This window comes from Dolomitihabitans soli, from assembly GCF_022213955.1.
Lineage (GTDB): Bacteria > Actinomycetota > Actinomycetes > Streptosporangiales > Streptosporangiaceae > Streptosporangium_A > Streptosporangium_A soli.
In genome coordinates this window covers 1-57,501 of sequence record NZ_JAKNTW010000026.1, presented here as the reverse complement: position 1 = coordinate 57,501, position 57,501 = coordinate 1, and the positions used below count along the sequence as shown (strand labels likewise).

Below are 57,501 nucleotides of genomic sequence, written 5' to 3'. Positions count from 1 at the left end.
TAGGCGGGCAGGCAGTGCAGCACGATCGCGTCGGGTGCGGCGTGGGCCATCAGCTCCGCGTTGACCTGGTACGGCATCAGCGCGGCCACCCGCTCGTCCTTGCCCTCCTGGCCCATCGACACCCAGGTGTCGGTGGCGATCACGTGGGCGCCGCCCGCGGCGGCGGCGGCGTCGGACAGGGCGAGCACCGAGCCGCCCGTCTCCGCGGCGATCGCGGCCGCCTCATCCATGATCACCGCGTCGGGCAGGAACCCGGCCGGCGACGCGATCCGCACGTGCATGCCGGCGGTGGCGCCGCCGAGCAGGTAGGAGTGGGCCATGTTGTTGGCGCCGTCGCCGAAGTAGGCCAGGGTGAGCCCGGCGAGCGAGCCCTTGTACTCCCTGACCGTCTGCAGGTCGGCGAGGATCTGGCAGGGGTGGAAGGCGTCGGTGAGCGCGTTGATCACCGGCACCGTGGCGGCTGCGGCCATGGCCTCGAGCCGCTCCTGGCCGAAGGTCCGCCACGCGACCGCGGCCACCTGCCTGGACAGCACCTGAGCGGTGTCCCCGACCGGCTCGCCCCGGCCCAGCTGCGAAGAGCCCGCGTCGATGACCAGCGGCTGACCGCCCAGCTCGGCGATGCCGACGGCGAACGAGACGCGGGTCCTGGTGGAGTGCTTGTCGAACAGCACGGCCACCGTGCGCGGGCCGGCGAGCGGGCGGTAGCCGAACCGGTCCTTCTTCATCGCCTCGGCGAGGTCGAGGACCCGCGCCTGCTCGGCGGGTGTCAGGTCGTCGTCACGCAGGAAGTGCCTGGTCATTACTGCGCCTCCGAGAGGATCATGGGCAACGCCGCGAGGAAGGAATCGATCTCCCGCTCGGTGATGACCAGCGGCGGCGCGAGCCGTACTGCGTTGGGCTGGACCGCGTTGACCAGGAAACCGGCGCGCTGGGCGGCGGCCTGGACGGCGGCGGAGCGGTCGGCGGTGAACAGCATGGCCAGCCACAGCCCCCGGCCCCGCACCCCGGCCAGCAGCGGATGCTCGATGGCGTCGATGCCCTCGGCGAACCGCGCGCCGACCGTGCGGACGTGTTCGAGCAGGCCGTCGCGATCGATCGTGTCGAGTACGGCGAGCGCCGCCGAGGCGGAGACCGGGTTGCCGCCGAAGGTGGAGCCGTGGTCGCCCTTGGCGAAGATGGTGCCCGCCTCGCCGAAGCCGACGCAGGCGCCGATCGGCATCCCGCCGCCGAGGCCCTTGGCCAGGGTGAGGATGTCGGGGAGCACGCCGTCGTTCTGGTGGGCGAACCAGTGGCCGGTCCGGCCGATCGCGGCCTGGATCTCGTCGGAGACCAGCAGCGCGCCGGTGTCGTCGCAGATCTCCCTGGCGGCCTTCAGGTAACCGTCGGGCGGGACCACGACGCCGGCCTCGCCCTGGGCGGGTTCGAGGAAGACTGCGGCGCAGTCTCCGGTGACCGTCTTCCGCAGCGCGTCGGCGTCGCCGTAGGGCACGAACCTGACCTCGAAGGGGAACGGTCCGAACTGGTCGCGGATCGACGCCTTGCCGGTCAGCGACAGGGCGCCCAAGGTACGGCCGTGGAACCCGTTCTCGGCGGCGACGAAGTAGCTGCGGCCGGACGTCTTGCCGTACTTGAGGGCCATCTTGACGGCGCACTCGTTGGCCTCGGTGCCGGAGTTGGCGAAGAAGACCCTGCCGGGCGCCCGCAGCAGGCCGAGCAGCCGCTCGGCGAGCAGCACCTCCGGCTCGTGCAGGAACAGGTTGGAGGTGTGCGCGAGGGTGGCGACCTGGGTGGAGACCGCCTCGACCAGCGCGGGGTGGGCGTGGCCGAGTGAGGTGACCGCGATGCCGGCGATCAGGTCGAGGTATTCACGGCCGTCGGCGTCCCACACGCGGCAGCCCTCGCCGCGGGCCAGCGCCACCGGCGGCACCCCGTAGTTGGGCATGAACGCCGCTTCGAAGCGTTCTTCGAGCGAGCTCACAGTGCCACCTCCCTGTCGTTCTCGTCCTTGCTGCCGGGCACGACCATGGTGCCGATCCCCTCGTCGGTGAAGACCTCCAGCAGTAGCGCGTGCGGGGTCCGGCCGTCGAGCACATGGGCCTGGGCCACCCCGCCGCGCACGGCCGTCAGGCAGGCGCCCATCTTGGGCAGCATCCCGCTCGACAGGCTGGGCAGCAGCTCCGCCAGCTGGTCGCCGGTGAGCCGGCCGATCACCTCGTCGCTGTCCGGCCAGTCGGCGTACAGTCCCTCGACGTCGGTGAGCACGACCAGCTTGTCGGCGTCGAGGGCGACCGCGAGTTCGGCGGCGGCCGTGTCGGCGTTCACGTTGTAGACGGTGCCGTCATCGCTCCTGGCGATGCTGCTCACCACCGGGATGCGGCCGTTGTCGAGGAGCGCGCGCACGGCTCCGGCCTCGACCTTCACGATGTCGCCGACCTGGCCGATGTCGACCGGCTCGCCGTCCACCAGCGCGTGCTTGCGGATGGCGGTGAACAGGTGGGCGTCCTCTCCCGACATGCCGACCGCGAACGGGCCGTGGTCGTTGATCAGGCCCACGACGTCGCGGTTGACCTGGCCGACCAGCACCATCCGGACGACTTCCATGGCCTCGGGCGTGGTCACCCGCAGCCCGGCGGTGAAGCTGCTCTCGATGCCGAGCCGGTCGAGGTGGGCGCTGATCTGCGGGCCGCCGCCGTGCACGATGACCGGCTTGAGCCCGGCGTATCGCAGGAAGACGACGTCCTCGGCGAAGCTCTGCTTGAGCGACTCCTCGGTCATGGCGTTGCCGCCGTACTTGATGACGACGGTCGCGCCGTGGAAGCGGGCCAGCCAGGGCAGCGCCTCGATGAGGGTGCCGGCCTTGACGCCGGCGGTGACGTTCATGAGGAGTACGCCGAGTTCTCGTGGACGTAGGCGGCGGTGAGGTCCGTGGTGTGCACGGTCGCCGACTCGGTCCCCGCCGACAGGTCGATGGTGATGGTGACGTCGCGGGGGCGCAGGTCCACCTTGTCGCGGTCGTCTCCGGCGGCGCCGGCCCGGCAGATCCAGATGCCGTTGATCGCCACGTTGATCCGGTCGGGGTCGAACTCCGCGTCGGTGGTGCCGACGGCCGACAGCACCCGGCCCCAGTTGGGGTCCTCGCCGTGGATGGCGCACTTGAGCAGGTTGCTGCGGGCCACCGCGCGGCCCACGTTGACGGCGTCGCCGACGGACGCGGCGCCGACGACCTCGATGGCGATCGCCTTGGTGGCGCCCTCGGCGTCGACGAGCAGCTGCCTGGCGAGGTCGGCGCAGACCTCGGTGACCCGCTCGGCGAACTCGGACTGCTCGGGGACCACCCCGGCCGCGCCGCTGGCCAGCAGCAGCACCGTGTCGTTGGTGGACATGCAGCCGTCGGTGTCGAGGCGGTCGAAGGTCACCGTGGTGGCCTCGCGCAGCGCCGCGTCCAGCCGCTCGGCGGGCAGGTCGGCGTCGGTGGTGATCACGCAGAGCATGGTCGCCAGGCCGGGGGCGAGCATGCCCGCGCCCTTGGCCATGCCGCCGACCATGTAGCCGCCCTCGCCCCGCCTGAAGGAGATCTTCGAAACCGTGTCGGTGGTGCGGATCGCGTCGGCGGCGGGCAGGCCGCCGTCTCTGGAGAGCTGCGCTCCGGCGACCTCCAGGCCGGCGAGCAGGGTGTCCATGGGCAGCCGCTCGCCGATCAGGCCGGTGGAGCACACCGCGACCTCTCCGGCGGAGTCGCCGAGCAGCTCGGCGACCTTCTCCGCGGTGGCGTGGGCGTCCTGGAAGCCCTCGGGGCCGGTGCACGCGTTCGCGCCGCCCGAGTTGAGCACGACGGCCATCACTCGTCCGCCGCTCAGGACCTGCTGCGACCAGAGCACTGGAGCGGCCTTCACCCGGTTGGTGGTGAAAACGCCCGCCGCAGCGCGGGATGGTCCGTCGTTGACCACGATGGCGAGGTCGCGCTCACCGCTGGACTTGAGTCCGGCGACGACGCCTGCGGCCGAGAAACCGAGAGGTGCGGTTACGCTCACGGAGCTACTCCAATGAGGGGGAGGCCGAGTTCTTCGTGGAAACCGAGGGCCAGGTTGGCGCTCTGGATCGCGCCTCCCGCGGTGCCCTTGGTGAGATTGTCGATGGCGATCACGGACACGATCCTTCCCGCGCGCTCGTCGAGCACCGCCTGCAGCACCGCCGTGTTGGCGCCGTAGGTCATCGCGGTGGCCGGCCACTGCCCTTCGGGCAGCAGTCGCAGGAAGGGCTCCTGCGCGGTGGCCGCTTCGTACGCCTGGCGCAGCTCGGCCGCGGTGACGCCGGGGAGGGCGGGAGCCGAGCAGGTCGCCAGGATGCCGCGGCTCATCGGCGCGAGCGTCGGCGTGAAGGAGACGGTCACCGGGGTGCCCGCCACCGTCGAGAGGTTCTGCTCCATCTCGGGGGTGTGCCGGTGCACTCCCCCGACACCGTAGGCGCTGACCGATCCGATGACCTCGCTGCCCAGCAGGTTGGCCTTGGGCGCACGGCCCGCGCCGCTGGTGCCGCTGGCCGCGACCACGACCACGTCGGGCGCGGCGAGGCCGGCGGCGAAGGCCGGGAGCATGGCGAGGGTGACCGCCGTCGGGTAGCACCCGGGGACGGCGATCCGCCGGGCCTCGCGCAGGCGCTCCCGCTGGCCGGGAAGCTCGGGCAGGCCGTACGGCCAGGTGCCCGCGTGGACGCCGCCGTAGAACCGCTCCCACTCGCCCGGGTCGGCCAGGCGGAAGTCGGCGCCGCAGTCGACGATCAGCGTGTCGTCACCGAGCCGCTGCGCGATGGCGGCGGACTGCCCGTGCGGGAGGGCGAGGAAGACCACGTCGTGGCCTTCCAGGACATCGGGGGTAGTCTCCAGGAGCGTGCGGCCCGCCAGTGGCAGGAGGTGGGGCTGATGCGCCCCCAGCAGGGTGCCCGCGCTCGACCCGGCGGTCAGCGCTCCGACCTCGATCTCTGGGTGGGAGAGCAGCAGGCGAAGAAGTTCTCCGCCCGCGTACCCGCTCGCTCCGGCCACCGCCGCGCGCGCTCCCAATTGCCCCATCTCCTCGCTGTATGGACATGCACCTTATTGCATGTCCTTGCTTGTAGTGAAGTATGCACGGCGGAGCATGACCATGCAAGATGTTCTCGAATTGTGGACACGCAAACCCGAACTTCCCTCTGTTGCCAGCACATACCGGTCGGTATGCTGACCTTCCGGTTATGGCCTCTTACCCGGGGAGTACGCGCGTAATGACAGTCACCCACGATCAGGTCCAGGCTCAGCTCACCGCTCCCGGTCAGCTCTTCGAGATGGACGAGGTGGAGATCCGTGGCAGCAGGATCCGGACCTGGAAGCACGCTCCCGGGCACTTCCGCACGCTCCTGGAGTCGAGCAGGCTGCAGGGTGAGAAGGTTTTCATCATCTACGAGGACGAACAACTCACCTTCGAGGAGCATTTCCGCCAGGCCGCCACGCTGGCCCGCCGCCTGGTCGAGGACTACGGCGTCGCCAAGGGCGACCGGGTCGCCATCGCGATGCGCAACTACCCGGAGTGGATCGTCTCCTTCTCCGCCGTCCTCGCCTGCGGTGCGGTCGCGGTGCCGCTCAACGCCTGGTGGACGCCGCAGGAACTGGAGTACGGCCTGACCGACTCGGGAGCCAAGGTGCTGATCGCCGACGGCGAGCGGGCCGCACGGCTCAAGGACGTCCGCCTGGACGCCCGGCTCATCGTGACCCGGCCCGGCGACGGCCTGCCCGCCGGCGCGGTGTCGCTGGCGGATCTGCTGGGCGACGTGCCCGCCGACGTGTCCCTGCCGGCCGTGGAGCTCGACCCCGAGGATCCGGCCACGATCTTCTACACCTCGGGCACCACCGGCCGTCCCAAGGGGGCCCTCGGCACCCACCGCAACCTCGGCCAGGCCCCGATGACCGTCTCCTACACTGCGATGCGGAGCGCGATGCTCTCCGGCCGCGATCCCGTCGCCGCCTCCGCCGAGCGCCGCGTCACCCTGCTCACCGTTCCGCTGTTCCACGTGACCGGCTGCTTCGCCGCCATGATCACGTCCATGTTCAGCGGCAGCACCCTCGCGCTGATGTACAAATGGGACGCGGGCCGGGCGCTCCAGCTCATCGAACGCGAGAAGATCACCGGCATCGCGGGCGTCCCCACCAACGCCTGGCAGCTCATGTCCCACCCCGACTTCGGCAAGTACGACATCTCCAGCCTCGGCTCCCTCGGGTACGGCGGCGCCCCCGCCCCGCCCAAGCTCCTGGAACGCATCGGCGAGCAACTCCCCGGCCGCGCCCCCTCCAACGGGTACGGCATGACGGAGACGACCGCCCTCATCATCAACAACTCGGGCAAGGGCTACCAGGCCAAGCCCGACAGCATCGGCAGGCCGGCGGCCACCATCGACGTGCGCATCTCCAGCCCGATGGGCGACGAGCTGCCCGCCGGCGAGGTCGGCGAGCTCTGCGTCCGCGGCGCGGCCGTCATCGCCGGCTACTGGAACCGCCCCGACGCCACCGCCGAGACCTTCGTCGACGGCTGGCTGCACACCGGCGACCTCGCCCGGGTCGACGACGAGGGGTTCGTCTTCATCGTCGACCGGGCCAAGGACATGGTCATCCGGGGCGGCGAGAACGTCTACTGCGCCGAAGTCGAGGCCGCCCTCTTCGAGCACCCGGCCGTCGACGACGCCGCCGTCATCGGCATCCCGCACGACGAACTCGGCGAGGAGGTCGGTGCCGTCATCCGCCTCGCTCCCGGCGCCACGGTCACCGCCGAGGACCTCAGCGGCTTCCTGCACGGCCGGATCGCCTCTTTCAAGATCCCCGTCCGCTTCTGGTTCCGCGACACCGACCTTCCGCGCAACCCCGGCGGCAAGATCCTCAAAACCCATCTCCGCCGCGAAGTCCTCGCCCTTCCCTGAGCCCCCCCACCGCCCGGCCGCGCGGGCGGTGGACCGTGCACGACGCCGCGCCGTGGTGCGTCAGGCCGCGGGGACCTTGTCCAGGAAGCCGTGGACCTGCCGCAGCCGGCCGTCCTCGGCGATCTGGACCACGTCGGACCCCACCACGACGGGTTCGGCGCCGGCCGGGCCGAAGTTCCAGGTGAACCTGGCGATGTCGTGGTGGCCGTCCACCGGGCCGCCGGCGGTGAAGACGAAGCCGGGGAACATCTCCCGCACGCCGGCGATCACGGCCGCGATCCCCTCGTGCCCGGTCACCTGGGCCATCGGGTCGGTGTACCCGCCGTCCTCGGTCCAGAGCGCGGCCACGGCCTTCAGACGCGCCTCCGCGTCACCCTCGTTCCATGCCGCGAGGTAACGCTCGACCAGGTTCGCGAAGTCGTACACGGTGATCTCCTCCGATGAAGTTCGTCCGATCCGGACGTGACAAACCTTGTCACGCGGCCTGTGACCTGGTCGATTACGCGTGAGGTAATGCCGTCGGCTACGCCGGGACGCGATCACCCTCAGCCGCGCGCAGACGAAAACCGTTTGTTCCGGAGGCCCCGTCCGGGCGACCATCTCCTTTCGTGCTGAAAACTTCTGGCTGGTCCCTAAGAGCGCTCGGGCGGCACCTGAGCATGGACCTGCGGCCGCTGCGTGACTCGCGTGACTTCCGGCTCCTGATGGGATCCGGGGTGATCACGATGTTCGGCACCTTCCTGACCTACGTCACGGTCCCGTTGCAGATGAAGCAGCTCACCGGGTCGCCCGTGGCGGTGGGGCTGGTGAGCCTGGCCGAGTTCGTGCCGATGGTCGTCTTCGGGCTGTGGGGCGGGGCGATCGCGGACGCGCTGGACCGGCGGCGGGTGGTGCTGCTCGCCGAGGCCGGGCTCGCGGTGCTGTCGGCGCTGCTGATGGTGAACGCGCTGCTGCCGAATCCCCAGGTGTGGGCGCTGTACGTGATCGGGGCGCTGATGGCGGCGCTGGACAGCCTGCAGCGGCCGAGCCTGGACGCGATGGTGCCGCGCGTCGTGCGGCACGACCAGCTCACGGCCGCCGCCGCGCTGATCAGTTTCCGGTGGAACTTCGGGGCCATCATCGGGCCCGCGCTGGCCGGCCTGATCGTGGCCGGCTACGGGCCCGCGACGACGTACGGCATCGACGTGGTGACCTTCCTGGTGTCGCTGGTCCTGCTCTGGCGGGTGCGCGCCGTGCCGCCGCGTGCGGACGCCGCCCGCGCGTCGCTGAGGTCGCTCGTGGAGGGCGTCCGCTATGCCGTACGGCGGCCGGACCTGATGGGTACCTACCTGGTCGACATCGCGGCCATGTTCTTCGCGATGTCCACGGCGCTGTACCCGTTCCTGGCCGACGAGTTCGGCGGTCCGCAGTCGCTCGGCCTGCTCTACTCGGCGGCCGCGGTCGGCTCGCTGCTGGCCTCGGTGACCTCCGGATGGACGAACCACGTGCACCGCCACGGCAGGGGAGTGATCATCGCCGCCGCCATCTGGGGTGCGTCCGTCGCCGTCGCCGCCATCGCGCCCAGCCTGTGGCTGATCTTCGTGTGCCTGGCCGTGGCGGGCGCCGCCGACATGATCAGCGGAATCTTCCGCTCCACGATCTGGAACCAGACCATCCCCGACGAGTACCGCGGGCGGCTGGCGGGGATCGAGCTGCTCTCCTACTCCACCGGCCCGATGCTCGGCAACGGCCGCGCCGGGCTGATGGCGTACCTGGGCGGCACCCGCTTCTCCCTGGGGGCCGGCGGCCTGCTGTGCATCGGCGCGGTGGCGGCGCTGGCCGCCCTGCTCCCCAAGTTCCGGGACTACGACGCCCGCACCGACGAACACGCCCTGGCCGAGCGCACCCGGCGTGCCGCCTCCACCCTGCCTGACAGCGCCGAAGAGGCTCCAGCGAAGCCGTGAGCGCCCCGAGGATCACCGTCCCCCCGCGAAGCCGCCACCGAGGCGACCCGGTGCTCAGGGTGCGATCAGCGCCGCCCACCAGAAGGGGGCTGGTACGGCTTGCCGTACCAGCCCCCTTTCCCGGGTGTGTCAGGCGCTGCGGAGCTGGGCTCCGACGCGTTCGGCGGCCAGGGCGACGGCGGCGTCGCGGGCCGCGGTGGTCTCCTCGGCGGTCAAGGTGCGGTCCGGCGCGCGGAAGCGCAGGGTGTAGGCGAGGGACTTGTTGCCCTCACCCGCCTGGGCCCCCGTGTAGACGTCGAACAGCCGGATGGCCTCCAGCAGCTCGCCGGCCCCCTCACGGAGCGCCGCCTCGACCGAGGCCACCGGGGTGGCCGCGGGGACGATGAGCGCGACGTCCTGGGTGGCGACCGGGTAAGACGAGACGACCGGCGATTCGACCGGGCCGGGCAGGGCCGCCTGCAGGAGGCTCAGCTCCAGCTCCATCGCGCAGGTGCGGGCAGGCAGGCCGTACGCCTCGATCACGCGGGGATGCAGCTCACCCGCGTGCCCGACCAGCACGTCGCCGAGGTGCAGCGAGGCGCAACGGCCGGGGTGCCACGGCGCGTGCGCGTCGGCGGCCACCGTCAGCTCCAGCCCCGCCTCGCGGGCCACCACCCGCGCGGCCTCCACCGCGTCGCCCCACGTCGCCGCGCGCCCGGGGCCCCACCAGCCGGAGCTCTCGAACTCCCCGGCGAGGACGACCGCGACCCTGAGCGGCTGCCTGGGCAGCGCAGCCTCGACCGAGGCCAGCTCGTCCGCGGTCGGCCTGCGGTCGACCGCGAGCACCGGAGCGGTGGCGGGAGCGTCGGGCACGGGCCGGTAGACGAGACCGGTCTCGAACAGCGCCACATCGCCGAGGCCCCTGCCCACATTGCGGACCAGGGTCTTCAGCAGCCCCGGCAGCAGGGTGGTCCGCATCAGCGGCTCGTCCTCGCTGAGCGGGTTGGCCAGGCGGGTGGCGCGGCGGCGCTCGTCGTCGGCGGGCAGCTGCAGGTTGTCGAGATCACGCTCACCGATGAACGGGTAGGCGAGGATCTCGGCGTAGCCGTCGGCGGCCAGCGCCCTGCCGACCCTGCGGTGCAGCCGCTGGGCCTCGGTGAGACCGCCGCCGGCCGGGGCCGCGGGCAGCACGGACGGCAGCCGCTCGTACCCTTCGAGCCGGATGACCTCCTCCGCCAGGTCGTTCGGGTCGACCAGATCGGGGCGCCAGGTCGGCGGCGTGACCGTCAGCAGATCGGTGGCCCCGCCGGTGACGTCGAGCTTGGCGGACAGCGCGGCCGCGGCCCCTCCGCCGGACCTGGCGGACGCCTCGGCCGCTCCCTCCGCGACCGTGCAGCCCACCTGCTCCAGGTGCCGGAGCACGGCCTCCCTGCCGTACGGCATGCCGGCCACCCGGTCGGGGAGGTCGGCCGGGATGGTGATCCGCACCGGCTCGACTCCGATCGAGACGTGCGTCACGCCGTTCGCGGTCGTGCCGCCGCCCAGCTCGACCAGTAGCTTCGCCGCGCGCAGCGACGCGTACAGCGGCAACTCGCGGTCGACGCCGCGCTCGAACCGCTTGGAGGCCTCGCTGACCAGGTTGTGCCTGCGCGACATCCGGCCGGTGCCGGTCGCGGAGAAGTGCGCGGCCTCGATCACCAGCTCGGTGGAGGAGCCGGAGATCTCGGTGTGCAGGCCGCCCATGGTGCCGGCCAGCGAGATCGCGCCCGACGCGTCGGTGATCAGGATGTCGTCGGCGTGCAGCTTGCGCACCACGTGGTCGAGCGTCTCCAGCGTCTCGCCCTCGCGGGCCCGCCGGACGACGATCTCGCCGGTCAGTTTGGTCCGGTCGAAGGCGTGCAGCGGCTGGCCGAGCTCCAGCATCACGTAGTTGGTCACGTCGACGGCGAGCGAGACCGGCCGCATCCCGGCGCGGGCCAGCCGTACGCGCATCCACAACGGGCTCGGCGCGGCCGGGTCGAAGCCGCTGACCTCGCGGAGCACGAAGCGGTCGCACGCGCTGGGGTCGGCGATCGAGGCCGGGTAGACGGAGTCGGTGGAGACCGGCAGGTCGAGATCGGCAGGGTCGCGGAAGGCCACCCCGAACGCGGTGGCGGCCTCACGGGCCACACCGCGGATGGACAGCGCGTAACCGCGGTCGGGGGTGATCTCCAGCTCGATGACGTCGTCACGCAGGCCGAGCAACTCGACCACGTCGGCGCCTATCGGGACGTCGGGCTCCAGCACCAGGATGCCGGGCGAGGACTCGGCGATGCCGAGCTCCTGCTCCGAGCAGATCATGCCGTCGGACAGCCGGCCGTACGTCTTGCGCGCGCTGATCTCGAATCCACCGGGCAGGACCGAGCCCGGCAGTGCCACCGGGACCCGGTCGCCGATCGAGAAGTTGACCGCGCCGCAGATGATGCCACGGGGAGCGGCCTCGCCGACCTCCACCTGGCAGTGGCGGACGGGCTTCCTGAAGTCGGCCAGCTCCTCGATGTCGAGCACCTCGCCGACGACCACGTTCTTGATCTCGTGGCCGTGGGAGACGATCGTCTCCAGTTTGAGGCCGGCGGCGGTGAGCCGGTCGGCGACCTCTTGGGCGGTGACGGCGGGCAGGTCGACGTACTCCCGCAGCCAGGAAAGCGGGACTTTCATCAGACCTCCATCCCGAACGGGAGCGTGAAGCGCACGTCTCCCTCGACCATGTCACGCATGTCCTCGGCGTTGTGGCGGAACATCAGCGTGCGCTCGATGCCCATGCCGAAGGCGAAGCCGGAGTAACGCCTGGGGTCGACCCCACAGGCGACCAGCACCCGTGGGTTGACCATGCCGCAGCCGCCCCACTCGATCCAGCCCTCCGACTTGCAGGTACGGCACGGCGGGTTGCCCGGCACCGCGGACGCGCCCCTGCAGACGAAGCACTTCAGGTCCATCTCGGCCGACGGCTCGGTGAACGGGAAGTAGTGGGGGCGGAACCGGGTCGTGATCCCCTCGCCGAACATCACCTCGGCGAACCGGTCGAGCGTGCCCTTCAGGTGGGCCATCGTCAGCCCCTCGTCGATGGCGAGCCCCTCGACCTGATGGAAGACCGGGGTGTGCGTGGCGTCGAGCTCGTCGGTGCGGAAGACCTTGCCCGGCGCGACGACGTAGACGGGAAGCTCGCGGCTGAGCAGCGCCCGGATCTGCACCGGCGAGGTCTGCGTGCGCAGCACCTTGCCCGACTCGACCGACTCCACGAAGAATGTGTCGTGCTCGGAGCGCGCCGGATGGTCGGGCGCGAGGTTGAGCGCGTCGAAGTTGAACCACTCCCCCTCCAGCTCGGGCCCCTCGGCGACCTCGTAGCCCATCGCCACGAACGCGTCGGCGACACGCTCCTGCAGAGTGGTCAGCGGGTGCCTGGCACCGCGTGGCGCACGGTCCCACGGCAGGGTGACGTCGACGGTCTCCTCCACGAGGACCCGCTCGTCACGCTCGGTCTCCAGCTCGGCCTGGCGCGCCGCCAGGGCCTCGCCGATCGCCTTGCGGGCACCGCCGGTGCGTTTGCCCGCCTCGGCGCGGGCCTGCGGCGGCAGGGCGCCGATCTCCCGGTTGGCGAGGGCGATCGGTGACCGATCACCGGCGTGCGCCAGCCGTACCTGCTTGAGTTCGTCGAGATCGCTCGCCGCCGCGATGGCGGCGAGGGCGTCGGCCTGCATGCGCGCCACCTCGTCGGCGTGCAAGGGCGTCACCTCGACCGGGTCGTAGTTAGACAAGAGTGAGCTCCGAATCCAGGGCTTGAGCGGGCACGAGTCTAGTGGTATCCGGGAAGGCGCCCACCGGAGGCGTGCTCGCTCAGGCGAAGTCAGGCGTGCCGGTGGGCACGGTAAATCGGAACTCGGCCCCGCCTTCGGGGGCGCGCTGCACGGTGACGGTGCCGCCGTGGGCCTCGACCAGGCCCTTGACGATGAACAGCCCGAGCCCCGTGCCGCCGCGACGACGGCCCTGCCCGCGCCAGAACTGCCTGAACACGCGCGTGGCCAGCTCGGGCGCGATGCCCTCGCCCTGGTCCCGCACGGACACGGCCACTCCCCACTCGACAGGTTCGATATCTATTGTCACCGTACCGCGTCCGTGACGCACCGCGTTTTCCAGCAGGTTACCGAGGATCTGGTCCATCTTGTCCTGGTCGAGCCACGTCTCGGGCAGCCCGGCGCCGACGCGCAGCAGGAATCTCCCCTCGGACTCCCCCGCCGCGACCCGGCCCGCGATCAGCCTGCGCGCCCTGGCCGGGAGATCGACGACCTGCCGGTGAACCTGCATCCTGCCGGACTCGATGCGGGACACGTCGAGCAGTTCGGTGATGAGCCGGGTGACCCGGTCGGCGTCGGAGTTGACGGTCTCCAGCATGACGAGCTTCTGGTCGTCGGTGAAGCGGCTCCACTTGGCCAGCAGCGTGGCGGTGAACCCCTTGACGCTGGTCAGCGGCGAGCGCAGCTCGTGGGCCACGGTGGAGACCAGGTCGGCGCGGCTGCGCTCCAGGCGGGCCCGGGCGCCGGCGTCGCGCAGCGTGATCGCCACCCGGACCACCTCGCCGCCCCGCTCGGGCCGGCGCACCAGCCGCGCGGCGATCAGCATCTCCTGCCCGCCGGGCATCTGGACGTGGCACTCGGGCTGCCGGGTGCGGGTGCGGAGCCCGCCGCGCGGGTCGAGCCACTTCCACCACTCGCGCCCGTCATGGTCGCGCAACGGGAAGACGTCGCGGATGTCGCCGCCGACCGCCCGCTCGGCGGTCACCCCGGTGAGCCGGGACGCCGCCCGGTTGACCAGGAGGATCCGCCCGGTGTGGTCGGCCATGATGAGCCCGTCGGGCAGATCGTCCGCTGCGACCAGGCAGGCGGCATCAGGGTGCGGCTGATCGATGTTCTCGCCCTGCACGACCCCGCCTCCTCGACCCTACAAGGCCGACAATAGCGGGTTTCCCGCACTACGCGGCAGCCTCACTTTTGCCGCTGAGCCCGGGCGGATGCGTACAAACACACTGCGGCGGCGGTCGCCAGATTGAGACTCTCCGCCTGTCCGTAGATAGGCACGCGCACCACTTCGTCCGCGAGTTCGAGGATCTCTTCGGGCAGCCCCCACGCCTCGTTGCCGAAGATCCACGCGGTCGGTCCGGACAGATCCACGTCATCGAGTGTGACCTTCCCCGTGCCGTCCGCCGCGAGCACGCGCAGCCCCGCGTCCCGCAGATGGCCCACGGCCTGCGTCACCGGCGCCCCCGTGACCACCGGGAGGTGGAACAGGCTGCCGGCGCTGGCCCGCACGCACTTGCCGTTGTAGGGGTCGACGGAGGCGTCGGTGAACACCACGGCGCCCGCGCCCGCGGCGTCCGCGGTGCGCAGCACGGTCCCCGCGTTTCCCGGGTCGCGGACATGGGCCAGCACGGCGACCAGAGCGGCCCCCTGCGGCACGGCCTCGGCGAGCGGCACGTGCACGTTCCGGCAGACCGCCAGCAGCCCCTGAGGCGTCACGGTCTGCGCCAGCTCGGCCATGACCTCGCCGCTGACCGGATGGACGGGCACGTCCGCCGCGGCCGCCGCCGAGATGATCTCCGGGTGCCGGGACTCGGCGTCGGCGGTGGCGTAGAGCTCCACCACGACCCCGGCGAGCCTGAGCGCCTCCCTGACGGCCTGCGGGCCCTCGGCGAGGAAGGCTCGGTCACGCTCCCTGAACGCCCGCTTGGTCAGCCGCCTGGCCGCCTTCAACCGCGGCGACCTGATGTTGGTCAGCTCCGACCTGGCCATGTGTCCCCCGCTCGGAAAAGCGAACAAGGGGCCCACCGAAGCGGTGAGCCCCTCATGTCGAACCTGCAACCGCGAAACCTCGGATCAGGCGACCGGAGCGTTCACGTCGGCCGGGAGCGCCTTCTTGGCGGCCTCGACCAGCGTGCTGAACGTCTGCGGGTCGCTGACCGCGAGATCCGCGAGGATCTTGCGGTCGACCTCGATGCTGGCGGCCTTGAGGCCCTGGATGAATCGGTTGTAGGTGATGCCGTTCTGCCTCGCGGCAGCGTTGATCCGCTGGATCCAAAGGCGCCGGAAGGTGCCCTTGCGGTCCTTGCGGTCACGGTACGCATAGGTCATGGAGTGGAGCATCTGCTCCTTGGCCTTGCGGTACAGACGTGACCGCTGACCCCGGTAACCGCTCGCCCGTTCGAGAACGACCCTGCGCTTCTTCTTGGCGTTGATCGCCCGCTTCACGCGTGCCATGTGTATCTATCTCCCCGGGGGTCGCTTACTTGGCGAGCAGCTTTTTGATCTTCTTGGTGTCGGCAGCGGACATCACCACGTCCGGGGCGAGACGGCGCGTCAGAGTGGACGGCTTGTGCTCGTTGTAGTGCGCGCGGTTGGCCCGCCGACGGACGATCTTGCCGGAGCCGGTGATCCTGAACCGCTTCTTGGCACCGCTGTGCGTCTTCATCTTCGGCATCTCAGCCGTCTCTCCCTCGTTCTTTCGTGCCGATGTCCCAGACCGCCGGTTTCGGGTCAGGGCATGCCTGACATCACGACCGAACCCGGTCCATCGGCTTGATCCGTGACCGGAAAGCCCTATTCCTGAAGCTCGGGGGCCTCTACCAGGGGCTCGTCGTCATCGTGACGTGCCTTGGCCGCCGCCTTCTCGGCCTTGGCTTCCGCCTTCTTCTTGTGCGGCCCGAGCACCATGATCATGTTACGGCCATCCTGCTTCGGCTGGGACTCGACGAAGCCGAGCTCCGTCACATCCTCCGCGAGCCGCTGCAGCAGCCGGAAGCCCAGTTCGGGACGGGACTGCTCACGTCCGCGGAACATGATCGTGACCTTGACCTTGTCCCCGGCCTTGAGGAATCGCACGACGTGACCCTTTTTGGTCTCGTAGTCGTGCGGGTCGATCTTCGGCCGGAGCTTGATCTCCTTGATGATCGTGTGCGCCTGGTTGCGGCGCGCCTCGCGCGCCTTCATAGCGGACTCGTACTTGAACTTGCCGTAGTCCATGAGCTTGCACACGGGCGGGCGAGCCGTGGCCGCGACCTCGACGAGGTCAAGGTCGGCCTCCTGGGCCAGCTTCAGCGCATCGTGGATGGAGACGATGCCGACCTGCTCGCCGTTCGGGCCGACGAGGCGAACCTCGGGCACACGGATACGCTCGTTGATGCGGGGCTCGGCGCTGATGGGACCTCCTAGGTTACGATCCTCGGCCGCCCCTACGGACGGCCGCCACGTGCTCGATCGTGCCGGGAGCCTCGCGGAGACGCACCTTCCGGGTCGCCACAACACGAAATGCCCCGCACGTCGCGCATGCGGGGCCACTCGAGCCCGATTCGGGCCCTCCGGAGTGATCCGGTTGTGATCCTTGACCCGCCGGCCGCACGGCCGATAGGTGGGAGGAAGACCTCCGCTTGCGCATCCGGCAGGCAAGCCGGACCGATCGAGTACCAACGTTACCACAACACCGCCGGCGGTCCGAATCATCCCGCACCCTGCCGCCGGCTTCGGGTGGGGTCACCCCGTCCCGGCCGCTCTCCGCAGGATCTCCGCCTCGCCGGCCGCCCGCATGACGTCGACCGGGACGTCGGAACGGCCGGTCATCAGCTCGACCTGCCGCACGGCCTGGTGCAGGAGCATCGGGAAGCCGCCGACGACCGTGCCCCCCGCCTGCCGTACGGCTCGCGCCGCGGCCGTCGGCCACGGCGAGTAGACGACGTCGAACAGGACGGGCACCGGCGCCAGCCTGGCAGAGAACGCGTCGGCCGCGCCGGAGGGCAGCGTGCTCACCACGAGGTCCACGTCGAGCACCGCGTCCAGCTTGTCGAAGGTCTGTACGGCGAGCGCCATGCCTAGCCGCTCGGCCACGCGCGTCGTCTCCCCCGCGCGGGCCGGGTCGCGGACCACGAGGGTCGCGCCGCCGAGGCCCAGCTCCCGCAGTGCCGCCAGCGAGGAGGCCGCGGTGGCCCCGCCGCCCAGGATGGTGGCGGAGCCGACGGCGCCGGCCCCGGCCTCTTCGAGGGCCCGCACGATGCCGTACACGTCGGTGTTCTCGCCGTGCGCGCGGCCCTCGCGGAAGATCACGGTGTTCGCGCCGCCGACCTCGACGGCGAGGTCGGCGACCGAGTCGAGCAGCGGGAGCACCGCCCGCTTGAGCGGCATGGTGAGCGACAGACCGGCCCACTCGGGACCGAACCCCCTGAGCAGGGCGGGCAACCCCGCCTCCCCGCACTCGATCGCCTCGTAGCTCCAGGTGCTCAGCCCGAGCGCGGCGTGCGCGGCCCGGTGCAGGTGCGGCGAGAGCGAGTGGCCGATCGGGGAGCCGAGGACGGCCGCCCTGGTTGTCGTCGCGGTCACTCAGCCACCCTGGTAATTACGGTTGAACTCTTCACGAAGCTGCCAGAACTCCGACTCCTTGTCGGTGAACTTGGTGATGCCCTTCTTCGGGTCGGTGGTGACGAAGTACATCCAGTCGCCCTTCGCCGGGTTGAGGGCGGCTTGGATGGCGTGGTCTCCGGGGTTGCTGATCGGGCCGGGTGGCAGGCCCAGGTGCTGGTAGGTGTTGTAGGGCGACTTGCTCTTGGTCTCGGCGTCGGTGGCGGCGATGCCGTACTTGTTCAGCCCGTACATGGTCGTGCTGTCCATCCCGAGCTTCATCTGCTGCGGCTTGAGGTTGAGCCTGTTGTAGATGACGCGGGCGACCTTCGGCATGTCGGCCGCGCTGCCGGACTCGGCCTGGACGATGCTCGCGATGGTGAGCAGCTCGTGCTGGGTGTGTCCGAGCTTCTTCTTACCCTGGCCCGGCATGCCCGCCTGCTCGGCGGCGTCCTCGTAGCGCTCCACCATCTTCTCGAGGATGTCGGTCGGAGTCATCTTCGGCGTGATCTCATAGGTCGCGGGGAAGGCGTAGCCCTCCAGACGGCCGTCCGCCCCGGGCGGCAGCTCCAGCCCCTTCGCGGCCTTCTCGAACTCCTTGACCGGCATCTTGGTGCTCTTCGCGAGCTCGGCGTAGATCTTGGTGAGGCGCAGGCCCTCGGGAAGAGTGATCTTGGCGAGCAGCCGCAGTTTGGGGTCGAGCAGGTCCACGGCCTGCGCCGCCGCCATGCCCTTGCGCATCTTGTAGTCGCCGGGCTGGAGAGAGGAGCTCTTACCCGCGGCGTCGATGGCGTTGGTGAAGGCTCTGGCGCTCTTCACCACCCCTTCCTTCTCCAGGGTCAGGGCCACCTCGGAGGCGGACGCGCCGTCCGGGATCTCCACCACCACCTCGCCGGTGCCCGCCCCGGTGAAGTCGTCGGGGACCATGACGTCTTGCAGCCAGTGGTAGCCGAAGTAGCCTCCGCCGCCCAGGATGCCCACCAGCACGATCACGGCGAGCATGGGGGCGAGGAACCCGCCCCGGTTGCGGCGCCTGCGCCGCCGGCGGCCCCGCCGGCTCCGGCCGCTGGACGGGCGAGAGCGACGCCGGGAGCGACCGTCGTCGTCCTCGGCGCCGAGCAGGAGGTCCATGTCGAGATCATTCATAGGTGCGCTGGCCAATCTCCCGGTACGAACGGCCTGGCGTCAAGCGGGTGCCATGCCGAGGACGGTACCGAACGGCACGGGTGCGGCCGTCCGTTCGGTTGCCCTGACGGGATGGGGGGCGTCCCACCGGACATCATTGCGTCCCGAGGTATCTGTTCAGCTCTTCCCGGTATCTCACGAACTCGCTCTCTGTGTCAGTGAATTTCGTGATTCTATGCTTCGGAGCCGGTGACGCAAGCCGGTTCCGATCACCCCGATCTGGAGGGAGAGCGGTGCCTTCTCTCCAGGATTGCCCACCGGAACGTGGCGATAGTCTCTCGCACGGGTAAGGGTTGCGGGGCGTAGCGGCCGCAGTGCCCACCCCACGTTCCGGTGCAGGTCACCGGCCGGTTTCCTCACCGGAGCCCGCCACCTGTACGGCACGGCCCGGCGGGACGCCGGTGGCTCGCTCCGACTCGAGGGCGGCCTGCAGGAGCACCACGGCGGCCGCCTGGTCCACCACCGAACGCTGCTTCTTCGCCCGCACACCGCTGGCCCGCAACCCCTGCTGGGCCGTCACCGTGGTGAGCCGCTCGTCGAACATCCGCACCGGCGTCGGCGCCAGGCGCGCGGCGAGCCTGGCGCCGAAGGCCAGGGCCCGCTCCGCCGCCTGGCCCTCGCGGCCCGACAGCGAGGTGGGCAGTCCGAGCACGACCTCGACGGCCTCGTGCTCGGCGGCGAGCTCCGCGATGCGGTCGAGGTCGCCCTTGCCGCTGCGAACGGTCTCCACCGGCGTGGCCAGCACCCCTCCCGGGTCACTGCGGGCCACGCCGATGCGCACGGAACCGACGTCGACTCCGAGCCGCACTCCGTGTCTCATCCGAGGCTCCGGATCGTCCTCACGCGAGCTTCTGCGCGACCGCGCCTTCGACGGACCGCAACGCGTCGCCGATCGCCTCGGGCCTGGCTCCGCCGCCCTGCGCGACGTCGTCCTTGCCACCGCCGCCGCCACCGAGCACCTTGGCGGCGACCCCGACCAGCTTGCCGGCGGCCAGGCCGCGCTCGCGTCCGGCCTCGTTGACCGTCGCGACCACGACCGGCCGGTCGGCGGGAACCCCCGCGATCACCACGACGACGGCGCGGTCGCCGGGGAACCGGCCCCGGACGTCGAGGGCGAGCCTGCGCAGGTCGTCGGCGGCGGTCCCGTCGGGCGCGCGGTGCGTGACCAGGGAGACGCCGTGGACGTCGCCGGCGCCGGCGACGAGCTCGCCCGCGACGGCGAGGACCTGCGCCGAGCGCACCTTCTCCAGCTCCTTCTCGGCCGCGCGCAGGCGGCCGACGATGCCGTCGATCCGCTCGGGAAGCTCCTCACGACGCACCTTGAGCTGCTCGCTGAGCTGGGCGACCAGCACGCTCTCCCGGGCGAGGAAGCGGAAGGCGTCGAGCCCGACCAGTGCCTCCACGCGGCGCACACCCGCGCCGATGGAGGACTCGCCGAGCACCTTGACCAGCCCGAGCTGCCCCGAGCTCGCCACGTGGGTGCCGCCGCACAGCTCGCGGGAGTAGTCGCCGACCTCGACGATGCGGACCTCGTCGCCGTACTTCTCCCCGAACAGGGCCAGCGCGCCCATCGCGCGCGCCTCGGTCTGGGAGGTGTAGAACGCGTTGACCTGGAGGTCGTTGATCAGGACCGAGTTGACCTCGTCCTCGACCTCGCGGAGCATGCCGGGCGAGACCGCGCCGGCCGCGGTGAAGTCGAAGCGGAAACGCCCCGGAGAGTTCTCCGAACCGGCCTGGGCCGCCGACTCGCCGAGCGCGTTGCGGAAACCGCGGTGCACGAGGTGGGTCGCGGTGTGGCTGCGGGAGATCGCGCGCCTGCGCTCCAGGTCGATCTCCGCCTGCGCGGCGTCGCCGACCCTGACCTCGCCCGTGCGGACCTTGCCCCGGTGCACGACCACTCCGGCGATCGGGGACTGCACGTCGACGACCTCGATCTCGGCGCCGCCGGTGCGGATGACACCCTGGTCGGCGAGCTGCCCGCCGCCCTCCGCGTAGAAGGGGGTCCGGGCGAGCACGATCTCGACGGTCGCGCCCGCACCGGCGGCGGGCACCGGAACGCCGTCGGCCAGGATGCCGATGACCTCCGACTCGGCCGTGGTGTGGTCGTAACCGAGGAACTCGACCTTGCCGGCCTTCTCCAGGATCTGCCCGAAGACGGAGATGTCGGCGTTGCCGGTCTTCTTCGCCGCGGCGTCGGCCTTGGCGCGCTCGCGCTGCTCCTTCATCAGACGGCGGAAGCCGTCCTCGTCGACCTGGAGGCCCTGCTCGGCGGCCATCTCCAGGGTGAGGTCGATCGGGAAGCCGTAGGTGTCGTGCAGCTGGAACGCCTGCGCTCCGGCCAGCACGCCCTGGTTCTTGCGCTTGGTCTCCTCGACGGCCACGTCGAAGATCGCGGTGCCGGTCCGCAGGGTGCCGAGGAAGGACGCCTCCTCGGCGTCGATCACTCCGTGGATCTGCGGCGCGTCGGACTTGAGCTGGGGGTACTGCTCGCCCATCACGTCGATCGCGACCGCGGTCAGCTCGTGCATGTAGCGCTGCTCGCCGGCGCCGAGCAGCCGCAGGTTGCGCACCGACCTGCGCAGGATACGGCGCAGCACGTAGCCGCGGCCCTCGTTGCCGGGCATCACGCCGTCGGCGACGAGCATGGTGCCGGTGCGCACGTGGTCGGCGATGACCCGCAGGCTGACGTCGGCGCGGGCGTCACGCCCGTAGCGCGTCCTGGTCAGCTCGGCGGCCTTGTCGAGGATCTTGTAGGTGGTGTCGATCTCGTAGATGTTGTCGACGCCCTGCAGGATCGCCGCCATGCGCTCCAGGCCCATGCCGGTGTCGATGTTCTTGCTCGGCAGCTCACCCGCGATGTCGAAGTCGACCTTGCTGCGGACCTCGCTCAGCTGGTACTGCATGAACACGAGGTTCCAGACCTCGAGGTAGCGGTCCTCGTCGGCGATCGGGCCGCCGTCGCGGCCGTACTCGGGGCCGCGGTCGTAGTAGATCTCCGAGCACGGGCCGCCGGGGCCGGCCACGCCCATGTGCCAGTAGTTGTCCTCCAGGCCGCGGCGCTGGATGCGGTCGGCGGGCAGCCCGACCTTGTTGTGCCAGATGTCGAACGCCTCGTCGTCTTCGACGTAGACCGTCGCCCAGAGCCGCTCCTCGGGGAAGCCGAAGCCGCCCTCGGACTCCGGCTTGGTGAGCAACTCCCAGGCGAACGGGATCACCTCGGCCTTGAAGTAGCCGCCGAAGGAGAAGTTGCCCAGCATCTGGAAGAACGTCGCGTGCCGGGTGGTCTTGCCGACCTCGTCGATGTCGGGGGTGCGCACGCACTTCTGGGCGGTGGCCAACCGGCTCGCCGGCGGCTTGCGCTGCCCGAGGAAGTAGGGCTTGAAGGGCACCATGCCCGCGTTGACCAGCAACAGGGTCGGGTCCTCGGCGACCAGGCTGGCCGAGGGCACGACTGTGTGCCCACGCTCCTCGAAGAAGCGCAGGAAGCGGCGCGCGATCTCTGCCGACTCCATCTCAGCGGCCATCCTTTGCGTTAGGGGTGTTTGGTGTTTCCACATCGAGCCCGAACTCGGCCCGCAACTCGGACTCGCGCTTGGCGGCCGACTCCAGTGCCTCATCGGTGAAGGCGCGCAGACCGGCCAGCGCGTCGGCGGCCTCGCCGACGGCGCGGCGGGCGACGTGATCGGGGCTCAGGGCCCGCAGTCTGCGCATCACCCAGACGGCCAGGGCGGCGCCGAGGGCGAGGTAGAACAGGCGCCGGATCATCGGCGCCGCCAGGAGACCGGCCGGCGCCGCGAGTCCGTGCGCGCCGCGAGGGCGCGCCGCACTCCGTGGCCGAGCGCGGAGATCTTGATGAGCGGCCCGGTGAACAGCGTGGAGGTGACCCCGCTGACCACCGCCAGGTGGCCGCTGACCTGCTTGACGTCGGTGGCGATCGCCTCTACGGCGACCAACCGCCTGTTGGTCTCCGTGACCGTGACGGTGACGTCGTCGAGCAGGGGGAGCACCCGCTCGCTCAGCTCGGAGACCATCTTGGTGGTCTCGTTGAGCAACCGGACGACCTTGACGAGCACCACGACAAGAAAACAGACCAGGATCGCCCAGAACATCGCGACGATCAGGCCCGCGACCTCTCCTGCGGTAAGCATCTCGGTGGTCCGTCCCCTCGTTGGTGACCCGGCGCAAGGGTGGGTGGAATGGAAAGACCCTATCGTGCCGCAGAACACGCCAGGCGCTTACCGGCCACGCGCGGGCGCGATCAGCTTTTCCGCAGGAAGTCACGGATTCTGACCCAGCGCTCGGCGAAGCCCGCCTCGGCTCCGTGCCTGGTCGGCTCGTAGTAGCGCCGCTCGCGAAGCTCCTGCGGCGCGTACTCCTGGCGGACCAGGCCGTGCTCGAAATCGTGGGGATACTTGTAGCCGTCGCCGTGGCCGAGCGTCTTCGCCCCGGGGTAGTGGGCGTCGCGCAGGTGACCGGGGACCTGGCCGATCAGGCCGCGCCGTACGTCGTCTGCGGCCGATCCGATCGCCTTGACCACCGCGTTGGACTTCGGCGCGAGCGCGCAGTGGATGACCGCCTGGGCGAGGTTGATCCGGCCCTCCGGCAGGCCGATGAACTCCACCGCCTGGGCTGCGGCGACCGCGACCTGCAGGCAGCCGGGGTCGGCCATGCCCACGTCCTCCGAGGCGAAGATGACGACGCGGCGCGCGATGAAGCGCGGGTCCTCCCCCGCCTCGACCATGCGGGCCAGGTAGTGGACGGCGGCGTCGGCGTCGGAGCCGCGCATGCTCTTGATGAAGGCGCTCACCACGTCGTAGTGCTGGTCGCCCTGGCGGTCGTAGCGCACGGCGGCCTTGTCGACGGCCCGTTCCACGACCTCGACGGTGATCTCGTCCTCCAGCAGCGCGGCGGCCTCGAGGTAGGTGAGCGAGCGCCGCGCGTCGCCGCCGGCCAGCCGCACGAGGTGGTCGAGGGCCTCGGGGGCGAGGGTGGCCCGGCCGTCGAGGCCGCGCGGATCGGTGACGGCGCGCGCGAGGACGGCGCGGACGTCGTCGTCGGACAGCGACTCCAGGGTGAGCAGCAGCGAGCGGGACAGCAGCGGCGAGATGACGGAGAAGAACGGGTTCTCGGTGGTGGCGCCGATGAAGGTGACCCAGCGGTTCTCCACGGCGGGCAGCAGCGCGTCCTGCTGGGCCTTGTTGAAGCGGTGCACCTCGTCGACGAACAGCACGGTCTGCCGCCCGGTCATGCCGAGTTCGCGGCGCGCCTGCTCGATGGCGGCGCGCACCTCCTTCACCCCGGCGGAGACCGCGGACACCTCGACGAAGCGGCGTTCGGTGACGCCGGCGACGACGTAGGCGAGCGTGGTCTTGCCGGTGCCGGGCGGACCCCACAGGAACAGCGACATGGGCGCCTCGCTCTCCACGAGCCTGCGCAGCGGGGTGCCGGAACCCAGCAGGTGGCGCTGGCCGAGAACCTCGTCGAGGCTGCGCGGGCGCATCCGCACCGCGAGGGGCTCCTGGCCCCGGTGGGCCTCCTCGGCCGCCGAGTCGAACAGACTATCCACAGACTGACACTACCCGCCCCAGACGGCCGTCGCACCGGTGTGCCCGGCGCGCAGCACGTAGAAGCCGACGGCCAGCGCGAGCAGCACGGTGACGCCCGAGAGCACGGCGGCGGGCACCTTGCCGATCCGCTCCGCGCCGAAGACGAGCGCCAGGGTCGTCACGGCCATGCCCAGCGAGGTCAGCAGCAACGGGGTGGCGAACCCCTGGTGCTCGGTGATCGTGGCGCCCAGCTCGCCCTCGGGGAGCCGGCCGCCCGGGAACAGCCGCTCCTTGAACTGCTCGCCGCTCTGCTTGGCGGCGAACACCGCCACGGGAGCCGCCACGGACAGCGGAACCACGGCCCAGGCGATCTGCGCGCGAAAGCGCGGGAGCACCGCGTAGACCACGGCCGCGAGTACGGCGAGCGGGGTCAGCACCACGGCTGCGTGGATGATCAGAGGGTGTGCCGGCAGGCCGAGGATCTCGTCGAACATCGTGGGGCTCCAAGCGCGCAGGGTCGTGTTCACTACTACGGATCGGGACGCGACGGGGTTCCGAGTAGTGGATCTCGCACGGTAGCGGACGGCGGGCGTCTTTCCCCTACGCCCCGTTGGCCTGATTACGTCACTTACGTCCTTCACACGCCGAGGCCGGTACGATTCGCCGAGTTAAAGTCATGAATCGGTATGCCTGGAGGAAATAGCGGTGAGCGGCGAGGACCGTCAGAGCGAACTGGCGCAGGAGCACAAGGAGCGACAGGCTCGGCGAGCCGCCGAGGAGCGGCAGGCGGCCAAGTCCAAGCGCAACATCGCGCTCGGGGCGGGGGTCGGGGTCGTGGTCGTGGTGGGCGGCATCATCGCGGCGACGACTCTGCTCGGCGGCGCCGACAAGAGCACCGATGCCGCGGCCACCCCAAGCGCGGCCCCCTCCACCACGGCGGAGGCGACGCCGACGGCCCTGCCGAGCAGCAAGCTGAAGCCGGCCGCCGGCAGGTGCGACTACCGGGATGACACCAGCGCCAGTCCCGCCAAGGACGTGGGCAGGCCCCCGGCGAAGCCCAGCCTGAGGTGGAAGACAATGACGCTGGCCACCAGCCAGGGCGACATCGTGATCGACCTGGCCACCAAGGCGGCCCCCTGCACGGTCAACTCCTTCGCCTTCCTGGCCAAGAAGAACTTCTACGACGGCACCAAGTGCCACCGCCTCGCCGTGCCCGACAACTCGGGCCTGGCGATGTTGCAGTGCGGTGACCCGCAGGCCAAGGCCGACGGCAAGAACGTGACCGACGGCCAGGGCAGCTCCGGCTACGTCTTCGACGACGAGAACCTGGGCGGGATGTCCTACCGGCGCGGCACGGTCTTCATGGCCCAGGCGCCCGAGGCCTCCAACCAGAACGGCAGTCAGTTCGCCCTCTCCTTCGGCGACGACAACACCCAGCTCGACCAGGAGGCCGCCTTCACGCCGTTCGGCACGATCTCCAAGGGGATGGAGGTCCTCGACAAGGTGGCCGAGGGCGGCGCGATCATCAACAAGGCGGACGCGACGGGTGACGGCGGCTCGCACGCGCCGAAGATCCCCGTGATCATCAAGGACGTGCGGCTCTCCACCAAGTGACCCCGACGCCGGTGTGACCAGGGTCACAGGTCACTCCCGCCGATCCGAGAACACGTACGGCCACCGCCTCGCGGGCGGTGGCCGTACGTGTTCGTGTCAGGACTTGGGCTTGGCGTCGACGCCCGCCTCCTTGCGCTGGTCGCCGGTGATCGGAGTGGGCGCGCCGGTCAGCGGGTCGAAGCCGGAGGCGGTCTTCGGGAAGGCGATCACGTCGCGGATCGACTCGCCGCCCGCCAGCAGCATGCAGACCCGGTCGAAGCCGTAGGCGATGCCTCCGTGCGGCGGCGGGCCGTACTTGAACGCCTCGAGCAGGAAGCCGAACTTGCTCTCCGCCTCATGCTTGGAGATGCCGAGCACGTCGAAGACCCGCTGCTGCATCTCGGCGCGGTGGATACGGATCGAGCCGCCGCCGAGCTCCATGCCGTTGCAGACCATGTCGTAGGCGTAGGCGAGCGCCTCGCCCGGGTGGTCCTGGAAGTTTTCGGCCCACTCCGGCTTGGGGCCGGTGAAGGGGTGGTGGACCGCGGTCCAGCCGCCGTCGCCGTCGCGCTCGAACATCGGCGCGTCGACGACCCAGAGGAAGGACCACAGCGACTCGTCGATCAGGTCGCAGCGCCGCCCGATCTCCAGGCGGGCCGCGCCGAGCAGATCGCGCGCGGAGTCCGTGGTCCCGGCGGCGAAGAAGACGGCGTCGCCGGGGGCCGCCCCGGTCTTGGCCGCCAGGCCGTCGAGCTCCTGCTGCGAGAGGTTCTTGGCCACCGGGCCGCCGAACGTGCCGTCCGCCTGCATCAGCACGTAGGCGAGGCCCCTGGCGCCGCGGGCCTTGGCCCACTCCTGCCAGCCGTCGAGCTCCTTGCGCGTCTGCGCGGCGCCGCCGGGCATGACGACCGCGCCGACGTGCTCGGCCTGGAAGACCCGGAAGGAGGTGCCGGCGAAGTAGCCGGTCATGTCGGTCAGCTCACAGCCGAACCGCAGGTCGGGCTTGTCGGACCCGTAGCGGGCCATCGCCTCGGCGTACGGCATGCGGGGCAGCGGGGTGGGCAGCTCGTAGCCGGCGATCTCCTTCCAGAGCCGCCCGATGACCGCCTCGCCCAGCGCGATCACGTCGTCCTCGTCCACGAAGGACATCTCGATGTCGATCTGGGTGAACTCGGGCTGCCGGTCGGCGCGCAGGTCCTCGTCGCGGTAGCACTTGGCGAGCTGGTAGTAACGCTCCAGGCCGGACACCATGAGGAGTTGCTTGAAGAGCTGCGGCGACTGGGGCAGGGCGTACCAGCTGCCCGGCTGGAGACGGACCGGCACCAGGAAGTCGCGCGCCCCCTCGGGGGTGGACCTGGTCAGCGTCGGCGTCTCCAGGTAGGTGAAGCCGTTCTCGTCCATCACCTGGTTGACCAGGTAGGTCGCCTTGGAGCGGATCCGCATCGCCTCGGCCACCTGCTGGCGGCGGATGTCGAGGTAGCGGTACTTGAGCCGGACCTCCTCGGAGATCTCGCCCCCGCCCTCGATCGGGAAAGGCAGCGGCGCCGCCTCGCTCAGCACCTCGACCTCGGTCGCCACGACCTCGATCTGGCCGGTGGGCAGCTCGGGGTTCTCGTTGCCCTCGGGGCGCGCCCGCACCTCGCCGACGACCCGCACGCAGTACTCGGAGCGCAGGCCGTGCGCGTCGTCCTCCTCCCGGAAGACGACCTGGGCCGACCCCGAGGCGTCGCGCAGGTCGATGAAGACGACGCCGCCGTGGTCACGACGGCGTGCCACCCATCCGGCCAGCGTCACCTGCTGCCCCGAGTGCTCCTTGCGGAGCGACCCGGCTGTGTGCGTGCGGATCACGAGAGTTTCCCCTTCAAGACGTCTGCGACCTGGGCCAGCGGCACCTCGGTCTGCTCTGCGGTGGTCAGGTCCTTCAGTTGTACGGCGTGCGCCTGGAGATCTCGCTCGCCCAGGATCAGCGCGAACCTCGCTCCCGAACGGTCGGCGCCCTTCATCGCGCCCTTGAGCCCCTTGCCGCCGTACGCCATGTCGGCGGCGATCCCCTCCGCCCGGAGCCCGGCGACCAGCGAGAACATCCGGCGTGCGGCGTCCTCGCCCAGCGGCACGCCGTACACCTGGCAGCGTGGCGGAACGGTGAGCTCCACGCCCTCGCGCGCCAGGGCGATCATCGTGCGGTCGAGCCCGAGGCCGAAGCCGATGCCCGGCAGCGCGGGCCCGCCGATGGCCTCGGACAGGCCGTCGTAGCGTCCTCCCCCGCCGATGCCGGACTGGGCGCCGAGCAGCGGGTGGTCGAACTCGAAGGCCGTGCGCGTGTAGTAGTCGAGGCCGCGGACCAGTCTGGGGCTGTCCTCCCAGGGGATCGACAGGTCGCCGAGCAGCTCGCGGACCCGGTCGTGGTAGGACTTGCAGCCGGCGCACAGGTGGTCGCCGATCAGCGGCGCGTTCTCGACCTGCCGCTGCACCTCGGGGCGCTTGTCGTCGAGCACGCGCAACGGATTGATCTCGATCCGCGCCCTCGTCGCCTCGTCGAGGTCGAGCCCGCGCAGGAACTCCTGCAGCCGCGCACGGTAGATCGGGCGGCACTCCCTGCACCCCAGCGAGTTGAGCAGCAGGCGCACCCGGGTGAGGCCGAGCGAGGCGTACCACCCCCAGGCGACGGCGATCGTCTCGACGTCGACCGCCGGATCCTCGCTGCCGATCGCCTCCAGGTCGAGCTGATAGAACTGCCGGTAGCGGCCCTCCTGGGGCGCCTCGGCGCGGAAGACGGGCCCCTCGGTCCAGACTTTCACCGGCAGTTGCCCGCGGTGCAGGCCGTACTCCAGGACCGCGCGCACGACGCCCGCGGTGAACTCCGGGCGCAGCGTCAGCGATCTGCCGCCGCGGTCGGTGAAGGTGTACATCTCCTTGCTCACCACGTCGGTGGACTCGCCCACACCGCGGGCGAACAGCTGGGTGTCCTCGAAGACGGCGGTCTCCAGGTAGCCGTAGCCGGCGCGGCCGACGGCCTCCGCGAACCGGCGGCGGATCGCCTGGTAGACCTCGGCCTGCGGCGGGATGTACTCCTTGACGCCCTTCGGCGCTTGAAAGCTCATTCTCTCTCAGATTCCCCTGGTGGGACCGGCGTACGGCGCGGCTTCCCTCAGGTAGGGATTCGTGGCGCGCTCGTGGCCGATCGTGGTCTGTGGTCCGTGGCCGGGCAGCACGACCGTCTCGTCCGGCAGCGGCAGGCACCTGTCGGCCAGGCTGCGCAGGATCGTCGGGTAGTCGCCGCCGGGCAGGTCGGCGCGGCCGATGGAGCCGGCGAACAACAGGTCTCCGGAGAACATCACGTGCTCGTCCGCCAGCCTGAACGTCACCGACCCCCGGGTATGGCCAGGGGTGTGGTCGACGGTGAGCGAGAGGCCCGCGAGATCGAGCACCGCGCCGTCGACGAGCTCCCTGACGTCGTCGGGCTCCGACAGCGTGATTCCGCCGAAGAGCTGCGCGGACGTCACACCCCAGCCCGCGGCGGGATCGCTCAGCAGGTGACGGTCCTCCGGGTGGATCCACGCCGGGACGTCACGCGCCCCGCACACCGGCGCCACCGACCAGACGTGGTCGATGTGGCCGTGCGTGGCCAGCACCGCGACCGGCTTCAGCCGGTGCTCGCGCAGCAGGTCGTCGAGGCCGTCGACCGCGTCCTGCCCCGGATCGACGATCACGCACTCCTCGCCGGCGGCGGGCGCGACGACGTAACAGTTGGCCTGGAAGGACCCTGCGGGGAAGCCGGCGATCAGCATCTGCCTCAGTTGATCTCGTCAAGAATGCGGATGGGAATGTAACCGAAGGGTACCGGTGCGGGTCGCCGGGCTGCGAACCATTACCCGTTGGCCGATACGATTCGCCCACCTCAGTTAGTTCATAAGCGGACACTCGGAGGGTGGACGGCAGTGGCAACCGGCAAGGAGCGCCAGAAACAGCTGGCGCGTGAGCACTACGAGCGGCAGATGCAGCGCCGGGCAGAACGCGAGGCCAGGGCCAAGCGTACGGCCGTCATCGGCTCCACGGTGGGCGTCCTGGTCGTGATCGGCGGGGTGGTGGCCGTGACCACCTGGCTCACCGGGAGCGACTCCCCGACCGACGCGTCGGCCAGTCCGTCCGCGGTCCCCTCGGCGAGTCAGCCGCCGACGGTCCAGCCCACCCCGATCGACGCCACCAAGGTGAGCTGTTCCTATCCGGCGGACGCCAAGGGCGGCCCGGCGAAGAAGGTCGGCACCCCGCCGGCCAAGCCGGACCTGAAGGCCGAGCGGATGACGTTCGACACCAGCCAGGGCGAGATCGTTGTCGACATGGAGCCGATGAAGGCCCCGTGCACCGTCAACTCGTTCGCCTTCCTGGCCGGGAAGAACTTCTTCGACGGCACCAAGTGTCACCGGCTGGTGACCCCCGGCGCGGGCGGCCTGGCGATCCTGCAGTGCGGCGACCCGCTGGCCAAGGCCGACGGCAAGGGCACCACCGACGGCCAGGGCGGCCCCGGCTACACCTTCGCCGACGAGAACCTCGGCGGGATGGAGTACGGCAAGGGCGTCGTCGCCATGGCCAACAGCGGACCGAACACCAACGGCAGCCAGTTCTTCCTCATCTACGGCGATGAGACCAAGTCGCTACCTCCGCAGTACACACCATTCGGTACGGTCACCAAGGGAATGGACATCCTTGACAAGGTGGCCAAGGGCGGCTTTCTCGCAGACAACACCGCCCCCAAGGTGGGCGTCCAAATCAAAGACGTGACAATCTCAGGCAAGAGCTGACGTAATAGCCATAGAAGACTATGAAGTGCGGGAGGACACGGTGAGCACCGACCCGTGGGGCCGGGTAGACGACGACGGCACCGTCTACGTGCGTACGGCTGAGGGAGAGCGGGCCGTCGGGTCCTGGCAGGCCGGGGAGCCAGAGGAGGCCCTCGCCTACTTCCAGCGCAAGTACGACGAGCTGGCCACGCAGGTGGAGCTGCTGGAACAGCGCCTGCGCGGCACTGATCTGCCGCCCGCCCAGGCTGAGGCCGGCATCGTCAAACTGCGTGAGGCGGTGACCGAGGCGCACGCCGTGGGAGACCTGGAGGCCCTCCTCACCCGGCTGGCATCACTCGACGAACTCGTGGTCAAGCGCCGCGAGGAGGTCAAGGCGGCACGCGAACAGGCGCGTGCCGAGGCGCGGACGGTGAAGGAGCGCATCGTCGGCGAGGCGGAGCGGATCGCCGACGACACCACGCACTGGAAGTCCGGCGGCGAGCGGCTGCGCGAACTCGTCGAGGAGTGGAAGGCCGCCGAGCGCATCGACCGGGTCACCGAGGCGGCGCTCTGGAAGCGCCTCTCCGCGGCCCGTACGGCTTTCGCCAAGCGGCGCAAGGCGTACTTCGCCGGTCTGGACGAACAACGCGAGGGCATCCGCGCGACCAAGGACCGCATCGTCGCCGAGGCGGAGGCCCTGGCGAACTCCACCGACTGGGGGGAGACCGCCACGGCCTACCGGGAGCTGATGCGCCAGTGGAAGGCCGCGGGGCGGGCCTCCCGTGACGCGGAGGACGAGCTGTGGGCCCGGTTCAAGGGCGCGCAGGACCAGTTCTTCCAGGCCCGCTCGGCGGTCTTCGCCGAGCGGGACGCCTCCCTTCGGGAGAACGCCGAGGCCAAGGAGCTCATCCTGGCCGAGGCCGAGAAGATCCTGCCGGTGACCGACGCCCGGGCCGCCCGGGCCGTGCTGCGCCACATCATGGAGCGCTGGGAGGCCATCGGCATGGTCCCCCGGGAGCAGCGCGACCGGCTGGAGGGCGGGCTGCGCAAGGTGGACGACGCGGTGCGCAAGGCGGAGGAGACCGAGTGGAAGCGGTCCAACCCCGAAGCGCGCGCCCGCGCCCAGGACACCGTCAACCAGCTCCTGCGCTCCATCGAGCAGTTGGAGAAGCGCCAGGCCAAGGCGAGCGCCGCCGGCAAGGAGAAGGACGTGAAGGAGTGCGAGGAGGCCATCACCGCACGCCGCTCCTGGCTCCAGGAGGCCGAGAGGACCCTCGCGGAGTTCTCCTAGTCAGTTGTTCACCCGGTAGACGTCGTAGACGCCCTGGACGCCACGCACGCCCTTCAGGACATGGCCCAGGTGCTTGGGGTCGCCCATCTCGAAGGTGAACTTGCTGACGGCGACCCGGTCGCGGGAGGTGGCGACCGAGGCGGACAGGATGTTGACGTGGTGGTCGGAGAGGGACCTGGTCACGTCGGAGAGCAGACGTGGCCGGTCCAGGGCCTCCACCTGGATCGCCACCAGGAAGACGGAGTCGTCTCCCGGTGACCAGCTCACCTCCACCAGCCGGTCGGGCTCGGTCTTCAGCTGCTCCACGTTGGGGCAGTTGTCGCGGTGCACCGAGACGCCGTGGCCCCGGGTGACGAAGCCGACGATGTCGTCGCCGGGCACCGGGGTGCAGCAGCGCGAGAGCCGTACCCACACGTCGGGGTCGCCCGCGACCATGACGCCCGCGTTGGCGCCGACCCGGGGCCGGCCGCGCAGCCGGGTGGGGACGGCCGCCTCGGCGATGTCCTCCTCGGCGCTGTCGACGCCCCCGATGGACTGCACGAGCTTCTGCACGACGGACTGGGCCGCGACGTGGCTCTCCCCCACCGCCGCGTAGAGCGCGGACACATCGGGGTAGCGCAGGTCTCGGGCCAGAGCCAGCAGCGACTCGCCGGACATCAGGCGCTGCAGCGGCAGGCCCTGCTTGCGCATGGCGCGGCCGATCGCCTCCTTGCCGGCCTCGATCGCCGTCTCGCGGCGCTCCTTGGAGAACCACTGGCGGATCTTGTTGCGCGCGCGGCCGCTCTTGACGAACTTCAGCCAGTCACGAGAGGGGCCCGCGTCGGGCGACTTGGAGGTGAAGATCTCCACGGTGTCGCCGTTGCCGAGCCGCGACTCCAGCGGGACCAGGCGGCCGTTGACGCGCGCGCCGATGCACCGGTGGCCGACCTCGGTGTGCACCGCGTAGGCGAAGTCGACCGAGGTGCCGCCCTCGGGCAGCGCGATGACCTGCCCCCGGGGCGTGAACACGTAGACCTCGGAGACGGACAGGTCGAACCTGAGGGACTCCAGGAACTCGCCCGGATCGGAGGTCTCCTTCTGCCAGTCGAGGAGCTGCCGCAGCCAGGCCATGTCGCTGCCCGGCTTGACCTTGGCGCCGGCCTGCCCGGTGCCGGAGATCTCCTCCTTGTACTTCCAGTGGGCGGCCACGCCGTACTCGGCCCTGTGGTGCATCGCGTGCGTGCGGATCTGCAGTTCGACCGGCTTGCCCTCGGGGCCGATGACCGTCGTGTGCAACGACTGGTACATGTTGAACTTGGGCATCGCGATGTAGTCCTTGAACCGGCCGGGGACCGGGTTCCATCTGGCGTGGATCGTGCCCAGTGCCGCGTAGCAGTCGCGCACGTTGTCGACGAGGACCCTGATGCCCACCAGGTCGTAGATGTCGTCGAAGGCGACATCCCTGGCGATCATCTTCTGGTAGATCGAGTAGTAGTGCTTCGGGCGGCCCTTGACCGTGGCGCGGATCTTCGCCTCACGGAGGTCGGCGGAGACCTTCTCGATCACTTCCTGGAGGAACAGGTCACGCCGCGGGGCGCGCTCGGACACCATCCGCGCGATCTCGTCGTACCGCTTGGGGAAGATGAGTGCGAAGGCCAGGTCCTCCAGCTCCCACTTGATGGTGTTCATGCCCAGGCGGTGCGCCAGCGGGGCGAAGATCTCCAGTGTCTCGCGGGACTTCTGCTCCCGCTTGTGCTCGGGGAGATAACGCATGGTGCGCATGTTGTGCAGCCGGTCCGCGAGCTTGATGACCAGCACCCGGATGTCGCGGGACATGGCCACGACCATCTTGCGGACGGTCTCGGCCTGCGCGGCGTCGCCGAACTTGACCTTGTCGAGCTTGGTGACGCCGTCGACGAGCAGCGCGATGTTGTCGCCGAAGTCGGCGCGCAGCTCGTCGAGGCTGTAGGCGGTGTCCTCGACGGTGTCGTGCAGCAGGGCCGCGCACAGGGTCTCGTCGTCGGTGCCCAGCTCGGCCAGGATCGTCGTCACGGCGAGCGGGTGGGTGATGTACGGGTCGCCGCTCTTGCGCTTCTGGTCGCGGTGATGGTGCGCCGCCACCTCGTAGGCACGCTCGATCAGCCGGAGATCGGCCTTCGGGTGCGTCGCCCGCACCGTTCTGAAGAGTGGCTCGAGCACCGGGTTCATGGCCCCACCCCCGAAACGGGAGAGCCTTCGCCTGGGCGCGGCCGGTCTGTCACCGGGCGCAGCCGACCCGGGATCGCCGGTGGAGGCGACCGGTTCGGGGACGCCGCCGTCGGCGGATACCTCTGGCGCGACCACATCGCGGGGCACACAGACTCCTCACGTTCGAGTCCAGATCCCCTCAGTGTATCCGTGGGGAAAACTGGAGAGGCCGTCCCCGGGGGTGATCAGACGATCACGAGAGAGTGCAGGTCGACGCCTTCCAACTGCTCTCGGCCCTTGAGGAAGGCCAGTTCCATCAACACGGCGACCCCTGTCACCTCGGCTCCCGTCTGACGGACAAGGTCCACCGTAGCGCGCGCGGTGCCGCCGGTGGCGAGCACGTCGTCGACGATGAGGACCCGGTCTCCGGGAGCGAGCGCGTCACGATGGATCTCGATGACAGCGGAGCCGTACTCCAGATCGTAGGCGGCTTCGAAGGTTTCGGCGGGCAGTTTACCCTTTTTACGCACAGGTACGAATCCGGCTCCCGCGCGGTAGGCGGCCGGCGCGGCCAGAATGAATCCGCGCGCCTCCATGCCGATGACCTTGTCGACGTTCGCGCACAGCCGGGCGATCTCGTCCACCACGGCGGAGAACGCCACGTGGTCGGCGAGCAGCGGGGTGATGTCCTTGAACAACACGCCGGGCTGCGGATAGTCGGGGACGTCCCTGATCCGGTCGAGGATCAGGGTGCTCAGCTCACTCATGCTCCGCCCATCGGGGGTGGGACGACAGCGCCTCCGCCCGGTGCGGGCGGAGGCGCGCGGACCTTGCTACTTCTTCTTGCGTTTCTCACCGGCCGAGCTGTTGGCGGCGCCGACGGGCTCGCGCTTGTCGGACACCCCGTCGTTCGCTCCCGGGCCTCGGCTGGCCAGCCGCTTGGCGATGGCCCGGTACTTCGGCTCGCGCTCCTTCAACGTCACCAGCAGTGGCGTGGCGACGCACAGCGAGGAGTAGGTGCCGACCAGCATGCCGACGAACAGCGCCAGCGACAGGTCCTTCAGCGTGCCCGCGCCGAGCAGCGTGGTGCCGATGAACAGGATCGCCGCGACCGGCAGGATCGCCACCAGGGTGGTGTTCAGCGACCGGATCAGCGTGTGGTTCAGCGCGTTGTTCGCGGCCTGCGTGTAGGTCTGTTTGGAGGTCGTGCCGAGCTTGGCGGTGACCTCCTTGATCATGTCGAACACGACGACCGCGTCGTAGAGCGAGTATCCGAGGATCGTCAGGAAGCCCAGCAGGGTCGCGGGCGTCACCTCGAATCCCGACCACGCGTAGACGCCCGCGGTGATGATCAGGTCGTGGATCAGCGCGACCACCGCCGCCAGGGCCATCTTCCACTCGAACGCCATCGTCAGGTAGAGGATGATCGCCAGCATGAAGACGCCCAGGCCGATCCAGGCCTTGTTGGAGACCTCACCACCCCAGGACGCGCCGATCAGATCGACGTTGACCTCGTTCTGCGGCAGGTCGTAGTCATTCGCCACGGCCTTCTGCAGATTGGTGCCCTGCTGCTCGGTCAGGGTCTCGGTGGTGACCCGCCAGCGGTCGCCCGCGGTCTGCACGATCGCCTGGTGCACGCCCTCGTCCTCGAAGGTCGTGCGGACCTGCTCGATGTTGGCCGCCGGGGCTTTGAAGGAGAAGACCGAGCCGCCGGTGAACTCCACGCCCAGGTTGAGGCCGTTGATCAGCAGGCCGCCGAGCGACACGACCAGCAGGAAGGCCGACAGGCCGTACCAGAGCTTCTGGCGGCCGACGAAGTCGACATTGACCTCACCGCGGTATAGGCGGCGACCGATGCCCATATCAGGCCTCCTGCGGATTGGTCGTGGTGACGGGAACGCTGCTCATCCGCTCGGCGTCCAGCCCCGAGAGCTTGTGCCCCTTGGAGAAGAACTCCATCTTCGCCAGCAGCGCCACGAAGGGCTTGGTGAACATGAACACCACCAAGATGTCGATGAGGGTGGTCAGGCCCATCGCGAACGCGAACCCGGCCACACCTCCCACCGCCAGGAAGTAGAGCACCACCGCGGCGATGAACATCACCGCGTCGGCGATCAGGATCGTACGGCGCGCACGAACCCAGGCGACCTCGACGGCCACGCGCAACGACCGTCTGCCCTCCTTCATCTCATCACGAATGCGCTCGAAGTAGACGATGAAGGAGTCGGCGGTGATGCCGATCGACACCACCAGGCCGATGATGTGGGGCAGGGACAGGCGGAAGCCCGCGTTGTGCCCGAGGATGACCACCGCGGCGTAGGTGATGATCGTGGCCACGCCGAGACTCAGCACCGAGACGATGCCGAGGCCGCGGTAGTAGAGCAGCGAGTAGATCACCACCAGGGCCAGGCCGATCCCGCCGGCGATGAGACCGCCCCTGAGCTGGTCGGCGCCGAGCGTAGAGGAGACCTCGGAGATGGAGCTGCGCACGAACTTCAGCGGCAGCGCGCCGTACTTGAGCTGGTTCGACAGGTCGGCGGCGGTCTCCTGGGTGAAGCTGCCGGAGATCTGGGCCCGGCCGCCGGTGATGGGCTCCTGGATGACCGGAGCCGAGATCACCAGGCCGTCGAGGACCATGGCCACCTGGTTGCGCGGCGCCTGCGAGTTGAAGGCGGTCGTGGTGACCTGCGACCACTTGTCGGTGCCGCTGCTCTTGAAGCTGAGCTGGACCAGCCACTCGCCGGTCGTGGAGTCGACGCCCGAGTCGGCACTGGCGATCTCGGTGCCGACGACGGCCGCCTTGTCGAGGATGTAGCGGGCGTCCCGTTCCTTGGCGCAGACCGCGATCTGCTTGGTGGGGTCGTCCTGCGAGCCCTGGCCACGGTCGTTCTTGAGACAGTCGAGCTTCTCGAACTGCGCGAGCACCGCCGGGTCGATGCCGGTGGTGTCGATGCCGGCCAGCGGATCCTCACTGGGCTGGGCCGTGGGCGTGGCGGAGGGCGTGGGCGTCGCCTTGTCCTTCGCCTTGTCCTTCGGCTCGTCCTTCGCGCCGGACTTCTCCGAGGGGGACGGCGTGTTCGCGGGGCTGGGGTTGGTCAGCGCTGAGGAGACCGCCTTGCCCGCCGGGCCGGGCGACGGGTCGCCCACCTTCGCCGACTCCTTCGGCGTGGGAGCCGTGCTCTCCTCGGCCTTCGGGGTGGGCGTGCCCTTCGCGGTGCCGGTGGGCGTCGCGGACGGCGTCGGCGCGTTGGTGGGCATCTCGCCGGGCGCGGCCGCGGCGACCGCGAGCACCTGGCGGAAGCGGAGCTCCGCGGTGGTGCCGACCAGGGCCACGACCTCCTCCTGGCCAACGCCGGGCACGGAGATCACGATGTTGTCGCCGGACTTGGCGACCTCGGCGTCGGAGATGCCGCTGCCGTTGACCCGGTCACGGATGATGTTGACGGCGAGGTCGAGGCTCTCCTGCGAAGGCGGCTGGCCGTTCGACGTGACCGGGGACAGCGTCACTGTCGTGCCGCCGGCGAGGTCGAGGCCGAACTGGGGGGCGAACGACTGCTGGAGGAGCATCGTCCCGCCCATGGCGAGAATGAGGGCCACGAGCAGCAGGAGCATCCGCCCCGGCCTGCTGGGGCTACTGGTCGGTCGTCGGGCCACTGGTCGTCAGTTTCTTTCGGGTTTAGGGATTCTCAGCCTAGTCAGGACTGCTTGGTGGTCGAGCCCTTGTCGTCGCCGTTCTCCTTGCCGTCGGCGGGCTCGTCTTCCTCCTCACCCTTGGCCTCGTCGGCGTCCTGGGTGTCGGCGACCGGAGTCACCACACGGCCGATCGCGGCCTTGGTCCAGCGGCTCTCGACGCCGGGGGCGATCTCCAGGACCACCTCGTCGCCGTCGACGGCGACCACGGTGGCGAACAGGCCGGTGGTGGTCATGACGCGCGTCCCAGGAGCAAGGGAGCTCTGCATGCGCACCTGCTCCTGCTGACGCTTACGCTGCGGCCGGATCAGCAGGAAGTAGAAGACTACGACCAGCAGGACCAGCGGCAGAAATGAGGTAAGCGCGTTGTTGCCGCCCACAGTGGGCCACCTTCCATGAGGGATCGAACCGGCAAGCCGCCGGTGCTTCAAGCGATGCTGCGGCCGCGCCGCTCAGCACGTCAGCCTACACAGCCAGCCAAGCCACGGAGTGTAGGCGAGCGCCGAGATGCCCGGCAACGAACCCACGATGCGGCGCGCGGGAAAGTTCCCGGTTTGCAATGCTTGTCACCGTTCTGTGATCAGGGGTCGTCGGAAAGGGCTGAGACGACGGACGCGCCGAACGCGTCCGGCGGCGGGACGAGGCCGAGGTGGACCCACGCCGCGGCGGTGGCGACCCTGCCCCGTGGCGTGCGGGCCAGCAGGCCCTGCCGTACCAGGAAGGGTTCGGCCACGACCTCCACCGTCTCCGGCTCCTCCCCCACGGCCACCGCCAGCGTTGACAGACCCACGGGCCCGCCGCCGAACCTGCGCAGCAGGGCGCCGAGCACGGCGCGGTCGAGCCGGTCCAGGCCCTCGGCGTCGACCTCGTAGAGGGTGAGCGCGGCCGAGGCGATCTCCTGGGTGACCACGCCCTCCGCACGGACCTCGGAGAAGTCGCGGACCCTGCGCAGCAGCCGGTTGGCGATGCGCGGAGTGCCCCTGGACCGCCGCGCGATCTCGCGGGCCGCGTCATCGGGCAGGCTCACGCCGAGCAGGCCGGACGAGCGGTGCAGGACCCGCTCCAGCTCGGCGGGCTCGTAGAAGTCCAGGTGCGCGACGAACCCGAACCTGTCGCGCAGCGGCGCGGGCAGCAGCCCCGCCCGCGTGGTGGCGCCGACCAGGGTGAACGGCGCGATGTCGAGCGGGATCGCGGTCGCGCCCGGCCCCTTGCCCACCACGATGTCGACCCGGAAGTCCTCCATCGCGAGATAGAGCATCTCCTCGGCGGGCCTGGCCATCCGGTGGATCTCGTCGATGAACAGCACCTCGCCCTCGGCCAGCGTCGAAAGGATCGCGGCGAGATCGCCCGCGCGCTCCAGCGCGGGCCCGGAGGTGAGGCGCAGCGGGGCGCCCAGCTCGGCGGCGATGATCATGGCCAGGGTGGTCTTGCCGAGGCCGGGCGAGCCGTTCATCAGCACATGGTCGGGGGGCCGGCCGCGGCGCAGCGCGCTTTCCAGCACCAGCGAGAGCTGCTCGCGGACCCGCCCCTGGCCGATGAACTCGCTCAGCCGCTTGGGACGCAGGGCCGCCTCGACGGCTCGCTCGTCGCCTTCCGCGTCGGGCGACACAAGATCGCGTTCCAGACTCACGGCCCCAACCTAGCGAACGCTCAGAACGCGCAGTGCCGCCTTCAGCAGCACGGCCACCTGCGGAGGACTTCCCGCAGCCAGCTCGGCGTCGGCCTGGGGGGAGACCACGGCGACGGCCTCGTCGGCGTCGCGCGCCGAGTAGCCCAGCCCGACCAGCCCGGAGTGCACCTGCTCGCGCCAGGCGGGCGTGCCGACGTACCCGCCCCGGGCGGCCTCGACCGCGCTCCGCGGGGTGCCGAGCTTGTCCTTGAGCTCCAGGATGATGCGCTGCGCCACCTTGGGGCCGATGCCGGGCACCATGGTCAGCGCCTTGACGTCGCCCGCGGCCACCGCGACCCGCAACCGGTCCGGCGCGTGCACGGCGAGCATCGCCAGCGCCAGCCGGGGTCCGACACCGGCGACCCGCTGCACCGACTCGAACAGGTCGCGCTCGTCGTCCTCGGCGAAGCCGTACAGGGTCAGGGACTCCTCGCGGACCACCAGGGAGGTCGCCAGCCTGGCGTTCTCGCCGACCCGCAGGGCTCCGAGCGTGCCCGGCGTGCAGTGCATGAGCATGCCGATCCCGCCGACCTCGACCACGGCCGAGCCCGGCCCGATCATGGCGGTCCTGCCGGTGATCGAGGCGATCACTGCCTCACTCCTCTCGGGGGTCGCGCGGACTGCGCCTTGGCGAGCGCCTCCGCCAGCCGGTTCTGCACGCCGCCTCGCCACACGTGGCAGATCGCGAGCGCGAGCGCGTCGGCGGCGTCGGCGGGCTTGGGCATGCTCTCCAGCCGGAGCAGCCGGGTGACCATCGTGCCGACCTGCTTCTTGTCGGCGGTGCCGCTGCCGGTGATGGCGGCCTTGACCTCGCTGGGGGTGTGCAGCGTGACGGGCAGGCCGCGCCTGGCGGCGCAGAGGATGGCGACGGCCGACGCCTGCGCCGTGCCCATCACGGTGCGGGTGTTGTGCTGGGCGAAGACCCGCTCCACCGCGACGGAGTCGGGCCGCAGCTCGTCGAGCCAGCGCTCGATCTCGGCCTCGATCGCCACCAGCCGCACGCCGAGGTCGGCGTCGGGCGGGGTGCGCACCACACCGACCGCGACCAGGGACAGCCGCGCGCCGGGACGCCCCTCGACCGCTCCGAGCCCGCACCGGGTCAGCCCCGGGTCGACCCCCATCACCCGCAGCTCGGGCAACCGCACCGGCACGCCTCTCCATCGCCGAACACCTGTTCGGAGGAACTTTACCGCGCTCGCCGTCTGCCCGCACGCCGGACACGCGTTCCGCGCACGAGCCACACGTAGAGGTACCACGCCCAGCCGAGGCCGATGACGAGCAGCGTGCCGGCCGGGGAGACGATGTCCGGCGGGCTCGCGACCAGGGAGAGCTCGGCGAGCGCCCGGTCGCAGACCGCGGCCGTCAGGGGCACGGTGTAGAGGGCGAGGAACGCGAGGCCGACGACCCGGCCGGCGGCCACGAACCACGCGTAGATCCGCACGCTGGGCGGCGCGGCGGAGGTACGGCCGCTCGCCAGGTGCGCCCGGGCGGCGGCCATCAGGTCCTTGTCGCCGCTCAGATTGGCGTAGGCGTAGTAGACGTCGGTCTTCATGAAGAACAGGAACTGCCACACGATCTGCGACAGGCAGATGAGGGCCGCCATCCGGGAGAGCCCCGCGATCGCCTGGTCCCCCGTGATCGCGGCCACGCAGACGGCCGCCGAGAAGATCGCGAGGTCGGTCCGCATCCCCGCCAGGTAGACGCGCTGGCGGGCGCGGCGCGGGCTGCGCCACACCCCCGTCACGTCGGTCTGCACGACCAGGAACCGCGACCGGGCGCCCAGGGACAGCCCGGCGCGCACGCCGAGCGACCTGGCGGCCGCGATGTGACTGAGCTCGTGCATGAGGACGAGCAGCCACGACCCGGCCGCGAAGGAGGCGGTGAAGACCAGGCTGGAGCCCGACCAGATGACGCCGGAGTAGGTGGGCGCGACGTCCGGCCGCAGGATCAGCGCCGCGACCGCGCAGCCGGTGAGCAGCAGCACGACCACGTCGGCCGGCCGGGAGAAGAGCCAGGCCACGTGGTGCCGCTGGATCCGGTCCCACAGGTTGGGCGGCCGCTCGGGTACGGCGAGCAGGCCGATGCCGTCCAGGCCGGAGACGAAGTCGGCGACGTCGACGTCGACGCCTCTCGTCCGCATGACGTGCTCGCGCACCTCCTGGGCGCTCCTGGTGCCGTCGAGCAGCCCGACCACCGCCGCCGCGATCTCCGGCACGTTGGCGAAGGTCTCGCCGTTGCCGATGACGTAGTCGTCCTCGCCGTCCCTGACGACGCTGAGGAAGGACAGGTCGACGCTCACCGCGCAGCCGCCCGACCGCCGGCCGGTCGGCGGAGGCCGCGACCGGTCAGGAGCCACCGGCCCGCCTGCCACGCCCGGGCATCGCCGTTACCGGCCGTCTCGACTTCTTCGACCTTCTTCACAGTGATCTTTCATGCGCCGCGTTTTCCTGTGGGTGCACACGATCGTATTGAGGGTGGAGTTACGGAAGGGAGGCCCAATCACTCGTGATATCGGGAATGCGATCTCCCGTGGGCCGCTTTCGATTCCGCCGGAAAGGAGCTGACACGATTCCACAAGAGCTCGGTGACCGGGGCCATAACCGGGAATTCGGTGGTCGGGACCAGACGCCTGCCCGGCGCGCTTACCCCGCGCGATCCTCGATCGGCACCTCTCCGCCATAAAGGCGGCGATACCACGGCAGAGTTGGACTGGATGATCTGAGGCACCGGCACGACAAACGCCGGCGAACCCTAAATGATCAGAAGTTATCCAGCATGTACGGCGTAGCGCGGAAAGCCGTATCCAGTTCGTCGTCTCCGCTGCCGTCGCCGCCTGAGACGAGGCCGGCCCGCCGGAGCGTGGCCATCGGCACTCCCGCGAACAGGGCGGAGAACCCGCCGACGGACAGGCGCGGCCCACTGCGGGAGGGGGCGGCGGGGCTCGCCGTACCGGTGCCGCCGGCGACCCGCAGGTGCCATCCGCCGGAGTTGGCGGCGCGCTCGGGGTCCGCCACCTCGATCACGGTGTCGAGCGTGGCGCCGAGCGGGAAGCCCCGCCCGGCGAGGGCGGCGGCCACATCGATGACGCGGAACATCCAGCGGGCCTGCGCCACCTGGTCGGTCGTGCGCTCGCCGACCAGCCAGAACACCGGGTCGTCGGGGGCGACGCAGGCGCGGACCGACTGGGCGATCGTGGAGGAGGTGCCGACCATCGCCCACAGGGCCCTGGCGGTGGCCTCCGACCCGGCGACGAGGTTGTCGACGTCGATGCGCTGCCCGTTCCAGCGGTAGACGACGAAGCCGTCGTCGGCGGCGTAGCGGAAGTCGTCGGGCGTGTCGAGCCAGATGCGCAGGCTGTGCTCGTCCCAGCCGATCGGGCCGCTCGCCCTGTTCTCGCCGTACACGCGATCGAGGACGGCCCGCACCGCGGGGGCGTCGTCGGGGCCGATCCTGCGGAGCTTGACCTGCTCGGTCTGCCGGATCGACCGCAGCGCCTCGGGCCGCAGGGTGGCGTCGTACTGGGCGCCGGCGTGCTCCCAGCCGAGGCCGCGGTAGAGGGGGGTGGTGGCCGGGAAGAGAGCGGAGACGGAGTGGCCGAGCGCGGCGCAGCGCTCGATGGTGGCGCGCATGATGAGCCGCCCCAAGCCCCGGCCGCGCTCCTCGGGGGCGACCGTGACGCCGGCCACGCCGCCCATCGACATCGGCCGGCCGTGCCACCACTGGACGAGGTCGATGATCCGGCTGGTGGCGACCAGGCGCGGCCCGTCGAAGGCGCCGAGACAGCGCCCCTGCGAAAGGGACGGCGTGATCCTTCTCTGCCAGATTTCGACATCGGCCGGCGCGACCGGGCCGAACGCGCGTTTGCGGTTGTCGAGCACGGCCCCGAGGTCGCCGACCGTCAGATCACGAATGTCCACAACGCCTCAACTTACGCAACCGCCGGGCACCGGGCGAACGAATTGTCAGTCGAGCCGGGCCAGGACCTCGTCGGAGACGTCGAAGTTGGCCCAGACGTTCTGCACGTCGTCGCTGTCCTCCAGCGCCTCCAGCAGGCGGAAGACCTTCTTCGCGCCGTCCTCCTCCAGGGGGACGCTCAGCGAGGGCAGGAAGGACGCCTCGGCCGACTCGTAGTCGACGCCCGCGTCCTGCAACGCCTTGCGGACCGGGATGAGGTCACCGGCCTCGGAGACGACCTCGAAGGACTCACCGAGGTCGTTGACCTCCTCGGCGCCGGCGTCGAGGACCGCGACCAGCACGTCGTCCTCGGACAGGCCCTCGGCCTTCGGCACGATGACGACGCCCTTGCGGTTGAACATGTAGGACACCGAGCCCGGGTCGGCCATCGAGCCGCCGTTGCGGGTCATCGCGACCCGGACCTCCGACGCCGCCCGGTTGCGGTTGTCGGTGAGGCACTCGATGAGCACCGCCACCCCGCCGGGGGCGTATCCCTCATACATGATCGTCTGCCATTCGGCCCCGCCGGCCTCCAGGCCGCCGCCGCGTTTGCGGGCCCGCTCGATGTTGTCCAGCGGCACGGAGTTCTTCCTGGCCTTCTGGACGGCGTCGTAGAGGGTCGGGTTGCCGTCGAGGTCGGGACCACCGGTCCGGGCGGCCACCTCGATGTTCTTGATGAGCTTGGCGAACAGCTTGCCGCGCTTGGCGTCGACCACGGCTTTCTTGTGCTTCGTCGTCGCCCATTTGGAGTGGCCGGACATCGCCTGGAACTCCCTCTCGTCTCGTGCGGGCCTGCTCTCCCGCGTACTCAGCTCGCGCGGACCATCTCGGCGAAGTATGAGTGCACGCCGATGTCCACCGTCAGCTCCGGATGGAAGGACGTGGCGAGCAGCGATCCCTGACGGACCGCGACGATCCTATCCCCAGGTTCGGCCACCGCCAGAACTTCGACGCCCGAACCCACCGCCTCGACCCAGGGCGCCCGGATGAAGACCGCCCGGCGCCTGCCGCGCCCGGCGAAGTCGATGTCGGCCTCGAAGGAGTCGACCTGGCGGCCGAAGGCGTTGCGGCGGACCGTCATGTCGATGCCGCCGATCGTCTGCTGCCCTTCGATCCCGCCCTCGATCCGGTCGGCCAGCATGATCATGCCGGCGCAGGAGCCGTAGGCGGGCATCCCCTCCTTGATCCGCAGCCGCAGCGGCTGGAGCAGGTCGAAGGCGTCGGCGAGTTTCCACATCGTGGTGGACTCCCCGCCAGGGATGACCAGCGCGTCGACCGTGTCGAGCTCCTCCGGCCTGCGTACGGCGAGCGCCTTGGCGCCCGTGGCCGTGAGGGAGTGCAGATGCTCGCGGACGTCTCCCTGAAGGGCGAGCACACCGATCGTGGGCACCGTCATCCTTTCGTCTGGGTTCGGGGGGATCAGAGTAATCCCTGAACTTCAACGCACAGGCATCGGCACGTCTTCCGCCAAAGATAGATCTAGACAGTATGTGATCTGATGACTAGAACTATAGGCACTCACCGTCGGCTGATAGGAAGTGTGATGTCGCGAGCTCGATATGCACTGATCCCCCTCCTCGCAGGACTGCTCGGCGCCGGCGCGCTGCCCCCGGCCGCCCTGGCCGCGCCGCCCCGGCCGGCGCCGGTCACCGCGAGCCCGCAGGCCACCACGTCCGCCAAGCCGGCGTGCGACATCCCCGAGTTCCAGGGCGCGACGACCAACACCCGCCTGACGAACCTGTTCACCGCCTACGGCGACGACAACGGCCGGCTGGACGACTGGACCGGCGCCGACGGCACCTACTCGCTGACGCTGGCGAACGGCCGCCGGCTGTGGGTCTTCTCCGACACCTTCCTCGGGCAGGTGAACCCCGACGGGTCGCGCCCGCCGGTCAAGGAGGAGGGCGGCACGACCGCGTTCATCAACAACTCCTTCGCGGTGGAGCGGAACGGCCGCCTGTCCACGATCCACGGCGGGACCGCCGAGGACCCGAAGGCCGTCATGCCGCCGCGCGACGACAAGCACTGGTACTGGGCGGGCGACGCCGTCCTCGCCGGCGGCCTGGTCGAGGTGACCTACCAGGAGTACGAGCGGTTCGGCGCGGGCCAGTGGGACTGGCGCTGGTCGCGCAACGTCGTGGCCAGGTTCCCCACGGGGCGGCTGACCTCCCCGGTCAGCGTGCACCCGCTGCCCTCCGGCAAGAGCGTCGCCTGGGCCTCCGGCTTCCACCGGGCCGGCTCGCACACCTACATCTACGGGGTGGAGGACCTGGGCGGGACGAAGTACATGCACATCGCCAGGGTCAACGGAAAGAGCCTGCTCGGGCAGTGGGAGTACTACACCGCCGCGGGCGCCTGGTCCACGGCCGAGGCCGACTCGGCGCGCGTGATGCCCGGCGTGGCCAACGAGTACAGCGTCAGCAAGGTGGGCGGCTCCTACGTGCTGATCACCCATGACACGACGGAGACCCTGAGCCCGCGGATCGTCGCCTACCACTCCTGCACGCCGTACGGGCCCTTCACGGCCAAGACGCAGGTTTACACAACTCCCGAAGCCGCGACCTACGGGCCGAACATCTTCACCTACAACGCCCACGCGCACCCCGGGATCGACGCCGACGGCAAGCTGGTGGTGTCCTACAACGTCAACAGCTTCGTCAACACCGACCACTACAAGGACGTCACCATCTACCGCCCGCGCTTCATCGATCTGAGTTTCAGGTGACGCTGAGACGCAACTGGGCCGCCCGCATCCACGAGATCACTCTCGCCGGGATGCGGGCGGTCGTGCTGGAGAACGAACTGCTGCGCGTCACCGTGCTGGCCGGCAAGGGCGGCGACGTGGTGGAGTTCGCGCACAAACCGACCGACACCGACTTCGTGTGGCTCTCGCCGCAGGGCCTGCGCGCGCCGCACGACGTGGCCGGCGGCGCCGCCGACGACGAGGCCGCGTTCATCGACCACTACGAGGGCGGCTGGCAGGAGGTCTTCCCCAACGGCGGCGCGCCCAGCGTCTACCGCGGCGCCCGGCTGGCACAGCACGGCGAGGTCGCCGGGCTGCCCTGGGCGGCCACGATCGTCGCCGACTCCCCCGAGGAGGTCGCGGTACGGCTCCGCGTGCGGGCCAGACGGCTGCCGTTCGCGCTGGAGAAGACGTTCCGCATGGTCTCCGGGTCCCCGTCGGTGGAGATCGAGGGCCGGGTGACCAACGAGTCCGGCGTCGCCCTGCACGCGATGTGGGGGCACCACATCGTGTTCGGCGCCCCCTTCCTGCGCCCCGGCAGCCGGATCCGGCTGCCCGAGGGGATCTCGGTGATCCCCCATCCCACCGCGATCCATCCGGCGGGACGGCGGGTACTGGCGGGCGGCCCCTGGACGTGGCCCGCCGTGCCCGCCCCCGGCGGCGGCAGCACCGACCTCAGTGTGGTGCCCGACGGCGGACCGAGCGACATCGTCTATCTGACCGGCTTCACCGACGGCTGGTACGAGGTCGCCGGTGAGACGCTCGGGCTGCGCGTGGCGTGGGACGCGAACGTCCTGCCGTACCTGTGGATGTGGCAGGAGCTCGGCGCGACGGAGGATTATCCCTGGTGGGGCCGGGCTCGCACGATCGGGCTCGAGCCGTTCTCCAGCATGCCCACCGATGGGCTGTCGGCGGCCGTGGACAACGGGACGGCGATGCTGCTGGAGCCGTACGAGACGCGGGCGCTCAGCCTGCGGGCGGAGGTTGTCAGGTGAACGAGTTCGAGGGCAAGGTCGCCCTGGTCACCGGTGGTTCGATGGGGATCGGCCGCGCGGTGGTCGACCGGCTCGCCGACGCGGGGGCCGCGGTGGTCTACTGCGGCGTGGGCGCGGACGCCGTACGGCCGGACGAGCGCGATCGGGTGATCGGCGTGGAGGCCGACGTCCGCGACGCCGGGCGGCTTCGTGACCTGGCCGAGCTGGCGGTCTCGACCTTCGGCGGGCTCGACGTGGTCGCCACCTGCGCGGGCGTGCAGCGCTACGGCACCGTCGAGGGCACCTCCGAGGAGACCTGGGACGAGGTGCTCGACATCAACGTGAAGGGCGTCTACCTGACCTGCCAGGCGGCCATCCCGCACCTGCGGGCGCGCGGCGGCGGGGCGATCGTGGTGCTCTCCTCCGTGCAGGCGTTCGCGTCGCAGACGCAGGTGGCGGCCTACACGGCGAGCAAATCGGCGCTCAACGGGCTGACCAGGGCGATGGCCCTCGACCATGCCGCCGACGGCATCCGGGTCAACGTGGTCTGCCCCGGCTCGGTGGACACCCCCATGCTGCGCTGGGCCGCCGACCTGTTCCGCGGGGAGCTCAGCCAGGAGGAGCAGATCGCGCAGTGGGGCCGCGCCCACCCGCTCGGCAGGGTCGCCAGGCCGGAGGAGGTCGCCGAGATGGTCGCCTTCCTGGCGGGCCCCGGCGCGTCCTTCATCACCGGCGCCGAGCACCGCGTGGACGGCGGCCTGCTGGCCCGCAACCCCGCCGTCCTCCCTGAATGAGGTCACCGCGCCCCCGGCACAGGACCGGTGACGCCGGTCGGCGTGGACCGGAGCGGGGCGCGGCGGCCCGAAGGCCACCGCGCCCCGGCGTCCGGGCCGGTCAGCCCAGCGGGTCGAGGGCCAGGGCGGGATCGGCGAAGCGTTCGTTCGGGACCTGGGCGTACCAGCCGGGACGCCCGGGGTCCCGGTCGTAGGGGTAGCCCCCCAGCTCGCGATACAGCTCCGCGTACTCGGCGACCCGGTCCGCGTCGAGCCGCACGCCCAGGCCGGGACCGGTCGGGACCGCGATCCGCCCGTCGGCATAGGGCAGCTTGCCTCCCTCGATCACGTCGTCGCGGAGCTGGTGGTAGTGCGCGTCCGCCGCGTACGTCAGGTTCGGCAGGACCGCCCCCAGGTGCAGCATCGTGGCGAGCTGGATGCCCAGCTCGCCGGAGGAGTGCACGGCGACCCCGAGCTGGAAGGTCTCGCACACCCCCGCCGCCTTGACGCACGGCCTGATGCCGCCCCAGAACGTCGTGTCCAGCAGGATCACGTCCGCGCTGCGGCGCAGCACGTTGGTGGCGAGCTGCTCGAAGTTGACCACGACGGTGTTGGTCGCGATCGGCACCCGCACCTGCTCGCGGATCTGCCGCAGCCCCTCCAGCCCGTACACCGGGTCCTCGAGGTAGTCGTTGGACAGCCCTTCGATCGCCCGGCCGAAGCGCAGCCCCTCGGCGGGCGAGAGCACCGCGTTCGGGTCGTAGCGCAACCGGTCGCCGGGGAACGCGTCGGCCAGCGCGCGGTAGCACTCCAGCTCGTAGTCGGGCGGGAACACCCCGCCCTTGAGCTTGTGCACCGTGAAGCCGTGCGCCTCCCGCAGCCCGCGGGCGTGCTCGACGAGCTGGTCCGGGGTGCGGATCTCGTCGAAGCCCGCGCCGGGGTAGCGGAAGAACAGGTAGGAGGCGAACGGCACGGCGTCGCGGACCCGCCCGCCGAGCACGTCGTGCGCCGGGACGCCGAGGTGCAGCCCGATCAGGTCGACGCAGGCGAACTCGATCGCCGCCAGCAACTGGGTCCGGTTGTTGTAGAGCGACGCCGTCGGATTGGCGATCTTGAAGCGCAGCGTCTCCAGCTGGAACGGGTCGTGCCCGGCGAGGTAGGGCAGCAGCGCGCGGATGGCCGCCTCCGCACTCTCCCCTCCCCCGCCCATCTCCCCCAGGCCGACCAGCCCGTTGTCCGCCTCGACCTCCACGATCGTCCGGACGAACCGGCCCCAGTGGGCGCCGTTGCTGTGCCGCAACGGCGCCTCCAGCGGCACGGCGACCGTCGTCGCGCGGATGTCAACGATCTTCACGAATCCCCCAAACGGCGGCCACCCCGCACGCGGGCAGCCGTACCCTCACCGACTGGTCGCGGACGTCCAGCGGCCTCGTCTCGTAGTCCAGCCCGGCGCTGACCCGCGCCTCGCGCAGCCCCGGGACGCCCACGGTGACCTCCACCGGGTCGGCCGCCAGCGACTGCAGGCGGACGACGACCCCTTCCGGCGTCTGGCCGACCGAGGTGACCAGCACGTCCGGGTCGTCCACGGTGACGAACTGCTCGGTGGCGGGCGCGGGCGTCGCACCGGTGGCCAGCACCCCGATGAAGGGCTCGGTGAGCCCGGCCGCCGCCTGGGCGCCGAGCCTGCTGCCCGGTACGGAGGCCGCCGACGTCACGGCGTATCTGAACGTCGTCTCGCCCTGCTGCTGGGCCGGGAAGTTGGTGTCCCAGATGTTGTTCAGCGCCCAGGAGTAGACGGTTCCCGGTTCCTCGTCCAGCGTCGGCGGGAACGGCGCGTAGGGCATGTGGATGGTGCCGAGTTGCACCAGCGGCGCCTCCAGGGTCGCCCAGGAGATCGTCAGCTCCGGGTCCTCGAAGGAGATCCAGTGCCTGATGGGCAGCATGTACTCCGCCGAGCCGGGAACCCGCGGCACCCGGTCGCCGCCCACCCCGCCGGTCAGCTCCCAGGACGCGGGCGGCCTCGAGGTGGCGAACGGGAAGGCGAGGAAGACCGCCTCCTTGGCGGGCGTGCCCTGCTTGGCGAGCTGGTAGCTCAGGTCGAGCCGGGGCACGCCGTAGTGCAGGTCGATCGTGGTGCGCAGCCAGTCGACGCCCTTGGCCTGCAACTCGATGACCAGGCGCTCGCCCACGGCGGTGCGGGTGGCCTTGACGATCGCGGCGTGCCTGCCGATCGCCCGGTCGCCCAGCAGGGTCCTGTCGTGCGCGCCGACGTGCCCGGACAGGTGGTTGAAGTGCGGCGCGGTGGCGTACCGGTCGTAGACGTACTGGCCGAACCCGGCGGCCGCGTCGGCGTTGACCAGTTCGCGCCCGGCGACCTTGTCGAACACCGACCGGATGAACCCCTCGCGCACGTCGTAGGCAACGCGGTAGAACTCGTTCTCGATCGTCCCGTCGAAGCCAAGGTCGGCGGCCGGCGGGGTCGCCTCCGCCGCCTCGACCACGTCGATCCGCGCGTAGCCGAGGCCGGGCACGTCGGGGAGCACGGCCTCAAGGTGGCGGCCGATGGGCCTGGTCGGCCAGTCGACCGGGTGCACGACCTCCTCGTGGTGCGGGATCCGCTCCCCGGTGCGCGCGTCCACCAGCGCGACCGGCGCCTCCAGCGGCACGATGTCCCGCGGCAGGAAGGCGCGCACGGTGTCGGTGCGGGCACGGGTGGCCGGGTTGAAGACGGCGAAGGACGCCGCCGCGCCCGCCGCCGGCCCGAACGTGGTCCCGAACCGCCTGACCGCCGCGTGCAGCAGGTCGGCGGCGTCGTCCTGGGCCTGGTAGGCGCCGGCCGACTTGCGGGTCCACTGCAGCCCGCCCGAGTCGCCGCCGTCCTCGGCGTCCTCCCACGGGTTGGCGGCCCCCCAGGTGTGCTCGTTGAACAGCGCCACCTTGTCGTACGCCTCATCGATGACCTGGGTCGCGTCGCCCTCGGGACCGGCCAGCGCGTGCAGCGTCTCCGCCGCCCGCAGCGCGCTCTGCGCCCGCCGTACGTAGCCCAGCGGGCGGGCGCCGGAGCCGAGCCCGTCGGCCCACCAGTCGGTCCAGTCACCCTCGTGTACGGCCAGCGAGTCGCCGTAACGCTCCTGGACGTGGTCGAAGAAGTCGCTGTTCACCGCCGAGCGCAGGCGCGGGTAGGCCCACTGCTCGTTCCACCGGCGCACGATGCTCGCCGGCACGATAGAGGGGCCGGCGTTGTCGGCGTGCGCGCCCTGTACGCGCAGGTGCAGCGCGTCCAGCTCGTAGGGGGCCTTGGGCGCGTCGGGGCCCTGCCAGCCGAAGGTGCCGGGGCCGTAGGGGTAGGAGCGGTTCGCCAGCGCGGACAGGTAGCGCGGCAGGAGGTCGTCGGCCAGCTCGTAGGAGTCGGTCAGGCCGACCGTGTTGCCCTCCATGTAGGCCATGCCGTGCGGGGTGTCGGTGAACCAGACGAGCAGTTCGTTCCCGCTGGGCGCGCGCCACCTGAACGGGCGGGTCAGCTTGTCGCCGCCGACCAGGTAGGGCACCGAACGGCCGGCCCAGTTGTGCGCGGCGGCGAGGTAGCGCACCCCGGCCGCGTTGAGCGCGTCGACCAGGCCGACCACGGCGCCGGGCACGTCGGTGTGCATCGCCGACCGGGTGGCGAAGCCGTACTTCTCCTTGAGCTCGGTGGTGTGCCTGAGCTGGCGGTACAGCTCCTCGGTCGAGCAGGCCTCGGTGTGCAGCTGGAGCGGCAGCGCGGTGACCTCGATCTGGCCGGCGCGCGCCCGGGCGGCGAACGCCTCGACCATCTCGGCCGGGCGGGCGTCGAGCCAGCGCAGCGCGGGCATCGAGGACTCCACCGACCAGCGGAACCGCGCGTCGTCCGGCCAGTCCGCGGTCTCCTCCGCGAGGCGCAGGGCCACGTCGAGGTAGTCGAGGTGGTTGCGGAGCACCGTGCCCTGCGGGTCGGTGTAGCCGATGTCGAGGTGCGAGTGGTGGACGACGAAGACGCTCCACTTGCGCTGCGGGGTCACCGTGATGGGCGCCGCGCCGACGAGGCCCTCGCCGTCGCGCACCTCCAGGGTGAGGCGGCGCGGCTCGGTCACCTCGGGCACCAGCAGGGTCACCGCGGCGCCCCGCGAGCGGTCGACCACCTCGTCGCCGTCGAGGAGCACGTGCTCCAGGCCGTCGGGGATCATCCCGGTCGTCGCGACGCGTACCGCCTGACGGCCGTCGTGCGTGAAGAGCGGGAGCACCGCGACGCGGACGTCGAGCCCCCGGACGGTGATGACCGGGGTCGAGGTGTCGTGGCGCAGGGCCTGCCTGATGCCGTCGTAGTCGGGCGAGCCCAGGCTCGGCTGCAGCAGCCGGCTTGTCATGTCAGATCTCCTATACCTGGCCCAGGGCCAGACCTCGGGCGAAAAGCCGCTGCGTGGCGAGGAACACCACCACGGTCGGCAACGAGACGACCAGTCCGGCGGCCAGGCCGACGGGAACCGGGATCCCGGCGTAGACGTCGGTCTGCAGACCGGCGAGTGTGGTCATGATCGGCCGCACCGTGGAGGTCTGCGTCAGCGTCAGGCCGAACAGCAGGTCGTTCCAGATGAAGGTGAAATTGAGGATGAAGACGGCGGTCAGCGCGCTGGACGCCAGCGGCAGGTAGATCCGCAGGAAGATGTGCCCGGTGGACGCGCCGTCCATCCGCGCCGCCTCGAAGATCGAGAACGCCACCCCGGTGAAGAAGTTGCGCAGCACGAACGCCGACAACGGCACGCTGATGGCCGTGTAGAGCAGGATCATGCCGAGCCGGTCGTCGTAGAGCCCGGCTTCGCTGTAACCGATGAACAGCGGCACGAGCAGCATCTGCGACGGGAAGATGGTGCCGCCGAAGATGAGCAGGAACCACCAGAACCCGTAGCGCAGGCGCAGGACCACGATGGCGTAGCCGGCGAGCGCGCCGATCAGCACGCCGGCGGCCGGCGAGACGATGCTGTAGAGCGCCGTGCTCGCCAGGCTGTCGCCGAGGTTCGCGCTCTCCCAGGCCCGGGCGAAGTTGTCCAGCAGGGCGAAGTCGCCCGACGGGATCCAGGCCCGCCCGGCGTCGTAGCTCTCCGCCGGGCGGAAGGCGTTGATCAGGAGCAGGTAGGTGGGGCCCAGCCAGACCAGGCCGAGCACGATGAGCACCGCGCGCCGGATCACGACGTCCCTCCGACCTGGCGGCGCAGGTAGAGGTAGGACGCCAGTCCCGTCACCACGGTCAGCATCACCGCGACCGCCGACCCGTAGCCGTACTCGCTGGCCACGAACGTGTCGCGGTACATCGTCACGGCGAGGGTCTCCGAGTTGCGCCCCGGCCCGCCCTGGGTCATCACCCAGACGATGTCGAAGGTCTTCAGGCCGGCCACCAGCGCGAGGCCGACGACGACGGCGGTGAGCGGGGCCATCAGCGGCCAGATGACCCGCCGGAACAGCTGCCAGCCGGAGGCCCCGTCGATGCGCGCGGCCTCGATCGGCGCCTTCGGGATCGACTGCAGGCCGACCACGAACAACAGGGTGTTCACGCCGAGTTGCTGCCAGGTCCAGACGAGCAGCAAGGCCAGCGTGTTGGTCGGCTCCTCCTGCAGGAACGCGGTGTCCACCCCGAACAGCAGGTTGACCATGCCGCCGTGCGACAGGATCGGGCTCCACACCAGGGCCAGCCCGGCGCCGCTGAGCGCGTAGGGCAGCATGAACGGCAGGCGGTACCACACGCCGTGCTTGAGGTCGTACGACAGCACCGCGATGAGCAGGCCGAGGCCCACCGGGAGGAGCATGGTCCCGGCCACCCAGATCAGCGTGTTGCGGAGCGAGGTGAGCAGGGCCGGGTCCTCCAGCAGCCGCCCGAAGTTGGCCAGGCCCGTCCACTCCGGGTCGCCGAGACCGTCGTAGCTGGTGAAGCTGAGGTAGACCGTCCACAGGAACGGCGCGTAGAGCAGCCCCGCGACGAGCAGCGCCGCGGGGGCCACGTAGCCGTGCCTGAAGGTGCCGAGCAGCGGGGCCCGGCGGCGGGACACGCCGCCGGGCTTCGTCGTCGCCACCGTCACCGGTGCGTGCTCCAGTACTCGTCGGCGGCCCGCTGGATGTCTTCCAGCACCTTCGGATAGCTGTCCGGCTTGACCAGGAAAGCGCCGAAGCCATCGAGCGCGGCCGTCAGGATCGGCGGGGGGGTCGCCTCGAAGTAGCGGTTGACGAGACGGTACTCGCCCTTGCCGGCATCCTCGGTGATCTTGTTGAGCGCCTCGTCGTCGCCCTTGACCTTCGGGTTGGCCGAGACGTCACCGCGGGCGATGGACCACTTCTGCTGCGCCTCCTCGCCGACCCACCACTTGAGGTACTTCATGTTGGCGGCCGGGTCGGCGGCCTTCGTCTGCGAGCACAGCGGCCCGCTCTCGAAGATCATGGAGGTCTTCGGCAGCGACGCGTTGACGTTGGGGATGACGAAGAACCCGTAGTCCTCGCCGGGCTTCATGGCGCGCTGGGTCATGCTCGTGTTGAAGAAGGTGCCGAACGACACCATCGCGGCCTTGCCGTTCTTCAGCACGTCGCCGGGGTCGGTCTTGTCGCCCGGGTTGACGAAGTAGCCGGCGTCGATCATCGACTTCCAGCGCTCCATCACCGCGACCACGCCCGGGTCGGTGTACTTCGCCTGCCCCGTGGACAACTTGTCGTACAGGTCGGGGTCGGTGCCCGCGAGGAGCTGCTCGAACCAGACGAAGGAGAAGAGCACGGAGGTGTGGTAGAACGCGGGCAGCTTGTTCTGCTTCAGCGTGTCCGCGATCTTGATGAGCTCGTCCCAGGTCGTGGGGGGCTTCAGCTCGTGCTGGTCGAAGATCTTCTTGTTGTAGAACATGCCCCAGTAGGCGACGTTCATCGGGACGCAGTACTGCTTGCCGTCCACGGTGTAGTAGCTCGCCACGTCCTGGGAGAGGTCGCCGTTCTTGATGGCCTCCTGCCACACCTCCGTGGTCTCGGCCACCTGCTTCTGCTTGACGATCTCCGCCAGCATCCCCCCGGTCTGCCAGCTGAAGAGGTCGGGCTTGACGTCGGTGCGGAACGACGCCTTGATGAAGGCCTGGTAGCCGGCGGAGTCGGTGTAGCCGACCGGCTTCATGCCGAGGCCGATCTTCTGCTTCGACAGCGAGCCCATCTCTTCGAAGTACTTGCTCCAGGCGCCTTTGTCGTTGTAGAGCGTCAGCTCGGTCTTGCCGGCCTTGGGGTCCTCACCCGAGGAGCAGCCGGCGAGGATGAGCGAAATGGCGGCCACACTGAGCGTGGCCATGCGAAGTCGACGCGACCGGGTCATACACCGGCCTCCTGTTCACTGATGGGGGTGTCTTGCTACGCGAGCCTCAGCTCGATGACGCTCTTCACGTCCACGAGATGCGCGCGCATGAGCTCCTCGGCGGCCGCGGCGTCACGCGCCTCGATCGCTTCGAGGATCGCGAGATGCTCGTTGTAGTCACGGCGCCGATCGTCGAATATCCGCAGGATCTCGCGTTGTTCCGAACCATGGACGGATAACAGCGAGTCCACGACCTCGTCGAGCACGGAGTTGTTCGCCGCCTTCACCGTCGCCCGGTGGAAGGTCATGTTGGCGTCGTGCAGCTCGGCGTCCTCACCGAGCAGATGTCTGGCCGCCTCGCCGAGGACGGTCCGCAGGCGGGCCAGGTCCTCCTCGCCGGCCCGCTGGGCGGCGAGGGCGGCGAGCGGCGGTTCGATGACGATGCGGGCGTCGAGGAGTTCCAGGAGTTGCCCGCCGTGCATCTCCCTCATGTTGGGATTGGGCAGGACGATCCGCTCGATGTTGGCCCCGACGTACAGTCCGGAACCGTGCCGCATCTCGACGGCACCGGTGGCCTCCAGCCGGCGCAGCACCTCGCGCAGCGTGGGCGGGGTCACCGCGAACCGCTGCGAGAGGTCCCGGGTGGACGGCAGCCGGTCTCCCGGCCGCAGCCCGCCCGCCCGGATCAGTTCGAGCATGCGCTCGGTGAGGACGTCCGAGAGGGAGGGGCGAACCACCTCACTGTGCGACATGGAACTCCTTGGTCAGTTATCAAGTCATCTAATCACTTGATCTCACCGGTGTCCATGGTTCGCTGTGAGTTCTCACACCCGCGCGGGCGCCACCTCCGGCACGTCCACCCGGGCGAGGGCGGTCAGGTGGTGACGGCGCAGCGCCAGCACCCCGATACCGGCCAGGCAGCACAGCGCGCCCAGATAGTACGGCAGGTCGGGGCTGATCTCCTCGCCCAGCTTGGTGGCGATGAACGGCGCCAGCGCCCCGCCCATCCACCGGACGAAGTTGTAGCCCGCCGACGCCACCGGCCGGGGCGCGTCGGAGACCGCCATCGCCGCCTCGGTGAACACCGTGTTGTTCACCCCGATCGGAATGCCGCACAGCACCGTGAACACCACGATCCCCGCGACGTTCCCCGACAGCGCGATGCCCACCTGGAAGACCCCGAGCAGCGCCAGCGACGCCCACAACACCCGGACCGCCCCGAACCTCCGCCGCAGGTACGGCGCGCCGAAGACGGAGGCGAGCGCGACGCACACGCCCCAGCCGAAGAAGACGGCCCCGATCCCGTAGGCCGACATGCCCAGGATGAACGGCGTGAACGCCAGCACGGTGAAGAAGGCGAAATTGTAGAACAGCGCCGTGAACGCCGTGGTCGACAACCCGCCGTGGGCCAGCGCCCGCAACGGGTCGGCCAGCCTGGTCCGCACCCCGGGCTCGGGCGTACGGTGCAGCAGCGTGGCGAGGCAGACGAAGCCGACGGCCATCAGCGTGGCGGTGCCGAAGAAGGGAAAACGCCAGTTCCAGTCGCCGAGCAGGGCGCCGGCCAGCGGGCCCGCGGAGATACCGAGGCCGAGCGCCGCCTCGTACAACACGATGGCCGCCTCGGCGCCGCCGCTCGCCGCGCCGACGATGACGGCCAGCGCGGTGGCCACGAACAGCGCGTTGCCGAGCCCCCAGCCCGCGCGGAAGCCCACCAGCGCGGCGACGCTGTCCGAGGTCCCCGCCAGCGCCGCGAACACCACCACCAGGGCCAGTCCGAGCAGCAGCGTGCGCTTGCCGCCGATCCGGCTCGACACCCATCCGGTGATCAGCATCGCCACCGCCGTCACCAGGAAGTAACTGGTGAAGAGCAGCGACACCTGGCTCGGCGAGGCGTTCAGGCCCTGGGCGATCGAGGGCAGGATCGGATCGACCAGCCCGATGCCCATGAAGGCCACGACCGCGGCGAACGCGGTGGCCCAGACCGCCTTGGGCTGACGCAGAATGTTCATTGCTTCCTTCCGAGTCGGGACAGCGCCGGCAGCGCCGCCGCGATGGCCTCGCGCTCCGCCGGGGTCAGCGCGTCGAGCTGCCGCGCGAGGAACGCGTGCCTGGCCCGCCGTACCGCCTCAAGGCGGGCGCGGCCCTCGTCGGTGAGCTCCACGGTGCGGACCCGGGCGTCGGCGGGGTCGCTCCCCCGCGCCACCAGGCCGGGGTCCTCCAGGCGGTTGATCTGCACCGTCATCGTCGGGAGCTGCACCCCGTGCTCCTCGGCGAGCTCCGTCATCCTGCGCGGCCCGGCCTCCAGCGAACCCAGCACGGCGTACTGCTGGCTGGTGACCGGCTGCCCGGCGGCTGCCCTGCGCAGGAGCATCACCAGGTGGCGCAGCTCGCGGGACAGGCTGACAGCGAGATCGTCGGCATTCATACTTAGCCAGTCTAACTTAGACTGGCTAAGTATCAACCCGAGAAGGGGGGGGGGGGGGGGGGGGGCGGCGGGGGGGGGGGGGGGAGGGGGGGCGGGGGGGGCGGGGCACGGGGGC

52 protein-coding genes (1 of these 52 only partly in view) are annotated in these 57,501 nt (G+C 70.5%); 8 read left to right on the top strand and 44 right to left on the bottom strand.

Annotated elements, in window-relative coordinates; genetic code table 11:
* The 5 genes in view from argF to argC are tightly spaced (at most 32 nt apart) and all read right to left on the bottom strand, a layout consistent with a single transcriptional unit that may run on beyond the window.
* Positions 1–800: the 5' portion of an ornithine carbamoyltransferase gene (gene argF / locus MBA17_RS36935; RefSeq protein ID WP_238502192.1), read on the bottom strand. 121 nt of this gene lie to the left of the window's left edge; the window shows 800 of its 921 coding nt (coding positions 1–800); the start codon lies at positions 798–800; its stop codon lies beyond the left edge, outside the window.
* On the bottom strand, positions 800–1,942 hold the full coding sequence (locus MBA17_RS36930; protein WP_238502201.1) for an acetylornithine transaminase: 1,143 nt from the start codon (positions 1,940–1,942) through the stop codon (positions 800–802). The genes argF and MBA17_RS36930 overlap by 1 nt, the downstream gene beginning before the upstream one ends.
* A 32-nt stretch (positions 1,943–1,974) precedes the next feature.
* The gene (argB, locus tag MBA17_RS36925) at positions 1,975–2,880 is read right to left on the bottom strand and encodes an acetylglutamate kinase (RefSeq protein WP_238502191.1); all 906 of its coding nucleotides are present in this window, start codon (positions 2,878–2,880) and stop codon (positions 1,975–1,977) included.
* On the bottom strand, positions 2,877–4,031 hold the full coding sequence (argJ, locus tag MBA17_RS36920) for a bifunctional glutamate N-acetyltransferase/amino-acid acetyltransferase ArgJ (protein WP_238502189.1): 1,155 nt from the start codon (positions 4,029–4,031) through the stop codon (positions 2,877–2,879). Before argJ ends, argB begins: the two co-directional genes overlap by 4 nt.
* Positions 4,028–5,056 (bottom strand): N-acetyl-gamma-glutamyl-phosphate reductase, encoded by a 1,029-nt coding sequence (argC, locus tag MBA17_RS36915; protein ID WP_238502200.1) that lies wholly within the window; start codon positions 5,054–5,056, stop codon positions 4,028–4,030. Before argC ends, argJ begins: the two co-directional genes overlap by 4 nt.
* Before the next feature lie 200 nt (positions 5,057–5,256).
* Here argC and MBA17_RS36910 point away from each other — a divergent pair, with 200 nt between their 5' ends.
* Positions 5,257–6,939, top strand: coding sequence for a class I adenylate-forming enzyme family protein (locus MBA17_RS36910; RefSeq protein ID WP_238502187.1), 1,683 nt, complete (start codon positions 5,257–5,259; stop codon positions 6,937–6,939).
* 60 nt (positions 6,940–6,999) lie between these two features.
* On the opposite strand, the gene MBA17_RS36905 is transcribed toward MBA17_RS36910, so the two are convergent.
* Complete coding sequence (locus MBA17_RS36905) at positions 7,000–7,365, bottom strand: nuclear transport factor 2 family protein (protein WP_238502186.1); 366 nt, start codon at positions 7,363–7,365, stop codon at positions 7,000–7,002.
* Positions 7,366–7,547: 182 nt separating this feature from the next.
* On the opposite strand from MBA17_RS36905, the gene MBA17_RS36900 reads away from it, so the two are divergent.
* Positions 7,548–8,882, top strand: coding sequence for an MFS transporter (locus MBA17_RS36900; protein ID WP_238502185.1), 1,335 nt, complete (start codon positions 7,548–7,550; stop codon positions 8,880–8,882).
* Positions 8,883–9,011: 129 nt separating this feature from the next.
* On the opposite strand, the gene MBA17_RS36895 is transcribed toward MBA17_RS36900, so the two are convergent.
* The 15 genes from MBA17_RS36895 to MBA17_RS36825 all read right to left on the bottom strand — a co-directional run bounded on the left by MBA17_RS36895 (position 9,012) and on the right by MBA17_RS36825 (position 24,500).
* Positions 9,012–11,558 (bottom strand): phenylalanine--tRNA ligase subunit beta, encoded by a 2,547-nt coding sequence (locus MBA17_RS36895; RefSeq protein WP_238502184.1) that lies wholly within the window; start codon positions 11,556–11,558, stop codon positions 9,012–9,014.
* Positions 11,558–12,598, bottom strand: coding sequence for a phenylalanine--tRNA ligase subunit alpha (pheS, locus tag MBA17_RS36890; protein WP_238502199.1), 1,041 nt, complete (start codon positions 12,596–12,598; stop codon positions 11,558–11,560). Before pheS ends, MBA17_RS36895 begins: the two co-directional genes overlap by 1 nt.
* Before the next feature lie 136 nt (positions 12,599–12,734).
* On the bottom strand, positions 12,735–13,817 hold the full coding sequence (locus MBA17_RS36885) for a sensor histidine kinase (protein WP_455432924.1): 1,083 nt from the start codon (positions 13,815–13,817) through the stop codon (positions 12,735–12,737).
* Between the two features lie 62 nt (positions 13,818–13,879).
* On the bottom strand, positions 13,880–14,683 hold the full coding sequence (locus MBA17_RS36880; RefSeq protein ID WP_238502183.1) for a TrmH family RNA methyltransferase: 804 nt from the start codon (positions 14,681–14,683) through the stop codon (positions 13,880–13,882).
* 84 nt (positions 14,684–14,767) lie between these two features.
* Positions 14,768–15,148 (bottom strand): 50S ribosomal protein L20, encoded by a 381-nt coding sequence (rplT, locus tag MBA17_RS36875; protein WP_238502182.1) that lies wholly within the window; start codon positions 15,146–15,148, stop codon positions 14,768–14,770.
* Between the two features lie 25 nt (positions 15,149–15,173).
* A complete protein-coding gene (gene rpmI, locus MBA17_RS36870) occupies positions 15,174–15,368 on the bottom strand; it encodes a 50S ribosomal protein L35 (RefSeq protein WP_238502181.1) in 195 nt (64 codons plus the stop codon).
* Between the two features lie 119 nt (positions 15,369–15,487).
* On the bottom strand, positions 15,488–16,069 hold the full coding sequence (infC, locus tag MBA17_RS36865) for a translation initiation factor IF-3 (protein WP_455432925.1): 582 nt from the start codon (positions 16,067–16,069) through the stop codon (positions 15,488–15,490).
* Between the two features lie 348 nt (positions 16,070–16,417).
* A complete protein-coding gene (locus tag MBA17_RS36860; protein ID WP_238502180.1) occupies positions 16,418–17,257 on the bottom strand; it encodes a shikimate dehydrogenase in 840 nt (279 codons plus the stop codon).
* Complete coding sequence (gene mltG / locus MBA17_RS36855; RefSeq protein ID WP_238502179.1) at positions 17,258–18,421, bottom strand: endolytic transglycosylase MltG; 1,164 nt, start codon at positions 18,419–18,421, stop codon at positions 17,258–17,260.
* 379 nt (positions 18,422–18,800) lie between these two features.
* A complete protein-coding gene (gene ruvX, locus MBA17_RS36850; RefSeq protein ID WP_238502178.1) occupies positions 18,801–19,280 on the bottom strand; it encodes a Holliday junction resolvase RuvX in 480 nt (159 codons plus the stop codon).
* A 19-nt stretch (positions 19,281–19,299) separates the two neighbouring features.
* Positions 19,300–21,972 carry an alanine--tRNA ligase gene (gene alaS / locus MBA17_RS36845; RefSeq protein WP_238502177.1) on the bottom strand — a complete coding sequence of 891 codons (2,673 nt, stop codon included), beginning with the start codon at positions 21,970–21,972 and terminating at the stop codon, positions 19,300–19,302.
* A 1-nt stretch (position 21,973) separates the two neighbouring features.
* A complete protein-coding gene (locus tag MBA17_RS36840) occupies positions 21,974–22,225 on the bottom strand; it encodes a hypothetical protein (protein WP_238502175.1) in 252 nt (83 codons plus the stop codon).
* The gene (locus tag MBA17_RS36835; protein WP_238502173.1) at positions 22,222–22,608 is read right to left on the bottom strand and encodes a DUF948 domain-containing protein; all 387 of its coding nucleotides are present in this window, start codon (positions 22,606–22,608) and stop codon (positions 22,222–22,224) included. The genes MBA17_RS36840 and MBA17_RS36835 overlap by 4 nt, the downstream gene beginning before the upstream one ends.
* A 110-nt stretch (positions 22,609–22,718) precedes the next feature.
* A complete protein-coding gene (locus tag MBA17_RS36830; protein WP_238502172.1) occupies positions 22,719–24,026 on the bottom strand; it encodes a replication-associated recombination protein A in 1,308 nt (435 codons plus the stop codon).
* A 9-nt stretch (positions 24,027–24,035) separates the two neighbouring features.
* Positions 24,036–24,500: a DUF2231 domain-containing protein gene (locus MBA17_RS36825; protein WP_238502171.1), complete on the bottom strand. Its 465-nt coding sequence runs from the start codon at positions 24,498–24,500 to the stop codon at positions 24,036–24,038.
* Between the two features lie 211 nt (positions 24,501–24,711).
* Between MBA17_RS36825 and MBA17_RS36820 the strand changes: the two genes are divergently transcribed.
* Positions 24,712–25,620, top strand: coding sequence for a peptidylprolyl isomerase (locus MBA17_RS36820; protein ID WP_238502170.1), 909 nt, complete (start codon positions 24,712–24,714; stop codon positions 25,618–25,620).
* A 96-nt stretch (positions 25,621–25,716) separates the two neighbouring features.
* Here the strand turns inward: MBA17_RS36820 and aspS are convergent, their stop codons facing one another.
* The 3 genes from aspS to MBA17_RS36805 are packed head-to-tail and all read right to left on the bottom strand — an operon-like array spanning position 25,717 to position 29,387.
* Entirely contained in the window at positions 25,717–27,447 is a 1,731-nt protein-coding gene (gene aspS / locus MBA17_RS36815) for an aspartate--tRNA ligase (RefSeq protein ID WP_238502169.1), read from the bottom strand.
* Positions 27,444–28,700: a histidine--tRNA ligase gene (gene hisS / locus MBA17_RS36810; RefSeq protein ID WP_238502168.1), complete on the bottom strand. Its 1,257-nt coding sequence runs from the start codon at positions 28,698–28,700 to the stop codon at positions 27,444–27,446. Before hisS ends, aspS begins: the two co-directional genes overlap by 4 nt.
* A gap of 6 nt (positions 28,701–28,706) precedes the next feature.
* Complete coding sequence (locus MBA17_RS36805) at positions 28,707–29,387, bottom strand: MBL fold metallo-hydrolase (RefSeq protein ID WP_238502167.1); 681 nt, start codon at positions 29,385–29,387, stop codon at positions 28,707–28,709.
* A gap of 150 nt (positions 29,388–29,537) precedes the next feature.
* Here MBA17_RS36805 and MBA17_RS36800 point away from each other — a divergent pair, with 150 nt between their 5' ends.
* A complete protein-coding gene (locus tag MBA17_RS36800) occupies positions 29,538–30,398 on the top strand; it encodes a peptidylprolyl isomerase (RefSeq protein WP_238502166.1) in 861 nt (286 codons plus the stop codon).
* A gap of 40 nt (positions 30,399–30,438) precedes the next feature.
* Positions 30,439–31,668, top strand: coding sequence for a DUF349 domain-containing protein (locus tag MBA17_RS36795; protein ID WP_238502165.1), 1,230 nt, complete (start codon positions 30,439–30,441; stop codon positions 31,666–31,668).
* Here MBA17_RS36795 and MBA17_RS36790 read toward each other — a convergent pair whose 3' ends face one another.
* From MBA17_RS36790 to pdxT, 12 genes are all read right to left on the bottom strand, one after another.
* Complete coding sequence (locus MBA17_RS36790; protein WP_238502164.1) at positions 31,669–33,855, bottom strand: RelA/SpoT family protein; 2,187 nt, start codon at positions 33,853–33,855, stop codon at positions 31,669–31,671.
* A 224-nt stretch (positions 33,856–34,079) separates the two neighbouring features.
* Positions 34,080–34,601 (bottom strand): adenine phosphoribosyltransferase, encoded by a 522-nt coding sequence (locus MBA17_RS36785; RefSeq protein WP_238502162.1) that lies wholly within the window; start codon positions 34,599–34,601, stop codon positions 34,080–34,082.
* Positions 34,602–34,667: 66 nt separating this feature from the next.
* Entirely contained in the window at positions 34,668–35,696 is a 1,029-nt protein-coding gene (secF, locus tag MBA17_RS36780) for a protein translocase subunit SecF (protein ID WP_238502160.1), read from the bottom strand.
* Position 35,697: 1 nt separating this feature from the next.
* On the bottom strand, positions 35,698–37,446 hold the full coding sequence (secD, locus tag MBA17_RS36775) for a protein translocase subunit SecD (protein WP_238502158.1): 1,749 nt from the start codon (positions 37,444–37,446) through the stop codon (positions 35,698–35,700).
* 83 nt (positions 37,447–37,529) lie between these two features.
* Entirely contained in the window at positions 37,530–37,904 is a 375-nt protein-coding gene (gene yajC / locus MBA17_RS36770; RefSeq protein ID WP_238502156.1) for a preprotein translocase subunit YajC, read from the bottom strand.
* A gap of 200 nt (positions 37,905–38,104) precedes the next feature.
* Positions 38,105–39,154 carry a Holliday junction branch migration DNA helicase RuvB gene (gene ruvB, locus MBA17_RS36765; RefSeq protein ID WP_238502154.1) on the bottom strand — a complete coding sequence of 350 codons (1,050 nt, stop codon included), beginning with the start codon at positions 39,152–39,154 and terminating at the stop codon, positions 38,105–38,107.
* A gap of 9 nt (positions 39,155–39,163) precedes the next feature.
* Positions 39,164–39,784 (bottom strand): Holliday junction branch migration protein RuvA, encoded by a 621-nt coding sequence (ruvA, locus tag MBA17_RS36760; protein ID WP_238502152.1) that lies wholly within the window; start codon positions 39,782–39,784, stop codon positions 39,164–39,166.
* A complete protein-coding gene (ruvC, locus tag MBA17_RS36755) occupies positions 39,781–40,323 on the bottom strand; it encodes a crossover junction endodeoxyribonuclease RuvC (protein WP_238502196.1) in 543 nt (180 codons plus the stop codon). Before ruvC ends, ruvA begins: the two co-directional genes overlap by 4 nt.
* A gap of 56 nt (positions 40,324–40,379) precedes the next feature.
* Complete coding sequence (locus MBA17_RS36750; protein ID WP_238502150.1) at positions 40,380–41,549, bottom strand: hypothetical protein; 1,170 nt, start codon at positions 41,547–41,549, stop codon at positions 40,380–40,382.
* Between the two features lie 403 nt (positions 41,550–41,952).
* Positions 41,953–43,110: a GNAT family N-acetyltransferase gene (locus MBA17_RS36745; RefSeq protein WP_238502148.1), complete on the bottom strand. Its 1,158-nt coding sequence runs from the start codon at positions 43,108–43,110 to the stop codon at positions 41,953–41,955.
* Between the two features lie 45 nt (positions 43,111–43,155).
* Positions 43,156–43,908 carry a YebC/PmpR family DNA-binding transcriptional regulator gene (locus tag MBA17_RS36740; RefSeq protein WP_238502147.1) on the bottom strand — a complete coding sequence of 251 codons (753 nt, stop codon included), beginning with the start codon at positions 43,906–43,908 and terminating at the stop codon, positions 43,156–43,158.
* Between the two features lie 47 nt (positions 43,909–43,955).
* Positions 43,956–44,543 (bottom strand): pyridoxal 5'-phosphate synthase glutaminase subunit PdxT, encoded by a 588-nt coding sequence (gene pdxT / locus MBA17_RS36735; RefSeq protein WP_274386532.1) that lies wholly within the window; start codon positions 44,541–44,543, stop codon positions 43,956–43,958.
* 147 nt (positions 44,544–44,690) lie between these two features.
* Here pdxT and MBA17_RS36730 point away from each other — a divergent pair, with 147 nt between their 5' ends.
* From MBA17_RS36730 to MBA17_RS36720, 3 genes are read left to right on the top strand one after another with little or no spacing between them, the layout of a single operon-like run.
* Complete coding sequence (locus tag MBA17_RS36730; RefSeq protein WP_238502143.1) at positions 44,691–45,872, top strand: DUF4185 domain-containing protein; 1,182 nt, start codon at positions 44,691–44,693, stop codon at positions 45,870–45,872.
* Positions 45,869–46,885 (top strand): DUF4432 family protein, encoded by a 1,017-nt coding sequence (locus MBA17_RS36725; RefSeq protein WP_238502141.1) that lies wholly within the window; start codon positions 45,869–45,871, stop codon positions 46,883–46,885. The genes MBA17_RS36730 and MBA17_RS36725 overlap by 4 nt, the downstream gene beginning before the upstream one ends.
* Positions 46,882–47,658 (top strand): SDR family NAD(P)-dependent oxidoreductase, encoded by a 777-nt coding sequence (locus MBA17_RS36720; protein ID WP_238502139.1) that lies wholly within the window; start codon positions 46,882–46,884, stop codon positions 47,656–47,658. The genes MBA17_RS36725 and MBA17_RS36720 overlap by 4 nt, the downstream gene beginning before the upstream one ends.
* Before the next feature lie 100 nt (positions 47,659–47,758).
* Here the strand turns inward: MBA17_RS36720 and MBA17_RS36715 are convergent, their stop codons facing one another.
* The 8 genes from MBA17_RS36715 to MBA17_RS36680 form a co-directional block, all read right to left on the bottom strand.
* A complete protein-coding gene (locus MBA17_RS36715; protein ID WP_238502137.1) occupies positions 47,759–48,991 on the bottom strand; it encodes an enolase C-terminal domain-like protein in 1,233 nt (410 codons plus the stop codon).
* Positions 48,978–52,019, bottom strand: coding sequence for a glycoside hydrolase family 38 N-terminal domain-containing protein (locus tag MBA17_RS36710; protein ID WP_238502135.1), 3,042 nt, complete (start codon positions 52,017–52,019; stop codon positions 48,978–48,980). The genes MBA17_RS36715 and MBA17_RS36710 overlap by 14 nt, the downstream gene beginning before the upstream one ends.
* Positions 52,020–52,029: 10 nt before the next feature.
* Positions 52,030–52,839 (bottom strand): carbohydrate ABC transporter permease, encoded by an 810-nt coding sequence (locus tag MBA17_RS36705; protein ID WP_238502133.1) that lies wholly within the window; start codon positions 52,837–52,839, stop codon positions 52,030–52,032.
* Positions 52,836–53,723, bottom strand: coding sequence for a carbohydrate ABC transporter permease (locus MBA17_RS36700; RefSeq protein WP_238502131.1), 888 nt, complete (start codon positions 53,721–53,723; stop codon positions 52,836–52,838). Before MBA17_RS36700 ends, MBA17_RS36705 begins: the two co-directional genes overlap by 4 nt.
* Positions 53,720–54,982, bottom strand: a complete 1,263-nt coding sequence (locus MBA17_RS36695) for an ABC transporter substrate-binding protein (protein ID WP_238502129.1) — start codon at positions 54,980–54,982, stop codon at positions 53,720–53,722. Before MBA17_RS36695 ends, MBA17_RS36700 begins: the two co-directional genes overlap by 4 nt.
* 35 nt (positions 54,983–55,017) lie before the next feature.
* Positions 55,018–55,713: a FadR/GntR family transcriptional regulator gene (locus MBA17_RS36690; protein ID WP_238502127.1), complete on the bottom strand. Its 696-nt coding sequence runs from the start codon at positions 55,711–55,713 to the stop codon at positions 55,018–55,020.
* Between the two features lie 72 nt (positions 55,714–55,785).
* Positions 55,786–56,970: an MFS transporter gene (locus MBA17_RS36685; RefSeq protein ID WP_238502126.1), complete on the bottom strand. Its 1,185-nt coding sequence runs from the start codon at positions 56,968–56,970 to the stop codon at positions 55,786–55,788.
* Positions 56,967–57,386 (bottom strand): MarR family winged helix-turn-helix transcriptional regulator, encoded by a 420-nt coding sequence (locus MBA17_RS36680; protein WP_238502125.1) that lies wholly within the window; start codon positions 57,384–57,386, stop codon positions 56,967–56,969. Before MBA17_RS36680 ends, MBA17_RS36685 begins: the two co-directional genes overlap by 4 nt.
* Between the last annotated feature and the right edge of the window lie 115 nt (positions 57,387–57,501).

What these genes read in the sequence shown, in the direction of transcription:
- secF (WP_238502160.1), bottom strand. Translation starts at nt 35,696, where the DNA reads ATGGGCATCGGTCGCCGCCTATACCGCGGTGAGGTCAATGTCGACTTC.
- MBA17_RS36710 (WP_238502135.1), bottom strand. Translation starts at nt 52,019, where the DNA reads ATGACAAGCCGGCTGCTGCAGCCGAGCCTGGGCTCGCCCGACTACGAC.
- MBA17_RS36785 (WP_238502162.1), bottom strand. Translation starts at nt 34,601, where the DNA reads ATGAGTGAGCTGAGCACCCTGATCCTCGACCGGATCAGGGACGTCCCC.
- MBA17_RS36690 (WP_238502127.1), bottom strand. Translation starts at nt 55,713, where the DNA reads ATGTCGCACAGTGAGGTGGTTCGCCCCTCCCTCTCGGACGTCCTCACC.
- hisS (WP_238502168.1), bottom strand. Translation starts at nt 28,700, where the DNA reads ATGAGCTTTCAAGCGCCGAAGGGCGTCAAGGAGTACATCCCGCCGCAG.
- MBA17_RS36835 (WP_238502173.1), bottom strand. Translation starts at nt 22,608, where the DNA reads ATGCTTACCGCAGGAGAGGTCGCGGGCCTGATCGTCGCGATGTTCTGG.
- secD (WP_238502158.1), bottom strand. Translation starts at nt 37,446, where the DNA reads ATGCTCCTGCTGCTCGTGGCCCTCATTCTCGCCATGGGCGGGACGATG.
- MBA17_RS36680 (WP_238502125.1), bottom strand. Translation starts at nt 57,386, where the DNA reads ATGAATGCCGACGATCTCGCTGTCAGCCTGTCCCGCGAGCTGCGCCAC.
- alaS (WP_238502177.1), bottom strand. Translation starts at nt 21,972, where the DNA reads ATGGAGTCGGCAGAGATCGCGCGCCGCTTCCTGCGCTTCTTCGAGGAG.
- pheS (WP_238502199.1), bottom strand. Translation starts at nt 12,598, where the DNA reads ATGCAGGCCGACGCCCTCGCCGCCATCGCGGCGGCGAGCGATCTCGAC.
- MBA17_RS36730 (WP_238502143.1), top strand. Translation starts at nt 44,691, where the DNA reads ATGTCGCGAGCTCGATATGCACTGATCCCCCTCCTCGCAGGACTGCTC.
- MBA17_RS36880 (WP_238502183.1), bottom strand. Translation starts at nt 14,683, where the DNA reads ATGGCCAGGTCGGAGCTGACCAACATCAGGTCGCCGCGGTTGAAGGCG.
- MBA17_RS36685 (WP_238502126.1), bottom strand. Translation starts at nt 56,970, where the DNA reads ATGAACATTCTGCGTCAGCCCAAGGCGGTCTGGGCCACCGCGTTCGCC.
- MBA17_RS36910 (WP_238502187.1), top strand. Translation starts at nt 5,257, where the DNA reads ATGACAGTCACCCACGATCAGGTCCAGGCTCAGCTCACCGCTCCCGGT.
- MBA17_RS36805 (WP_238502167.1), bottom strand. Translation starts at nt 29,387, where the DNA reads ATGCTGATCGCCGGCTTCCCCGCAGGGTCCTTCCAGGCCAACTGTTAC.
- ruvX (WP_238502178.1), bottom strand. Translation starts at nt 19,280, where the DNA reads ATGAGACACGGAGTGCGGCTCGGAGTCGACGTCGGTTCCGTGCGCATC.
- MBA17_RS36930 (WP_238502201.1), bottom strand. Translation starts at nt 1,942, where the DNA reads ATGCCCAACTACGGGGTGCCGCCGGTGGCGCTGGCCCGCGGCGAGGGC.
- MBA17_RS36895 (WP_238502184.1), bottom strand. Translation starts at nt 11,558, where the DNA reads ATGAAAGTCCCGCTTTCCTGGCTGCGGGAGTACGTCGACCTGCCCGCC.
- MBA17_RS36740 (WP_238502147.1), bottom strand. Translation starts at nt 43,908, where the DNA reads ATGTCCGGCCACTCCAAATGGGCGACGACGAAGCACAAGAAAGCCGTG.
- rpmI (WP_238502181.1), bottom strand. Translation starts at nt 15,368, where the DNA reads ATGCCGAAGATGAAGACGCACAGCGGTGCCAAGAAGCGGTTCAGGATC.
- rplT (WP_238502182.1), bottom strand. Translation starts at nt 15,148, where the DNA reads ATGGCACGCGTGAAGCGGGCGATCAACGCCAAGAAGAAGCGCAGGGTC.
- pdxT (WP_274386532.1), bottom strand. Translation starts at nt 44,543, where the DNA reads ATGACGGTGCCCACGATCGGTGTGCTCGCCCTTCAGGGAGACGTCCGC.
- MBA17_RS36840 (WP_238502175.1), bottom strand. Translation starts at nt 22,225, where the DNA reads ATGATCCGGCGCCTGTTCTACCTCGCCCTCGGCGCCGCCCTGGCCGTC.
- argB (WP_238502191.1), bottom strand. Translation starts at nt 2,880, where the DNA reads ATGAACGTCACCGCCGGCGTCAAGGCCGGCACCCTCATCGAGGCGCTG.
- mltG (WP_238502179.1), bottom strand. Translation starts at nt 18,421, where the DNA reads ATGAATGATCTCGACATGGACCTCCTGCTCGGCGCCGAGGACGACGAC.
- MBA17_RS36790 (WP_238502164.1), bottom strand. Translation starts at nt 33,855, where the DNA reads ATGAACCCGGTGCTCGAGCCACTCTTCAGAACGGTGCGGGCGACGCAC.
- MBA17_RS36695 (WP_238502129.1), bottom strand. Translation starts at nt 54,982, where the DNA reads ATGACCCGGTCGCGTCGACTTCGCATGGCCACGCTCAGTGTGGCCGCC.
- MBA17_RS36825 (WP_238502171.1), bottom strand. Translation starts at nt 24,500, where the DNA reads ATGTTCGACGAGATCCTCGGCCTGCCGGCACACCCTCTGATCATCCAC.